The sequence below is a fragment of the Bradyrhizobium sp. 23AC genome (assembly GCF_054863025.1).
The window spans coordinates 170,643-223,385 of sequence record NZ_JAVAYN010000013.1; the positions used below are offsets into that span (position 1 = coordinate 170,643).

Annotated in this window: 52 protein-coding genes (1 of these 52 cut by a window edge); 30 read left to right on the top strand and 22 right to left on the bottom strand. The window is 65.3% G+C overall.

Going from position 1 to position 52,743, the window contains the following annotated elements:
* Nucleotides 1–97, top strand: partial view of a disulfide bond formation protein B gene (locus tag RAD10_RS26950; RefSeq protein WP_461619872.1) — the 3' end only. It extends 443 nt beyond the left edge of the window; 97 of the gene's 540 nt are visible here — the last part of the coding sequence; its start codon lies beyond the left edge, outside the window; it ends in the stop codon at nt 95–97.
* Between the two features lie 170 nt (nt 98–267).
* Here the strand turns inward: RAD10_RS26950 and RAD10_RS26955 are convergent, their stop codons facing one another.
* Together RAD10_RS26955 and RAD10_RS26960 are read right to left on the bottom strand one after the other, a co-directional pair.
* Nucleotides 268–1,353, bottom strand: coding sequence for an AbrB family transcriptional regulator (locus RAD10_RS26955; RefSeq protein WP_461619873.1), 1,086 nt, complete (start codon nt 1,351–1,353; stop codon nt 268–270).
* 101 nt (nt 1,354–1,454) lie between these two features.
* Nucleotides 1,455–1,727: a PsiF family protein gene (locus RAD10_RS26960; RefSeq protein ID WP_461619874.1), complete on the bottom strand. Its 273-nt coding sequence runs from the start codon at nt 1,725–1,727 to the stop codon at nt 1,455–1,457.
* A gap of 205 nt (nt 1,728–1,932) precedes the next feature.
* Between RAD10_RS26960 and RAD10_RS26965 the strand changes: the two genes are divergently transcribed.
* Entirely contained in the window at nt 1,933–2,433 is a 501-nt protein-coding gene (locus tag RAD10_RS26965; RefSeq protein WP_461619875.1) for a hypothetical protein, read from the top strand.
* A 128-nt stretch (nt 2,434–2,561) separates the two neighbouring features.
* Here the strand turns inward: RAD10_RS26965 and RAD10_RS26970 are convergent, their stop codons facing one another.
* Entirely contained in the window at nt 2,562–3,110 is a 549-nt protein-coding gene (locus RAD10_RS26970) for a TetR/AcrR family transcriptional regulator (RefSeq protein ID WP_461619876.1), read from the bottom strand.
* Between the two features lie 106 nt (nt 3,111–3,216).
* Between RAD10_RS26970 and RAD10_RS26975 the strand changes: the two genes are divergently transcribed.
* The 5 genes from RAD10_RS26975 (at nt 3,217) to RAD10_RS26995 (ending at nt 6,014) form a co-directional block, all read left to right on the top strand.
* Nucleotides 3,217–3,645, top strand: a complete 429-nt coding sequence (locus RAD10_RS26975) for an acyl-CoA thioesterase (RefSeq protein WP_461619910.1) — start codon at nt 3,217–3,219, stop codon at nt 3,643–3,645.
* A gap of 3 nt (nt 3,646–3,648) precedes the next feature.
* A complete protein-coding gene (locus tag RAD10_RS26980) occupies nt 3,649–4,134 on the top strand; it encodes a PaaI family thioesterase (protein ID WP_461619877.1) in 486 nt (161 codons plus the stop codon).
* A gap of 34 nt (nt 4,135–4,168) precedes the next feature.
* Nucleotides 4,169–4,552 carry a CidA/LrgA family protein gene (locus RAD10_RS26985; protein WP_028139896.1) on the top strand — a complete coding sequence of 128 codons (384 nt, stop codon included), beginning with the start codon at nt 4,169–4,171 and terminating at the stop codon, nt 4,550–4,552.
* Nucleotides 4,549–5,271 (top strand): LrgB family protein, encoded by a 723-nt coding sequence (locus RAD10_RS26990; RefSeq protein ID WP_104464249.1) that lies wholly within the window; start codon nt 4,549–4,551, stop codon nt 5,269–5,271. Before RAD10_RS26985 ends, RAD10_RS26990 begins: the two co-directional genes overlap by 4 nt.
* 86 nt (nt 5,272–5,357) lie before the next feature.
* A complete protein-coding gene (locus RAD10_RS26995; protein ID WP_461619878.1) occupies nt 5,358–6,014 on the top strand; it encodes a DsbA family protein in 657 nt (218 codons plus the stop codon).
* A gap of 75 nt (nt 6,015–6,089) precedes the next feature.
* Here the strand turns inward: RAD10_RS26995 and RAD10_RS27000 are convergent, their stop codons facing one another.
* The 3 genes from RAD10_RS27000 to RAD10_RS27010 form a co-directional block, all read right to left on the bottom strand.
* Nucleotides 6,090–6,296 carry a hypothetical protein gene (locus RAD10_RS27000; RefSeq protein ID WP_018316294.1) on the bottom strand — a complete coding sequence of 69 codons (207 nt, stop codon included), beginning with the start codon at nt 6,294–6,296 and terminating at the stop codon, nt 6,090–6,092.
* 83 nt (nt 6,297–6,379) lie between these two features.
* Nucleotides 6,380–7,450, bottom strand: a complete 1,071-nt coding sequence (locus tag RAD10_RS27005; RefSeq protein ID WP_461619879.1) for a dienelactone hydrolase family protein — start codon at nt 7,448–7,450, stop codon at nt 6,380–6,382.
* 22 nt (nt 7,451–7,472) lie between these two features.
* Entirely contained in the window at nt 7,473–8,444 is a 972-nt protein-coding gene (locus RAD10_RS27010) for a S1C family serine protease (protein ID WP_461619880.1), read from the bottom strand.
* A gap of 284 nt (nt 8,445–8,728) precedes the next feature.
* On the opposite strand from RAD10_RS27010, the gene RAD10_RS27015 reads away from it, so the two are divergent.
* The 6 genes from RAD10_RS27015 to RAD10_RS27040 all read left to right on the top strand — a co-directional run bounded on the left by RAD10_RS27015 (nt 8,729) and on the right by RAD10_RS27040 (nt 16,031).
* Nucleotides 8,729–10,147 carry a M20 family metallopeptidase gene (locus RAD10_RS27015; protein ID WP_461619881.1) on the top strand — a complete coding sequence of 473 codons (1,419 nt, stop codon included), beginning with the start codon at nt 8,729–8,731 and terminating at the stop codon, nt 10,145–10,147.
* A 261-nt stretch (nt 10,148–10,408) separates the two neighbouring features.
* Complete coding sequence (locus tag RAD10_RS27020) at nt 10,409–12,199, top strand: peptide ABC transporter substrate-binding protein (protein WP_461619882.1); 1,791 nt, start codon at nt 10,409–10,411, stop codon at nt 12,197–12,199.
* A gap of 29 nt (nt 12,200–12,228) precedes the next feature.
* Entirely contained in the window at nt 12,229–13,188 is a 960-nt protein-coding gene (locus RAD10_RS27025) for an ABC transporter permease (RefSeq protein WP_018316290.1), read from the top strand.
* Nucleotides 13,154–14,071 (top strand): ABC transporter permease, encoded by a 918-nt coding sequence (locus RAD10_RS27030; protein ID WP_018316289.1) that lies wholly within the window; start codon nt 13,154–13,156, stop codon nt 14,069–14,071. The genes RAD10_RS27025 and RAD10_RS27030 overlap by 35 nt, the downstream gene beginning before the upstream one ends.
* Entirely contained in the window at nt 14,071–15,066 is a 996-nt protein-coding gene (locus RAD10_RS27035; RefSeq protein WP_092255726.1) for an ABC transporter ATP-binding protein, read from the top strand. The genes RAD10_RS27030 and RAD10_RS27035 overlap by 1 nt, the downstream gene beginning before the upstream one ends.
* Nucleotides 15,063–16,031, top strand: a complete 969-nt coding sequence (locus RAD10_RS27040; protein ID WP_018316287.1) for an ABC transporter ATP-binding protein — start codon at nt 15,063–15,065, stop codon at nt 16,029–16,031. Before RAD10_RS27035 ends, RAD10_RS27040 begins: the two co-directional genes overlap by 4 nt.
* 113 nt (nt 16,032–16,144) lie before the next feature.
* Here RAD10_RS27040 and RAD10_RS27045 read toward each other — a convergent pair whose 3' ends face one another.
* Both RAD10_RS27045 and RAD10_RS27050 read right to left on the bottom strand, forming a co-directional pair.
* Nucleotides 16,145–16,792 (bottom strand): HAD family hydrolase, encoded by a 648-nt coding sequence (locus RAD10_RS27045; protein WP_461619883.1) that lies wholly within the window; start codon nt 16,790–16,792, stop codon nt 16,145–16,147.
* Between the two features lie 56 nt (nt 16,793–16,848).
* Nucleotides 16,849–17,892 (bottom strand): helix-turn-helix domain-containing protein, encoded by a 1,044-nt coding sequence (locus RAD10_RS27050; RefSeq protein WP_461619884.1) that lies wholly within the window; start codon nt 17,890–17,892, stop codon nt 16,849–16,851.
* A 378-nt stretch (nt 17,893–18,270) separates the two neighbouring features.
* On the opposite strand from RAD10_RS27050, the gene RAD10_RS27055 reads away from it, so the two are divergent.
* Nucleotides 18,271–21,447, top strand: a complete 3,177-nt coding sequence (locus RAD10_RS27055; RefSeq protein WP_461619885.1) for an autotransporter domain-containing protein — start codon at nt 18,271–18,273, stop codon at nt 21,445–21,447.
* A gap of 13 nt (nt 21,448–21,460) precedes the next feature.
* On the opposite strand, the gene RAD10_RS27060 is transcribed toward RAD10_RS27055, so the two are convergent.
* Both RAD10_RS27060 and RAD10_RS27065 read right to left on the bottom strand, forming a co-directional pair.
* Entirely contained in the window at nt 21,461–23,365 is a 1,905-nt protein-coding gene (locus tag RAD10_RS27060; protein WP_461619886.1) for a diguanylate cyclase domain-containing protein, read from the bottom strand.
* A gap of 175 nt (nt 23,366–23,540) precedes the next feature.
* Nucleotides 23,541–23,762, bottom strand: coding sequence for a dodecin (locus RAD10_RS27065; RefSeq protein ID WP_018316283.1), 222 nt, complete (start codon nt 23,760–23,762; stop codon nt 23,541–23,543).
* Between the two features lie 236 nt (nt 23,763–23,998).
* Here RAD10_RS27065 and RAD10_RS27070 point away from each other — a divergent pair, with 236 nt between their 5' ends.
* A complete protein-coding gene (locus RAD10_RS27070; protein WP_461619887.1) occupies nt 23,999–25,000 on the top strand; it encodes a glycoside hydrolase family 16 protein in 1,002 nt (333 codons plus the stop codon).
* Between the two features lie 2 nt (nt 25,001–25,002).
* Entirely contained in the window at nt 25,003–26,472 is a 1,470-nt protein-coding gene (locus tag RAD10_RS27075) for a GH1 family beta-glucosidase (protein ID WP_461619888.1), read from the top strand.
* A 6-nt stretch (nt 26,473–26,478) separates the two neighbouring features.
* Here the strand turns inward: RAD10_RS27075 and RAD10_RS27080 are convergent, their stop codons facing one another.
* The 7 genes from RAD10_RS27080 to RAD10_RS27110 all read right to left on the bottom strand — a co-directional run bounded on the left by RAD10_RS27080 (nt 26,479) and on the right by RAD10_RS27110 (nt 34,586).
* The gene (locus RAD10_RS27080; protein ID WP_461619889.1) at nt 26,479–27,075 is read right to left on the bottom strand and encodes a hypothetical protein; all 597 of its coding nucleotides are present in this window, start codon (nt 27,073–27,075) and stop codon (nt 26,479–26,481) included.
* 15 nt (nt 27,076–27,090) lie between these two features.
* On the bottom strand, nt 27,091–27,648 hold the full coding sequence (locus RAD10_RS27085; protein ID WP_018316280.1) for an HNH endonuclease: 558 nt from the start codon (nt 27,646–27,648) through the stop codon (nt 27,091–27,093).
* Between the two features lie 215 nt (nt 27,649–27,863).
* Nucleotides 27,864–28,841, bottom strand: coding sequence for a peptidyl-alpha-hydroxyglycine alpha-amidating lyase family protein (locus tag RAD10_RS27090; protein WP_461619890.1), 978 nt, complete (start codon nt 28,839–28,841; stop codon nt 27,864–27,866).
* Between the two features lie 61 nt (nt 28,842–28,902).
* Nucleotides 28,903–30,678, bottom strand: a complete 1,776-nt coding sequence (locus tag RAD10_RS27095; protein ID WP_461619891.1) for a flavin-containing monooxygenase — start codon at nt 30,676–30,678, stop codon at nt 28,903–28,905.
* 164 nt (nt 30,679–30,842) lie between these two features.
* Nucleotides 30,843–32,369: an acyl-CoA synthetase gene (locus RAD10_RS27100; RefSeq protein ID WP_461619892.1), complete on the bottom strand. Its 1,527-nt coding sequence runs from the start codon at nt 32,367–32,369 to the stop codon at nt 30,843–30,845.
* 22 nt (nt 32,370–32,391) lie between these two features.
* Complete coding sequence (locus RAD10_RS27105; protein ID WP_461619893.1) at nt 32,392–33,576, bottom strand: ABC transporter substrate-binding protein; 1,185 nt, start codon at nt 33,574–33,576, stop codon at nt 32,392–32,394.
* A gap of 35 nt (nt 33,577–33,611) precedes the next feature.
* On the bottom strand, nt 33,612–34,586 hold the full coding sequence (locus tag RAD10_RS27110; RefSeq protein ID WP_461619911.1) for an NAD(P)H-dependent flavin oxidoreductase: 975 nt from the start codon (nt 34,584–34,586) through the stop codon (nt 33,612–33,614).
* A 181-nt stretch (nt 34,587–34,767) separates the two neighbouring features.
* Here RAD10_RS27110 and RAD10_RS27115 point away from each other — a divergent pair, with 181 nt between their 5' ends.
* Nucleotides 34,768–35,655, top strand: coding sequence for a LysR family transcriptional regulator (locus tag RAD10_RS27115; protein ID WP_091960223.1), 888 nt, complete (start codon nt 34,768–34,770; stop codon nt 35,653–35,655).
* Between the two features lie 97 nt (nt 35,656–35,752).
* On the opposite strand, the gene RAD10_RS27120 is transcribed toward RAD10_RS27115, so the two are convergent.
* Nucleotides 35,753–36,406 (bottom strand): DNA-3-methyladenine glycosylase family protein, encoded by a 654-nt coding sequence (locus RAD10_RS27120; RefSeq protein WP_461619894.1) that lies wholly within the window; start codon nt 36,404–36,406, stop codon nt 35,753–35,755.
* Nucleotides 36,407–36,528: 122 nt separating this feature from the next.
* Here RAD10_RS27120 and gluQRS point away from each other — a divergent pair, with 122 nt between their 5' ends.
* Entirely contained in the window at nt 36,529–37,401 is an 873-nt protein-coding gene (gene gluQRS / locus RAD10_RS27125; protein WP_461619895.1) for a tRNA glutamyl-Q(34) synthetase GluQRS, read from the top strand.
* Nucleotides 37,402–37,505: 104 nt separating this feature from the next.
* Nucleotides 37,506–38,786 carry an ATP-binding protein gene (locus RAD10_RS27130; protein ID WP_461619896.1) on the top strand — a complete coding sequence of 427 codons (1,281 nt, stop codon included), beginning with the start codon at nt 37,506–37,508 and terminating at the stop codon, nt 38,784–38,786.
* Here RAD10_RS27130 and RAD10_RS27135 read toward each other — a convergent pair.
* Nucleotides 38,713–39,606 carry a YihY/virulence factor BrkB family protein gene (locus RAD10_RS27135; protein WP_091960235.1) on the bottom strand — a complete coding sequence of 298 codons (894 nt, stop codon included), beginning with the start codon at nt 39,604–39,606 and terminating at the stop codon, nt 38,713–38,715. The two genes, RAD10_RS27130 and RAD10_RS27135, sit on opposite strands and share 74 nt — an antisense overlap.
* A gap of 296 nt (nt 39,607–39,902) precedes the next feature.
* Between RAD10_RS27135 and RAD10_RS27140 the strand changes: the two genes are divergently transcribed.
* The 6 genes from RAD10_RS27140 (at nt 39,903) to RAD10_RS27165 (ending at nt 43,972) form a co-directional block, all read left to right on the top strand.
* Nucleotides 39,903–40,097, top strand: coding sequence for a twin transmembrane helix small protein (locus RAD10_RS27140; protein ID WP_091960239.1), 195 nt, complete (start codon nt 39,903–39,905; stop codon nt 40,095–40,097).
* Between the two features lie 2 nt (nt 40,098–40,099).
* Nucleotides 40,100–40,672, top strand: coding sequence for a cob(I)yrinic acid a,c-diamide adenosyltransferase (locus RAD10_RS27145; protein ID WP_461619897.1), 573 nt, complete (start codon nt 40,100–40,102; stop codon nt 40,670–40,672).
* A 126-nt stretch (nt 40,673–40,798) separates the two neighbouring features.
* On the top strand, nt 40,799–41,548 hold the full coding sequence (locus RAD10_RS27150; RefSeq protein WP_018316267.1) for an electron transfer flavoprotein subunit beta/FixA family protein: 750 nt from the start codon (nt 40,799–40,801) through the stop codon (nt 41,546–41,548).
* Nucleotides 41,548–42,492 (top strand): electron transfer flavoprotein subunit alpha/FixB family protein, encoded by a 945-nt coding sequence (locus RAD10_RS27155; RefSeq protein ID WP_461619898.1) that lies wholly within the window; start codon nt 41,548–41,550, stop codon nt 42,490–42,492. The genes RAD10_RS27150 and RAD10_RS27155 overlap by 1 nt, the downstream gene beginning before the upstream one ends.
* 208 nt (nt 42,493–42,700) lie before the next feature.
* A complete protein-coding gene (locus RAD10_RS27160; RefSeq protein WP_026201637.1) occupies nt 42,701–43,582 on the top strand; it encodes a 3-hydroxybutyryl-CoA dehydrogenase in 882 nt (293 codons plus the stop codon).
* Between the two features lie 195 nt (nt 43,583–43,777).
* Nucleotides 43,778–43,972, top strand: coding sequence for a hypothetical protein (locus RAD10_RS27165; protein WP_091960250.1), 195 nt, complete (start codon nt 43,778–43,780; stop codon nt 43,970–43,972).
* Nucleotides 43,973–43,978: 6 nt separating this feature from the next.
* On the opposite strand, the gene tlpA is transcribed toward RAD10_RS27165, so the two are convergent.
* A complete protein-coding gene (tlpA, locus tag RAD10_RS27170) occupies nt 43,979–44,644 on the bottom strand; it encodes a thiol:disulfide interchange protein TlpA (RefSeq protein ID WP_461619899.1) in 666 nt (221 codons plus the stop codon).
* Between the two features lie 101 nt (nt 44,645–44,745).
* Here tlpA and argH point away from each other — a divergent pair, with 101 nt between their 5' ends.
* The 3 genes from argH to lysA all read left to right on the top strand — a co-directional run bounded on the left by argH (nt 44,746) and on the right by lysA (nt 47,817).
* Complete coding sequence (argH, locus tag RAD10_RS27175) at nt 44,746–46,143, top strand: argininosuccinate lyase (protein ID WP_461619900.1); 1,398 nt, start codon at nt 44,746–44,748, stop codon at nt 46,141–46,143.
* A gap of 94 nt (nt 46,144–46,237) precedes the next feature.
* The gene (gene lptM, locus RAD10_RS27180; RefSeq protein ID WP_461619901.1) at nt 46,238–46,528 is read left to right on the top strand and encodes an LPS translocon maturation chaperone LptM; all 291 of its coding nucleotides are present in this window, start codon (nt 46,238–46,240) and stop codon (nt 46,526–46,528) included.
* 23 nt (nt 46,529–46,551) lie between these two features.
* Nucleotides 46,552–47,817 (top strand): diaminopimelate decarboxylase, encoded by a 1,266-nt coding sequence (lysA, locus tag RAD10_RS27185; RefSeq protein WP_461619902.1) that lies wholly within the window; start codon nt 46,552–46,554, stop codon nt 47,815–47,817.
* A 103-nt stretch (nt 47,818–47,920) separates the two neighbouring features.
* Here lysA and RAD10_RS27190 read toward each other — a convergent pair whose 3' ends face one another.
* A complete protein-coding gene (locus tag RAD10_RS27190) occupies nt 47,921–48,811 on the bottom strand; it encodes an NAD(P)-dependent oxidoreductase (protein WP_461619903.1) in 891 nt (296 codons plus the stop codon).
* Between the two features lie 137 nt (nt 48,812–48,948).
* Nucleotides 48,949–49,332: a carboxymuconolactone decarboxylase family protein gene (locus RAD10_RS27195; protein WP_018316258.1), complete on the bottom strand. Its 384-nt coding sequence runs from the start codon at nt 49,330–49,332 to the stop codon at nt 48,949–48,951.
* Between the two features lie 165 nt (nt 49,333–49,497).
* Between RAD10_RS27195 and RAD10_RS27200 the strand changes: the two genes are divergently transcribed.
* Nucleotides 49,498–51,435, top strand: coding sequence for a TIGR02302 family protein (locus RAD10_RS27200; protein ID WP_461619904.1), 1,938 nt, complete (start codon nt 49,498–49,500; stop codon nt 51,433–51,435).
* Complete coding sequence (locus RAD10_RS27205; RefSeq protein ID WP_461619905.1) at nt 51,423–52,568, top strand: DUF4175 family protein; 1,146 nt, start codon at nt 51,423–51,425, stop codon at nt 52,566–52,568. The genes RAD10_RS27200 and RAD10_RS27205 overlap by 13 nt, the downstream gene beginning before the upstream one ends.
* Nucleotides 52,569–52,743: the final 175 nt, after the last annotated feature.

Sequence of the window (52,743 nt, forward strand, 5' to 3'; positions counted from 1 at the left end):
CTTCCTCGGCCTCTCGCTCGCCGGCTACAACGTCCTGATCTCGCTCGTGATGGCCGCGATTGCCGCGCGGGGATTTGCGAAGACGGCGAGAGGCTAGGCAAGCTGCCGTAGGGTGGGCAAAGCGACTTGTCCGCCGTAGCTCGAAGAGCGAAGGCGGGAGCGTGCCCACCATCTCGTAGTGATAAGGTCGAAAGAGAACGTAGGCACGGCGCTATGCGCCTTTGCCCACCCTACGAGAGCGGAGCTCGCGAGGCGCACCGCGCTCCATCAATCATCCACATCGTCCTGCGTGCGCCCGAACAGATGCACGATGCCCGGCGTTGCGATCGTCACGAACACGAAACGCGACAGGTGGTGGGCGCCGACGAAGATCGGGTCGATGTGCAGCGTCAGCGCCAGCGCCAGCATGGCATCCATCGCGCCCGGCGCGAAGGCGACGACGGCGTCGGAGAATCTGACCTGGGTGGTCAGCGCCACGATGCCGACGAAAATGGCGGAGACGGCGATTGCGACCGTGAACGAGCCCAGCGCCGCGTTGAGGTGGCCGGCCAGCGTCTTGATCCGCATCCGCGCAAAGCGGCTGCCGATCAGTGCGCCGATCCCGACCAGCGCCACGCCGCGCACCCAGTCCGGCAGGCCGCCTTCGACCCAGCCGGCGCCATGCAGCACGCTGGAGGCGATCATGGCGCCGAACATCCAGCTCGCCGGAAACCTGATCAGGCGCAGGACCAGCGCCATGGCCAGCGAGGCCGCGACCAGCTCCACGAGATCGAGCGGCGAGGCGATCGTCGTCGCCAGCGACGGTGCGGTGGAGGGGGCGACGCCCGCAAACGCGAGCACCATCGGCAGGGCCGCGGTGAGGATGATGACGCGCATGGTCTGCACCACCGCGATGCCCGGCAGGTCGGCGCCGCGCTCGACCGCCAGGATCGTGATCTGCGACAGCGCGCCGGGGCTGCCGGCCAGGAAGGCCGAGGTGCGGTCCCAGCCATGGATGCGCTGGAGGTAATAGCTCGAGCCGAAGGTCGAGCAGAAGGTCGCGAGCGCTAGCAGCCCGATGGTGAGGGGGTATGCGCCGACCTGCTGAAGCAGATGGCGCGAGACCACCGAGCCCAGCGAAATGCCGAGCAGCACCAGCACGGTCTGGGTCAGGAGCGGTGGCAGCGCGAGCTGGCGCCCGGCGATCGCGGCGATCCCGACCGCGATCATCGAGCCGGAGATCAGCCCACCAGGAAGGCCGGCAAGGAGAAATGCAAGGCCTCCGGCGGTGCCGATGACGAGCGTCTCCGCCGTGCTCAAGATCTTGGCACGGCTCGGCCATTCAAACGACAGGGAGGCGGCGATTTGCTTCACGCCACCTTATCGCAAATCAGCGAGAGGCGCACAATTGCAGGCTCGTCATGCCGCAATGCGCGCGCCTCTCGCGAGAAGCTCGCCGAAGATCGTGTCGGAGGCTACTTCTTGTCCGCAGCCGGCGCGGCGGTGCCCGCCTTGGCGGTCTTGATGCATTCGGAGCGGAATTTCTTGCGCTCCTTGCCGTGCAGGCCCTTGGCGTCGGCCTGCTTGGAGCATTCGAGCGACTCGGCCGAACGCTCCTTCGGAGCTTTCTTGTCGGCGGTGGCGGCAGGTTCGGTCTTGGCAGCCGGCGCGGCGGTCTGCGCGAAGGCAGTGCCGCCGGCGAGCAGGGAGGCGAGGGCGACGGCGGCGAGGCGAGAGGCGAGGGTCATGGTGTTGCACTCATCTTGCGAGAATTGCGAAGGGCTGCGAACGTCGGCTCGCATTGCTGAACGCGACATGAATAATCTGAACGGCGTCGTTACTATATTTTGGCGGCCGGGAGCCATCGCTTCCTTGTCGCAAACGGCCGGCACGCTAGGATAGCAAGTCTTGTTTCACTTCCCCTCGGGGGAAGGCCAAGGAGGAGACCTAAGGATGACCATTCAATCAAAAATGCTTTGCGCGATTGCGTTGTCGGGATTTGCTGCGTTGGTGGTATCGGCGCCAGCGCAGGCGCTGACGTCGCAGGAGTGCAGCGCCAAATACCAGGCGGCCAAGAAGGACGGCTCGCTCGGCACCATGAAGTGGAATGACTTCCGCAAGGCCCAGTGCGGTGCGGATGCAACGCCGGCTGCTGCCGCACCGGCTGCTCCTGCACCGACCGCGGCTGCGCCCGCCGCTCCCGCCGAGCCGAAGCAGGCCAAGAAGGAGGCGGCCCCGGCTGCCGTGCCGACCCTGCCGGCGGGACCTGCGATCTATCCGAACGCGATCGATCCGAAATATGCCAAGGAGACCCCGGGCAAGGGGCGCCTGCACACCTGCGTCGACCAGTACAACGCCAACAAGACCACCAACGGCAACGGCGGCATGAAGTGGATCCAGAAGGGCGGCGGCTACTACAGCGAATGCAACAAGAAGCTGAAGGGCGCCGCCTGAGCTTCGAGCTGATGCGAAGGCCGGAGCAACGCTCCGGCCTTTTCACCTGAGTTTTAGTTGGAGCATGATCTTTCGGAAAACCGCTGCACACTTTGCGCTCACGCGGCCCTTCGGGTCCGGATCATGCTCTAGTTGAGCAGCTTCTCGGCCGACTTCGCCACCAGCTGCGATCGCTTGCGCGGGCCGCGCTCGACGAACAACAGGCTCTGGCCGAAGATGAAGCAGTAGAACAGGAAGGCCTGCGCCTCGGCCTCCTCGGGTGCAAGCCCGGTCGCGCGATAAAGCTCGGCCACGTGCTTGAGCCGCGCTGCGTCCACGCTCGCCACGGCGGCCGCGGCGTTCTCGTCGGAGCGGGCCCATTGCCGGATCGCGAGCTCGATCGCCATGGCTTCCGGATTGAGCCGCTCGGAATAGAGCTGGATCACCGCCTTTAGCCGTTCGCGGGGTTGTTGGCCATCGAGGCGCGTCTGCTGCGCGATCGACGCGGCCCGCCCCTCGCGCCAGCGCTGCAGCATGGCTTCGAGCAGCGCGGCGCGGTCGGCGAAGCGGCGGTAGAAGCCGCCCTTGGTGACGCCGAGATTCTTGGCGAGCACCTCGACCCTGACACCCTCGACCCCCGAGCGGGCGAGCTCGGCAAACCCCGCCTCGACCCAGACATCGTCCTTGCCGTCGCTCATGAAAGAAGCCTCTCGAACGCTTGATACGGTGCCGTATTGCTAACGCGTCTCGCGCCTGATACGCTACCGTATCAAGATCAATAAACAACGAGGGCGGAAAATGGCGATGGAGCAGGAGGCGAACTATCGCGGCACGGTCTATCCGTGGCAATGCGATCATGTCGGCCACATGAACATCATGTGGTATGTCGGCAAATTCGACGAAGCCAACTGGAACCTGTTCGCCCGCCTCGGCCTGACGCCGAGCTATTTGCGCTCCTCCGGCCGCGGCATGGCCGCCGTGCAGCAGAACATCGCCTACAGGCGCGAGCTGCTCGCCGGCGACATCGTCGAGATCCGCAGCCATCTGCTCGAGGTCCGCGACAAGTCGATCCGCTTCCGGCACGACATGACGAATGCCGAGACCGGCGAGATCGCCGCAACTTGCGAGATCACCGGCGTGCACATGGATCGGAGCCAGCGCAAATCGGCACCGTTCGCGGATGCCATCCGGGAGATCGCCTTGCGCCATCTCGTCGATCCGGCCGAGGCCTGAACCATGGCCGCGTTCGAGCCGAAGAACCCGGGCTATCGCGCGGCGGCGATCGCAATGTTCGACGGCCAGCCGGCGATGCACACGCTCGGCATCGTGATCGTCCGCCTTGCACCGGGCGAGGCCGAGCTGGCGATGCTGCATTCGCCTGATCTCACGCAGCAGAACGGTTTTGTCCATGCCGGCATCATCACGGCAGGCCTCGACAATGCCTGCGGCGTTGCCGCCTTTACCCTGATGCCACGCGAGGCCGACATCCTCACCGTCGAGTTCAAGACGACCCTGCTGGCACCCGCTCGCGGCGAACGGTTCGTGTTCAGGGCGGAAGTGGTCAAGCCCGGCCGCACGCTCACGTTCTGCGAGGCCAAGGCGTTTGCCGAGCACCAGGGCAACACCACGCTGATCGCCACGATGACGGGGACGTTGATGGCGATGCTGCCGCGCGAAGCTCCGCAGGTGTCGCGCATGTCCCCCGCATCGCGCGGCGATTGACAAGCCTGCCGGCGCATCCCTTGATGCGCTGGTCATGCTTGCGAGTCTCGGCCTCATCCTGCTGTGCCAATTGATCGGCGAAGCCGTCGTGCGCGGCCTCGGGCTACCCTTGCCGGGACCTGTGCTCGGTCTGCTGCTGCTCCTGATCCTGCTGCTCGCCCGCGATCGCTTCGCAGCGCTTGCATACGGGCCGCTGCGCAACGACGGCGTGGAAACGGCAAGCAAGGGCCTGCTGGCACATCTGTCGCTGTTGTTCGTGCCGGCCGGCGTCGGCGTCGTGCAGAAGCTCGACCTGCTCGCCTCCCATGGCATCGCCATCGTCCTCGTGCTTGCGCTCTCCGTGGTCGTCACGCTGCTCGCGACGGTGCTGACCTTTCGTCTCGTCAGCCGCCTGTTGAAGCAGCAGGACGCGCGATGAACGATAATCCGTTCTCGCTCTGGGTCTATCTCTCGCAGTCGCCGCTGCTCTGGCTGACCGTGACGCTGCTGGTCTATGCGGCGACGGATGCGGTGTCGCTGGCGACGCGGCGCCATCCGCTCGCCAATCCCGTGCTGCACGCGATGTGGATCATCGGCGCGTTCCTGCTCGCAACCGGGACGTCCTATACGAGCTATTTCGCCGGCGCGCAGTTCGTGCACTTCCTGCTTGGGCCCGCCACCGTGGCGCTTGCGGTGCCGCTCTATGAGAACCGCAGGCGCGTCGTGTCATCCATCGTGCCGATGCTGGTGGCGCTGCTCGCGGGATCGGTCACGGCGGTGGTGTCGGTGGTGCTGCTGGCCGAGCTTGCAGGCCTGCCGCGCGACGTGGTGCTGTCGCTGGCGCCGAAATCGGTCACCGCCGGGGTCGCCATGGGCATCGCCGAATCCCTGCACGCCGATCCCTCGCTGGCGGCGGTGGCGGTGATCCTCACCGGCATCATGGGCGCGATCATCGTGACGCCGCTGATGAACCGCACCGGCATCACCGATTACCGGGCGCGCGGCTTCGCCGCCGGCCTTGCCGCGCATGGCATCGGCACGGCGCGCGCGTTCCAGGTCGACGAGATTGCCGGCGTCTTCTCCGGCATCGCCATGAGTCTCAACGCCTTGGTGACCTCGTTCCTGGTCCCCCTGGCGGTCACGCTGCTGGTGCGATGACATCGCCGCCGCGACACTCTATATGACGAGTAACAATTCCCGGTCCCGACCGTATTCAGGGAGATGGGACCGAAACGGGACGAGATATGGCTGGATTTGGGACTAAGGGCCTTGCGCCGACGCGGCGCGCGGCGTTGACGCTGATCGGGGCGGGCGCCCTCGCACTGACGGGCGCCTCGGCGCGCGCGGCGACCGACGACAACGAGGTGCTGACCGAAGCCAAGGTGCTGCGCGATCCCGACACGCCCGTCGTCGGCAATCCCAACGGCAACGTCACCATCGTCGAATGGTCCGACTACAATTGCCCCTATTGCCGCAAGCTCGAGCCCGAGCTGCGCCAGGTCGTCCAGGACGACGGCAAGGTGCGGCTGGTGATGAAGGATTGGCCGATCCTCGGGCCGGTCTCCGTCACCGCGGCGCGGACCGCGCTCGCCGCAAAATTCCAGGACAAATACCATCAGGCCCATGACGCCATGATGGGCGTCAGCTCGCGCCTGACCGAGCCGCGTATCAACGAGCTGCTCGCCGCCGCCGGCGTCGACATGGACCGCCTGAAGCGCGATCTTGCCGGCCATGGCAGCGACATCGACGCCCTGCTCAAGCGCAACAACGAGCAGGCCGAAGCCTTCGGTTTCAGCGGCACCCCGTCTTTCATCGTCGGCAAGTATCGCGTCCCCGGCGTGCTCAGCATGACCGAGTTCGAGCAGGTCATCGCCGATGCCCGCAAGGCCAAGATGAACTGAGGCGCATCGGTCGTAGCCAACGCAAAGGCGCCGCCGCGGAGCTCGCGACGGCGCCTCGTTCATGATACGGCGTCGTTACTTCGACGAGATCCGGACCCAGTCCTTGTGCGCGCGATCCCGCAGCGCGTCCCAGTCGGCCTTCGCGACATCCCAGTTCACGATGGTGCGATTGGTGGTCGCGACCTCGCCATTGGCGACGGACGACGTCTGCATGGAGTCATAGACATACACGCCGCCGGCAAGCAGCAGCGCGCCAAGGATCATTCCGAAAAAAGTCTGCATTTGCGAACCTCCGGTGGGCCGGCAATAACGTCGGCCCGCAGTGATGGTTCCGCGGCAGTGCGGCGCGGATAAGGACGGGTTGTTCACCCCGCATTCAGCCACTGCACCAGCTCCGCGTTGATCTCGCGCGGATAGGTGTGGCTGAGGTCGTCGATCTCGCGATAGGTGACATCAGCGCCAGCCGCTGCGAGCGCTGCCTGGGTCTGGCGCGCGGTCTGCACCGGAAACATCCAGTCGAGCTTGCCGTGGGTGATGAAGATGGGCAGACCTTGCAAGCGCGCGGCGTCCGCCATCTCCGCCATCAGCGGATGGAACGTTGCGGAGACCGGCGCCAGATGGGTGAAGGGCGAGGCGCCGTCGAGGCCGCTGACGTAGCTGAAGGTGCCGCCGTCGCTCATGCCGGTCAGCAGCATGCGCGAGGTGTCGATGCTCCAGCGGCTGCGCACGGTTTCGAGGATACGCATGAGATTGGGCGTATCGGCATCATCGCCCATCAGCGCCCAGGTCGGACCGGTCGCGGTCGGTGCGACCAGAACCGTGCCAAGGCTGCGGGCGTCGCGCAGCCAGCTCCACAGGAAACCGCGTCCGTTGCCGCTGCCGCCGTGCAGCGCCATCACCAGCGGCATGGCGTGCTCGGGCGTATAGTACTCAGGCACATAGACCGAGAAGCCGCCGCGGCTGCCGGGTTCGTTGTGATCGTGGAAGATGCCGGTATTTTCGTTCGTGCCGACTTCGAGCCGCGACAACAGATCCGCATTTTCGCGATTGGCGGTGTTGAGGAAGAAGCTGCTTACGGGAGGAAACTGCATCGCCAGGGGATAAAGCGCCTCCTGCGCGCGCGGCACGTGGCGCAGCGCGCGGAAGACGGCGACGAGATCGCCATTGCCGCGCTCGACCTCGCGTATCCCGGCAAAGGCGGCGAGCGTCTCGCCGCAGGCGCGATCGAGCCGCTCGCGGAGGCCCGCGAACTGCTCCGGCCACTCTCCAATAGCCGCGTGTGCCGTTTGCAGCGCCTCATCCGGCGCGCCGATCGCGTTCATCACGGTAGCGAACGCCGGCGGATGCAGATGGCGTTGGAAGAAGCCGAGCGCTTCCAGCGCATTGAGCAGCGGCGGCAGCACGGCCACGATGTCGTCGATCACGGCCTCGCTCATCGCGGCTTCCTTCAGCGTGGGATCAATGCAGCTTCGGTGCCTTCAAGAGCTTGAAGCGATCGGTGGAGGTCACCGTGACGTCGAAGGTGACGCCTTGGTGGTACACGGTCAGCGGCACGTCGACGCCGGCGGTGCCGAGCGCCCACATCTTCTTGTAGAAGGCGGTCTGGCTCGTGACCTTGTCCCCGTTCACGGCGAGGATGATATCGTCGGTCTTGAGTTCGGCGCGCGCGGCAGGACCGTTGGGGGAGATCCCGATCACGACCACGCGGTTGTCGATCTCGGTCGAGTAGAGCCCGAGCCAGGGTCGCGCCGGCTTGTTGACGCGACCGAACTTGCGCAGATCGTCCAGGATCGGTTTCAAGAGGTCGATCGGCACGACCATGTTGACGTGCTCGGCCTTGCCGTCGCGCTCGCGCTCCAGCTGAAGCGAGCCGATGCCGATCAGCTCGCCGCGCTCGTTGAGCAGCGCCGTGCCGCCCCAGTTCGGATGCGCGGGATAGGTGAAGACGGCTTCGTCCAGCAGATATTCCCAATAGCCGGCGAATTCCTGCTTGGCCACGATCTGGCTCGCGACCGAGCGCGTGCGACCGCCGGCGCCGCCGACCACGACGCGGTCGCCGATCCCGGTTTCTGCCGAGCTGCCGAGCGGCAACGGTTCGACGTCGAGCTCACCGAGGGCTTGCACCAGGCCGAAGCCGGTTTCGGAATCGAAACCGAGCGCATGGCCTTCGACCACCCGCCCATCGCCAAGGTGCAGCCACACCGATTCCGCCTCGGTGATGAGATAGCCGATGGTGAGCACCAGTCCGTGATCGATCACGACGCCGTTGCCGGCGCGTTCGGTGCCCAGCGTCTCGGCGCTGAAGGCGTCCGGCGGGACGATCGCGTGCAGGCCGACGACGGATGCGAGCGCGCGGTCGAGATCGAAACCGTAGTCGCTCGTACGCGGCTGATTGGCCGGCGGCACTCTCCATTCGGTCAAAGCGGGCATGGAGTTCTCCTGGCTGAGTGCATCGCTCCGAGATTGCTGCAGAGCGACGCGCGAAGCACGCATAATTTAGGCCGGGGCAGGCCGTCTTGAAAGCCTCGTTCCCAACTATTCGTGAGAACGCCGCGTGAAATCTCTGAAAGGCGCAGAAACACGTGCACGAGCGGCGGGTGTCCCTTAATCCGGCCTACGCCGCATGGCTGGTGTCCGGCGAGGTGCTAGGCGCCTTACCATGAAGCTGCTAACCATTGCCGCTTCGTTTGACCAAGGGATCACGGACCGAAGCAATGGACAACCGCAGCGACATCTGGCGTGGCGTCGACACGATCAAGGGGCGTTTCATCGACCTCAGCGACAAGGTCTGGGGCATGCCCGAGGTATGCTACACCGAGGCGCGGTCCGCCGCCGAGCATCTTGCCGAGCTGCGTCATCAGGGTTTCCGCCTCGCAGAGAACGTCGCCGGCATTCCGACTGCGGTGATGGGCGAGTGGGGCGAGGGCGGTCCGGTCATCGCATTCATGGGCGAATATGACGCCCTTCCCGGTCTCAGCCAGGAAGCGGGTGTCGCCGAGCATCGTCCGATCGAAGCCGGTGGGCACGGCCATGGCTGTGGTCACAATCTGCTCGGTTCCGCCGCGCTGCTCGCCGCGACCGCGGTGAAGGACTGGCTTGCCGAAAACAAGGTGCCTGGTCGCGTGCGCTATTATGGCTGCCCGGCTGAAGAAGGCGGCGCCGCAAAGGCGTTCATGGTGCGCTCCGGCGCGTTCGAGGACGCCGACATCGCCATCACCTGGCATCCGCACAGCTTCTGGGAGGTCGCGGTGACGCCGTCGCTCGCCAACACGCGCGCGGACTTCATCTTCACCGGCCGCACCTCGCATGCGGCAGCCTCCCCGCATCTCGGCCGCTCCGCGCTCGATGCGGTGGAGTTGATGAATGTCGGCGTGAACTACATGCGCGAGCACATGCCGAGCGATGCGCGGGTGCATTACGCGCTGCTCGACACCGGCGGCATCGCGCCGAACGTGGTCCAGGCCCATGCGCGGGTGCGCTATTCGATCCGCGCCCGTGACCTTCCCGGCATGAACGAGCTGGTCGGACGTGTGAGCAAGATCGCCGACGGCGCGGCGCTGATGACCGAGACCAAGGTCGAGATGAAGATCATCTCCGCGGTCTCCAACATCCTGCCGAACACGCCGTTGGAGCAGGCGCTGCACCGGGTCATGGAAGAGCTCGGACCGCCGCATTTCGACGATGCCGACAAGGGCTTTGCCAGCCAGATCCGCGCGACCTTGAGCGACAAGGATATCGCGTCGGTCTATTACGCGATCGGCATGGAGCAGACCGATCGGCCGCTGGCCGACTTCCTGGTGCCGCTCGATGCCAAGCGCAACCCGCTGGTCGGCTCGACCGACGTCGGCGACGTCAGCTGGGTGGTGCCGACCGTGCAGGTTCACGCCCCCACGGTTGCAATCGGCACGCCGTTCCACACTTGGCAGGTGGTGGCGCAGGGCAAGAGCCCGCATGCCCACAAGGCCATGGTGCAAGCCGCCAAGGCGATGGCCGGTCTCGGCATCAAGGCGCTGACAGATCCGGAACTGATCAAGGCGGCCAAGGCCGACCTGAAGAAGCGGACGGCCAAGACGCCATATGTCTGCCCGCTGCCGGATCACGTCGAGCCACCGCTCGACATGTCCGTCGCATAGAATTTCGCCTCCACACTTCGTCTGATGCTGCGAACAAATTTTCCGCAGTGCAGCGTGCAATCCAGCATGTTTTGATGCTGGATTGCCGAACGGATGGGCTGCAGAACGCAGTTTTGCCCAACAGACAGCCAGAAGACCGTTTGCATACACACGGTCCCAGTTGACGCGCCCCCCATTCGGTGTGCCATCTACTGCCAGCTAATTGGGCGGCTGCCTCTGACGGCCGTCTTCATCACGATGGGAACCAGACGGGGGACAACCATGCTGGATAAAGAACTGCGTTCGATGATCGGCCAGGTGAAGGACGGACGGATGGATCGCCGCGCCTTCATCACGCGCATGGCCGCGGTCGGTCTCACCGCCCCGCTGGCCAACCAGATCCTCGCGCTCGGCGGCGTCGCCATGGCCGAGGGTGCCTCGACCTACAAGCCGACCAAGCGTGGCGGCGGTGGTGCGCTGAAGCTGCTGTGGTGGCAGGGCCCGACCTTGCTCAATCCGCATTTCGCCACCGGCACCAAGGACCAGGACGGTGCGCGCTTGTTCTATGAGCCGCTCGCCTGTTGGGATCCCGACGGCAACATGAAGCTGGTTCTCGCCGCCGAAATTCCCTCGATCCAGAACGGCGGCCTGGCCGCCGACGGCAAGTCGGTGACCTGGAAGCTCAAGCCCGGCGTGAAATGGCATGACGGCACGCCGTTCACGGCCGACGACGTCGTGTTCAATTGGGAATACGCCAAGGATCCGGCGACCTCCGCGCTGACGATCGCGACGCTCCGCGACATCACCGTCGAGAAGGTAGATAACCTCACGGTCCGCATCCTCTTCAACAAGCCGACGCCGTTCTGGGCCGACGCCTTCGTCGGGGCGCCCAACACCATCATCCCGAAACATCTGTTCAAGGACTACATGGGGTCCAAATCGCGGGAGGCGCCGACCAACCTCTCGCCGGTCGGCACCGGCCCCTACAAGTTCGTCGAGTTCAAGCCGGGCGATCTCGTCCGCGGCGTGCTCAACCCCGATTATCACATGCCGAACCGCCCCTATTTCGACAGCGTCGAGATGAAGGGCGGCGGCGATGCCGTCTCGGCCGCACGCGCGGTGATCCAGACCGGCGAGTACGATTTCGGCTGGAACATCCAGGTCGAGGACGACGTGCTGTTGCGCCTGGAAAAGGGTGGCAAGGGCAAGACCGTCTATGCGGTCGGTGGCGACACCGAGTTCATCGCACTGAACTTCACCGATCCCAACACCGAGGTCGATGGTGAACGCTCTTCGATCAAGACCAAGCACCCGCTGTTCTCGGATCCGGCGGTGCGTAAGGCGCTGTCGCTGCTGATCGATCGCGAGTCGGTCAAGAAGGCGATCTACGGTCGCGCCGGCCGCACCACGGCCAACTTCCTCAACGGTCCCGAAAAGTTCGTCTCCAAGAACACCTCGTGGGAGTTCAGCATCGAGAAGGCCTCGAAGATCCTCGACGAGGCCGGCTGGAAGCCGGGCGCCGACGGCATCCGCGAGAAGGACGGCAAGAAGCTGAAGCTGCTGTACCAGACCGCGATCAACGGTCCGCGCCAGAAGACCCAGGCGATCGTCAAGCAGGCCTGCCAGAAGGCGGGCATCGACGTCGAGCTGAAATCGGTCGTCGCCTCCGTGTTCTTCTCTTCCGACGTCGGCAATCCCGATACCTATTCCAAGTTCTACGCCGACATGGAGATGTTCCAGATCCCGCTGAGCCAGCCCGATCCGTCGCAGCACATGCGCCGCTATCTCTCGACCCTCGTCGCCACCAAGGAGAACAAGTGGCAGGGCACCAACTTCCCGCGCTGGGTCAACAAGGAGTACGACGCAACCATCCAGGCTGCGGACGGCGAGATGGATCCGGTCAAGCGCGCTGCGCTCTACATCAAGGCCAACGACCTGATGTACCAGGACACCGTGTTCATCCCGGTGCAGCATCGCCTCAAGGTCGAGGCGGCGGCCAACAATCTGCGCCCGGTCGTGTCCGGCTGGGCCAACGAAACCGACAATCTGTTCGACTGGTACCGCGAGGAATGATCCCCCAACTCTAGACGGGGCCTTCCCTCATGAGCCAATACGTCCTGCGTCGCCTGATGATTGCGATTCCGAGCCTGCTCGGAATCTCGGTCGTGCTGTTTGTCGTGCTCGCGCTCGCGCCCGGCGATCCGTTCTCCGAGCTGGCGACGAACCCGAACGTGCCGCCCGAGGTGCAGGCGGCGCTCCGGGCCAAGTTCGGCCTCGACGATCCGATCCACCTTCGTTACCTGCACTGGCTCAACGCCATGCTGCACGGCGACTGGGGCTTCTCCTTCGTCAGCAGGATGAACGTCGACACGCTCATCCTCCAGCGCCTGCCGGCCACGCTCTACGTGATCGGCTCGGCGCAGATCCTGGCGCTGCTGATCGCGATTCCGGTCGGCGTCTATGCGGCCACGAAGCCGTATTCGCTGTTCGACCAGATCGCCAACACGCTCGCCTTCGTCGGCTTCTCGCTGCCGACGTTCTTCACCGGCATCCTGTTCATCCTGATCTTCTCGGTCACGCTGGACTGGCTGCCTTTCGTCTACACCACCGACATCAAGGGCACCGGCATCCACTGGGTGCTGGAGATGATCCGTCAGGCGATCATGCCGGTGGCGGTGCTCGGCCTGTTCCAGGCGGCGTCGATGACGCGTTTCGTGCGCTCGGCGATGCTGGACGTGATCCGGCTCGACTACGTCACCACCGCCCGCGCCAAGGGGCTCGGACAGGCCAAGGTCATCGTCAAGCATGTCATGCGCAACGCCATGATTCCGGTCGTGACCTTGATCGCGCTGCAGATGCCCGCGGTGTTCGGTGGCGCCATCGTCACCGAGCAGATCTTCCGCATTCCCGGCATCGGCTCGCTGCTGATCTCCTCCATCCTTTCGAACGACACGCCGGTGGTGATGGCCGTCACCTTCGTCTTCGCGTGTCTCGTCGTGCTGTTCAATCTCATCGCGGACGTGCTTTATGGCTGGCTTGACCCTCGCATCTCCCTCCGCTGAGCGGCGCGTCTACTCGCCCTGGCGCGAGACGTGGCGGCGCTACAGCCGCCACAAGCTTGCCGTGGTCAGCGCGTTCCTGCTGCTCGTTCTGATCCTGGCAGTCGTGCTCGGCCCCTTCATCTGGCGGGTCAAGATCGACGACATCGACATCGTCGCAGGCATGCAGGGGCCCTCGCCGGCGCATCCTTTCGGCACCGACGATCTAGGACAGGACATCCTCGCCCGCATGATCTATGGCGGGCGCATCTCGCTCGCGGTCGGCCTCGCCGCGATGCTGGTCTCGGTCTTCGTCGGTGTGCTGATCGGCGCGCTCGCCGGCATGTCGCGCGGTGCGCTCGGCCACGGGCTGATGTGGCTTACCGATCTGTTCCTGTCGCTGCCGCAATTGCCGCTGCTGCTGCTGCTGATCTATCTCTTCCGCGACGGTCTGAAGGCCGCGTTCGGCCCGGAGGGCGGCATCTTCATCCTGATTGTGCTCGTGATCGGCGGCCTGCGCTGGATGCCGGTGGCGCGGCTCGTGCGCGCTCAGTTCCTGTCGATCCGCGAGAAGGAGTTCGTCGAGGCCGCGCGGGCGCTCGGGGCGAGCCCCGTGCGGCAGGTGGTACGTCACATCCTGCCCAATGCGCTCGGTCCGGTGATCATCGCCGGCACCATCGACGTCGCCGCCGCCATCATCGCGGAATCGACGCTGTCCTTCCTCGGCCTCGGCTTCCCGCCCGACACGCCGACCTGGGGCCGGCTGCTCTATGACGCCAAGGACTTTCTCGACATCGGCCCGCACTGGGCGCTGTTTCCGGGTGGCGCGATCTTCATCGCGGTGGTCGCCATCAACTTCATCGGCGACGGCCTGCGTGACGCACTCGATGCGCGACGGGTGATCTGATGGCGCCGCTGCTCGAGATCAAGGGACTGAAGACCCACTTCTCCACGGACGACGGCATCCTCCAGGCCGTCGACGGCGTCGACATCTCCATCAACCGGGGCGAGACGCTCTGCGTCGTCGGCGAATCCGGCTGCGGCAAGACCGTCACCGCAATGTCGATCCTGAAGCTGATCGCGATGCCGCCGGGCCGCATCGCGGCGGGTCAGATCATCTTCGAGGGTCGCGATCTCGTGCCGCTGACCAGCAACGAGCTCGACGAGATCAGGGCCAAGGAGATCGGCTTCATCTTCCAGGAGCCGATGACCTCGCTCAACCCGGTGCTCACCGTCGGCGAGCAGATCGCCGAAAGCCTGCGCCGCCACGAGGCCGTGACCAGGAAGCAGGCGCTCGATCGCACCATCGAGATGCTGAAGCTGGTGCAGATCCCCAACGCCGAAGGCCGCGTGCACAATTATCCGCACCAGTTCTCCGGCGGCATGCGCCAGCGCGTGATGATCGCGATGGCGCTCGCCTGCAAGCCGAAGCTGATCATCGCCGACGAGCCCACCACTGCGCTCGACGTGACCATCCAGGCCCAGATCCTGGACCTGCTCCAGGACATGAAGGAGCGCTTCGGCATGGCGGTGATGCTGATCACCCATGCCATGGGCGTCGTCGCCGAAACCGCGCAACGCGTCGTCGTGATGTATGCCGGCAAGGTGGTCGAAGAAGCGCCGGTCGATGATCTCTTCGGCAATCCCGGCCATCCCTATACGCAAGGGTTGATTCGCTCGATCCCGCGCATCGACCTCGACAGCGAGCACAAGACGCGGCTCGAGGCGATCGGCGGCTCGGTGCCGATCCTGATCAATCCGCCGGTCGGCTGCCGCTTTGCGCCGCGCTGCAAGTTCGCCATGAACGTCTGCACCGAGAAGGAGCCGCTGCTGCGCGAGATCGCACCTGGCCATCGCATGGCCTGTCATCTCGGCGATACAAATCTGGGAGGCGCGGCATGAGCGAACCCTTGCTGCAAGTCTCCAACCTGAAGAAGCACTTCCCCGTGCTCGGTGGCCTGCTGTCGCGCCAGGTCGGCACCGTCTATGCGGTCGACGGCGTGTCGTTCTCGGTCAATCGCGGCGAGACGCTCGGTCTCGTCGGCGAATCCGGCTGCGGCAAGTCGACGACGGGGCGCTGCGTGCTGCGCCTGATCGAGCCGACCGACGGCGAGGTCACTTTCGACGGCCAGGACGTGCGCAGCCTCGGCGGCAACGATCTGCGCGCGATGCGGCGCAACATGCAGCTGGTGTTCCAGGATCCGTTCGCCTCGCTCAATCCGCGCATGACGGTCGGCGCGATCCTCGGCGAGGCCTTCACCATCCATAACCTTGCGACCTCCGCCAAAGAGCGCGAGGAGCGCGTCGCGGGCCTGCTGGTCAAGGTCGGGCTCAAGGCCGAGCATATGCGGCGCTATCCGCATGAGTTCTCCGGTGGCCAGCGCCAGCGCATCGTGATCGCGCGCGCGCTCGCGGTCGAACCGAAGCTGATCGTCTGCGACGAGCCGGTCTCGGCGCTCGACGTGTCGATCCAGGCCCAGGTCATCAATCTGCTGGAAGACCTCCAGGCCGAGCTGAACCTCACCTATCTCTTCGTCGCGCACGACCTCTCGGTGGTCGAGCACATCTCCGACCGCGTCGCGGTGATGTATCTCGGCCGGATCGTCGAGCTGGCGAAAGCGAGCGATCTCTACCGCAACCCGCAGCATCCCTACACCAGGGCGTTGCTGTCGGCGGTGCCGGTGCCCGATCCAAAACTGAAGCGCGAGCGCATCCGCCTCAAGGGCGACGTGCCGAGCCCGATGAAGCCGCCGTCGGGCTGTCACTTCCACACCCGCTGCCCGATCGCCCAGCCGCGCTGCGCGGAAAGCGCGCCCGTGCTGAAGGAAGGGGCGGGCGGCCACTTCGTGGCGTGTCATCTGGCTTGAGGCTCCGAAAGCGAGTTCAGAACCTGTAGGGTGGGCAAAGCGAAGCGTGCCCACGATTCTGAAGACGTGGGCACGGCGCTGTCGCGCCTTTGCCCACCCTACGCACTTCCATCTTAGTCGAGAGGCACGCCGTGCTCCGACAGGGCCTGCCTGAAGGTCGCCACGGACGTGTGCTGATGCGCGAACAGACCCGCCTGTCGCGCGCCGGCGACGTTGGCTGCGAGATCGTCGACGAACAGGACGGTCTGCGGCCTTATGTCGAGCTCCGAGAGGCAGCGGCGATAGCAGTGTGGGTCCGGCTTGGCCGTCTTGAATTGCGCCGAGGCGTAGATCCGGGCGCCGAACAGCGGGCGCAATTCCGGCAGCAGCGTGTCGATGTGGTCGGCAACCAGCGTGGTATTATTGGTCAGGACGGCGATATCGACGGTGTTTCGCAGGGTGCCGGCAATGTCCAGCATCGCGCGATCGGCCTGCATTGAACGGCGCCGGGCCTCCACCCACTCGTCGAGCGAGAGGGGATAGCCGATGCGTTCGCCAAAACCTCGCAGATAGTCGGCGGCCTCGAGCGCGCCGGAATCGCCGAGCAGCTCGAATCCGCTGTCCCAGATCGCCTCATGGATGAACGCGCTGGTCGTCCCCGCGAGCTCCGCCAGATAGGCGACGCGCGTCGCCCTGTCGTAGTCGCAGAGGACATTGTCCATGTCGAAGAGGACGAGCTTGATGGCATCAGTCACGGCGACGCTCGCGCATTGGCCGAACATTCGGCCCTGGCGTGAGTCATATCCCGCCGGAACGCAGGCGACAAATCAGGTGCCGGCTAGGGCTGCGATGCGCGCCGCCGCGCCAGTTGATGCAGCACCGTGTCGACGGCCGGCACCGCTCCGGTCTCGCGCAGCCACGTGTCGGCCAATTCCCTCAATTCGCCCGGCGTCAGGCCGAACTTGCGGCGGAATGCGCGAATGAAGGTGGAATCGCTGCTGAAGCGCATGTCGACGGCGAGCTCGATCAGACGGCCGTCCTGCGCGGATGGCGATATCAAGCGCCGAAACGCGAGATTGAGCCGCTGCTCCCGCACATAATGCGCAAGCCCGCCCTCGGCTTCGAACAGCCGGTAGAGGGTCGCGCGCGAGATATGGAAGTGGCGGCAGAGCTCTTCGCTGGTGAGCGCATCGGTTTCGAGATTGTTCGCGATGCGGCGCTTGATCATCGTGAGGTAGAGGTGCCGCTCGGCGCGCTCGAGGCCCGCGACGATCTCGGCCGTCCCGCCGGCGGCGGCCGCCACGAGATCGGCGATCGCCTCGACGGTGGCTTCGGCATGGCCGGTCGCGGTGTCCGTCCCGGGCTCGGACGGCAGGGCAAGCGCGGCGTAGTGGCTGGCGAGCAGGCGTGCATGAGGGTGATCCGACGGCAGCAGGGTTGCCGTCGCCGCATCCGGATGGGCAAGCCGAGGCGCCAAAATCGCGCGTTGCAGCACGATCGACATCAGATGGGTGCGGCCGCCCGCGGCGCGCAGCGCGGTCCGGTTTGGCTGCGCCATGTCGATGAGAACGATGTCGCCGGGCCGCAGCGTGACCTCGCGCCGGCCCGAGCTAAACTGCATCTCGCCCTCGACGCAGAGGGTGATCTGAAAATGATCCATGACGCCGCGGGCGACGTGCGCGGGCGTGCGGTCATAGTCCTGGTCGGTGGCACGCGTGTCGATCAGCAGGGCGTTGCGGGTCATCCTCGTCACCGTAGTGACATGGAAGTCGTCCTCCGCGGTGCGCGGAATGACCTCACAAATGTCGACCGTCATGGCCCGCAACTGCGCGAGCGCCTCCGGACCGCGCCCGGGATTGTCCGCCGCCGTGCTTCCGTTCAACGCAGTCCCGTCCACATCCCCTCGCGATGCGGAAGACCGCATGCAACTGATTTCTCGAGATCGGCGGCAAGCCAATGTCGGGTCTGGATGTAGCCATTCGGAAATCGGTGCGCAAGCGAGGCCGACGTAGATTGTGCGATTTTGTATTTGCAACCATCGAGAGATACGCTTGGATTTTGTCGCGCTGAGACGCTGGGCACATCGTCCGGTCTGCCGTCCTGTTAGAGGTTCTCCCGTCTCTGGAATGCGAGCGCGCCATGCGGGGCTGCGCCGTCGGAATGGGGTTGTGGCGTGGGGTCAATGGGAATTTTGCGCGCTGGTCGTTGGCAACGACGTTCGCGCAGCTGCCGTCGTCGCCGGACAGTGAGAGGTTGCGGGATGATCGTCATCCTGGCTTTGCCATATCTCGGCTCGACCTCCGCCAGCCGGGCGCAGATCGACAATTACGGCATCTGGACCGCGATCAACAGCACGCCGGGGCAGGTGATCGAGTTCGGCACGCTGAGCAACGCTCCGATCGGGTCCCCGATCGGAACGAGCGCATATCCTCACAGCGCGGTGTTTTCGGCCGATGGCCGCTTCGCCTATGTCGTTGCCATGTCCGGCGCGGTGGAGGTCATCGACGTCGCCGGCCGGACGGTCGTCGCGACCATACCCGTCGCCGGATTGACGGCGGGATTGGCGCTCAGTCCGGATGGCTCGAGCCTCTACGTGACGTCCTCCTCGGCCGGTTCGGTCACGGTGATTTCCACCGCGACCAATCTCGTGGTCGGCTCACCCATCGCGGTGGGAGTAGCCCCTTTCGGCGTTGTCGTCTCGCCGGACGGGACCCGGGCCTATGTCGCCAACCAGGGCTCCGCGAACATTTCGATCATCGACGCCGCGTCGAAAACCGTCGTCGGCACGGTCGCGGCGGGAAGCTCCCCCTCCGGCATCACGATGTCTCCGGACGGAAGCCGGATCTATGTGGCCAATCAAAGCAGTGGCAGCGTCTCGGTGATCGATGCGGTATCGCAATCGGTGGTTACGACGGTTTCGGTCTCCGGACTGCCCCTGAGCGTCGCGGTCAGCCCGGACGGGTCGCGAATCTATGTGACGACGCAGTCCAACCAACTCGTGGTGATCAATGCCGTGACGAACACCGTCACGGCGAGCGTGACCTTGTCCGGATTCAGCATCGGAGTGACCGTGACGCCCGACGGCAGCCGGGCCTACATCACGACAGGCTACGGCTATTACGTGATGGATACGGCCACCAACACGATCCTGTCCTCCGTCACCATGCCGATCGCGGACAACGGCAATGCCGGGACCGCCTTCATCGGGCCGAACGTCATCGTTGCGGCGGGCGGGGCAGTCGCGGCGAGCAGCGATGCCGCGCTCACGGCGCTGGGCTTCGGGCAATACGTCAATTTCAACGGGGGCGCGCTGCGGTTCACGGGGGCTTTCAGCACCGCGCGGACAATCTCGCTGCTGGCGGGCGGCGGCACCATCGACACCAACGGCTTCAATGCGACGTTATCCGGACAGATCATCAACACGGGATCCCTGACCAAAATGGGGCTGGGCACGCTGACGCTGTCCGGTGCCAACACCTACAGCGGCGGCACCTTCGTCAACGGCGGCACGCTGGCTCTGAGCGGCGCCGGCACGCTGGGCGACGTCGGCGGGACGACCACGGTCAACAGCGGTGCCACGCTCGATCTGGGCGGCACGACGCAGACCCAGGGCGCGATCGGCCTTAACGGCGGCACGATCCGCAACGGCAATCTGAACGCGCCCGTCACCTCCATCGGAGGCGTCCTCAACGGCGTCGGCGGGACCGCGAGCCTGACGACGACGGCCGGCTTCACCATGTTGCTCGGCAACAACGGCTACACCGGAGCCACGGCCGTGAATGGCGGTGTGCTCGACGTCGAAGGAACGATCACCGGCACCTCTTCAGTCACCGTGAATGCCGGTGGCGTGCTGATGGGATCGGGCACGATCGATCCGCTGTTGGTGGCGATTGCCGGCGGCGGTACGTTCGCGCCCGGCAACGGCACGCCCGGCAGCGTCACGAGCATCGTCGGCGATCTCGCCCTGCAATCGGGCGCGATCTATCAGGTCCAGGTCAATCCGTCGACAGCGTCCCATGCGAACGTCACGGGCAGCGCGACGCTGGGCGGGGCTACCGTGAGCGCGGTGTTTGCGGCCGGCAGCTATATCGAGAAGAAATACACCATCCTCAGCGCGGGCGGCGGCCTCTCCGGCAGCTTTGCCTCGGCCGTTGCCAGCAGCAATCTCCCGGCGAACTTCAAGACCGATCTCAGCTACGACGCAAACAATGCCTATCTCAACCTGTCGCTCGCCTTCGTGCCGCCGCCGAATTCCGGCCTGAACGGCAATCAGCAGGCGGTGGCGAACGCATTGGTCAATTCCTTCGACGTCAACGGCGGCATTCCGCTGATCTATGGCCGCATGACGGCGGCCGGCTTGACGCAAGCCTCGGGCGAACAAGGCGCGGCAGCGCAGCAGACGACGATCAGCGCGATGAGCCAGTTCATGGGCCTGCTCACCGACCCCTTCGCGCAGCGCGAGGGCGGGCCGGATCCCGCGAACGGTGCGGCTGGACTTGCCGAAGATGTTCAGGCAAGCGCCTATGCCGCACGCAAGCGCACCGACGCGTTCGCCATGTTCGCCAAGGCTCCGGCGCAGGGATTTGCGCGGCGCTGGAGCGTGTGGGCTGCCGGCTTCGGCGGATCGCAATCGACCGAGGGCCGTGCGACGGATGGTTCGAACGACATGACGAGCCGCATCGCCGGCACGGCGGTCGGCGCGGACTATTGGCTCGCGCCGAACACGAAGCTCGGCTTCGCGCTTGCCGGCGGTGGCACCAGCTTCGGCGTGAACGGTCTCGGCTCCGGTCGCTCCGACCTGTTCCAGGCCGGCGCCTATCTTTACCACGCGAATGGCGCGGCCTACGTCTCCGCCGCGCTGGCCTATGGCTGGCAGAACATCACCACCGATCGCACCGTGACGGTCGCCGGCACAGACCGCCTGCGCGCCGCATTCGACGCCAATGCGTATTCCGGTCGTCTCGAAGGCGGCTACCGCCTGGTCGGGTCATGGATCGGCGGGATCGGCCTCACGCCTTATGGGGCGATGCAAGTCACGACGCTCGACCTGCCAGCCTATGCCGAACACGTCGTCTCCGGCTCATCGGCATTCGCCTTGAATAACGCCGCGAAGAGCGTGACCGACAGCCGCAGCGAGCTCGGCCTGCGTACCGACAAGTCGTTCGCCACGCCGGCCGGCGTGTTGGCACTGCGCGGCCGTGTCGCCTGGGCGCATGATTTCAATCCCGATCGTGCGGCCGCCGCAACCTTTCAGGCGTTGCCGGTCGCAAGCTTCGTCGTCAGCGGCGCAGCGCAGGCCCGCGACGCCGCGCTCACGACGGCTTCGGCCGAGATGAAATGGCTGAACGGCTGGTCGGCGGCGGCCACGTTCGAAGGCGAGTTCTCCAGCGTCACCCGCAGCTACGCCGGCAAGGGCAGCGTTCGCTACAACTGGTGAGCGGTGGGTCCCGTCACGCGGTCTTCGCGGGCCAGGGCACGACCTGTCCGGACATCACCAGCCGATCGCGGCCGCTGTCCTTCGCGGCATAGAGCGCGCGGTCGGCCGCGGCGACCAGCGTGCTGAAGTCCGTGGAGGTCAGAGACGGAAGTCCGGTTGCGGCGCCGACGCTTACCGTGACCAACCGGGAGGGCGGATTTTGCGCATGCAGCACGGCAAGATCGTGCAGCGCCTGGCGAACCGCTTCCGCGACCTCCACGCAGCCATCCGGACCTGTGTTCGGCAACAACACGGCGAATTCCTCGCCGCCGTAGCGCGCCGCGAGGTCGGCGGGACGCCTGGCCTGGGTGGACAGGATCCGGCCCAGCGCGCGCAGGCACCCGTCGCCCGCCAGATGTCCGTAATGGTCGTTGAATTTTTTGAAATGATCGACGTCGATCAGCAAGAGCGAAAGCTGCGTGCCGTCGCGCCGGGCGCGCGCCCATTCGTCGGCAAGGCGCTCATCGAATGCGCGCCGGTTGGCAAGGCCGGTGAGGCCGTCGGTCCTCGCAAGCGAAGCGAGCTTGTCCTGAAGATCCTTCTGCTCGGTTATGTCGCGCACGACCGCGACGACGCCGTCGATCGCGCCGCTGTCCGATGCCACCGTCACGTGCAGCGCCGCCTCCGCCCAGATCTCCCCTTTTTCGCGATGACGCTGGCGATAGACGAACCGCGCTTCCTCGGCCTCTCCGCTCTTCAGCGCGGTGATGGCCTGAGCGACCCGTTCCATGTCGTCGGCGTGAATGCCGGCCAGGGCCGAAGTGTTCAGCAGTTCCTCGGCGGTCCAGCCGGTGATGCGCACGCATGACGGAGAGACATAGAGCAGCCGGTTATCCAGCCCGATCCGGGTTACCATGTCGCTGGATTGCTCGGCCAGCAGTCGGAAATTTGCCTCCTTGGCGACCAGGGCCTGCGCCATGCGCTGTCGCTGCCAGAGCTGACGGACCAGGTAGGAGCCGATCACCGCGATCAGCAGGACGAGGCCGACGACGAAAGTTATGCGCGTGGCGGCGGCGCGTCGCCAGGGAGCCAGCACGTCGTCTTGGGACTTACTCGCCAGCACCATCAGGGGATAGCGGCTGCTGCGCTGGTAGTAGCTCAGGCGCTGCACGCCATCGAGCGGCGACTTGAAATAGTAGACCGCTTCGGCGGGGCGGCTTTTCCAGCCTTTGAACAAGGGCGCATTGGACAGGTCGCGTCCGATGAAGGCGCCGCTCTCGTCTCGGCTGCGTGCCAGCATGATGCCGCCATTGTTGAGCAGCGATGCCGAGCCGTTCGGCCCTAGGTCGAACCGCTCGTAGAATTTGACGAAATAGCTGACGTCGATCGTGAGCAGGGCAACGCCGGCGAAGCCGCCGTCGGGATCGTTGATCCGCCGGGACGCCGTGATGATCCACTGGCCCCCGGAGCGGCTCTTGATGGGAGGTCCGATCAGCGTGCCCGTCTCCGGGGAGTCGCGATGGCGCTGGAAATATTCCCGGTCGCTGTTGTTGAGCTTGGAAAAGTCGAGGCGCTCGGTCGTGGCAAGCCACCGGCCCGTCGCGTCATAGACGAAGATGCCGCGGATGCGGTCCGATGATTTGCGCGTCGGCAGATAGGCCTGGAGCTTCGTGATCGTGTCGGGGCCGGTCCCGTCGAGTTCGAGCCGGTGGACCAGTCCGACCAGGAGCGTATCGACCAGCTCGAACGTATCGTCCGCGTGCTGGATCAGTGAATGTGCGAGGTTGGTGACGTCGATCTCGGCGTTCCTGAGATCGACATTGCGAGCTTCCCATTCGCGCCAGGCGCTGAGGCCCAGGATCGTCACGCAGATCAGCCCAACGAAGCCCGCCGCCCAGAGCGGAAGGCGCGTCTTGCCGAATTCGCGGCTCGTGACCATCAGGCTTGCTCCAAATCGGGGCAAACCTCTCACTTTCGTCTTAACGGCCTCTTGCAAAATCTGCAATGATTGTGCGGGGTCCGTAGTCAACCGGAAGGATTGCCGACACCGTCAGGGCCGGTCGGCGGAGCCTCGCTACCGCAGTGCGACAATTCCGTTCTGCCGGCTGCCGCCTTCATCCCTCCAGGGTGAAGCCGACGCGCAGCGTCACCTGATAGTGGCGGACGGCGCCGTTCTCGATGTGGCCGCGCGTCTGCACCACCTCGAACCATTTCATCTCGCGGATGGTCTTGGACGCGCGGCTGATCGCGTTCTTGATCGCGTCCTCGATCGATGTTTCGGACGATCCGACGAGGTCCAGGATCTTATAGACATGATCACTCTCGGTTGCGGCCATGGGACTTTCCTTGTTTCATCTTGCAGCGGACACGCGCTCGATGGAACGTGCATGCGAGCGCATGGCATTGACTCTGAACGGGCGTGAGCGCTTCGGGTTCCCAGTGCCCGCTGGCCCCGGAGCGGAGGCGAGAAGAATGGTTTTCAAATCGCCCGCCGGCGTCGGATGCCGCGGTTGCCCGCGCGAAGACGGATGAGCTAACCTCTGCGCATGTCGTGGCATCTTCGAGTGCGGTGATGATCGGCCGTTGGACGAGGGGCACTCTGGTTGCGGTCGGCCTTGGCGTGCTGCCAGCGCCTTGTATCGCGCAGGATGAGCTCGATGGCGCGCCGGCGAGCATGTCGCTGCAGGTCACGACCGATCCTTCCACCATCGAGTGTCGCCGGCTCGACACGGTCAATCCGGCCTCGCTGGTGTTCCTGCCGCTGCGCCGGACTTTCAGCGAGGATTTTGACGAGCATCCGCTGTCGAACGGACGCTGGGTCCCGCATTATGCCGGCGGCGCGGCCTGGCCAGAGGCACGCTATTGGGGCGGCGACGGCTCCGACTTCAAGCGCAAGACCAGCGCCAATGGCGAGCAGCAGATCTACGTCGACCCGCGCTATGCCGGCCGCGCGGCCGCGCCGCTCGGGCTCGATCCGTTCAGGGTGAAGGACGGCGTGCTGTCGATCATCGCCAGCCGAACGCCGCCGGAATTGAAACAGCTGCTGTTCAACAACGAGTACATCTCGGGCATCCTGACGACCCAGGGCACGTTCGCCCAGAAGCACGGATATTTCGAAATTCGTGCCAAGGTGCCGGTCGGCCATGCGGTGTGGCCGGCGTTCTGGATGCTGGCGGACGACGGCGGCTGGCCGCCGGAGGTCGACGTGCTGGAAGGCCGCGGCGAGCGGCCGGGCGATCTCGTGATGACGACGCATTGGCGGATCCCCTCGACCCAGAAGATCCAGTCCTGCGGCTTCGATTTCGCGGTCGGCGACGCATCGAGCGTATTCCACAATTACGGTGTGCTGTGGCAGGAGGATCGGCTGGTCTATTTCATCGACCGCAGGCCGGTCTCCGACATCAAGGTGCCGATCGGCTTCGACGATCCCATGTACATGATCGTCAATCTCGCGATCGGGTCGAAATTCTTTCTCGGCGTCGGTCCCGTCGACGCGGAATCGCCGTCGAGCGTCGCATTCGAGATCGACCGGATTTCGGCCTATCAGATCGATCTGGAGCTGGCACGGAGATAGCGATGTCAGCCGATGTCTCGCGGCGCCGTTTTGCCAAGCTCACGGGCCTCGCCGCGCTGGGCGTAGCCGCAGGTGTCCGGGCCGCGGAGAATGAAAAGTCCGCTTCGACCGACCGCCACCTGCCGGCGCCGTTCCCGAAGGATTTTCTGTGGGGGACGGCGACCTCATCCTACCAGATCGAAGGCGCGGTCAACGAGGACGGTCGCGGCAAGTCGATCTGGGATATCTTCAGCCACATCCCCGGCAAGATCGAGGACGGCTCGACCGGCGACCGCGCCAACGAGCACTATCATCGCTACAAGGAAGACGTCGCGCTGATCAAGGCGCTCGGCGTCAAGGCCTACCGTTTCTCGATCGCATGGCCGCGCGTGTTTCCGGATGGGACGGGCCAGCCCAATCCTGAGGGCCTCGACTTCTACGACCGCCTCGTCGACGAACTGCTCGCGAACGGCATCGAGCCTTACGCGACGCTCTACCATTGGGACTTGCCGCAGGCACTCCAGGACCGCGTCGGGGGCTGGTCGTCGAGCGACACGTCGAAGGCTTTTGCTGACTACGCTGCGCATATAGCCGCGCGCCTGACCGATCGCGTGAAGAACGTCTTCACCGTGAACGAGGTCGGGCGTTTCGTGAATTTCGGCTATGGCTGGGGCATCGATGCGCCCGGTCTCAAGCTGCCGACCGCGCAACTCAACCAGGCGCGCCACCACGTCGCGCTGGCGCACGGGCTTGCCGTGCAGGCGATCCGCGCCGCCGGCCGCGCCGGCACCCGCGTCGGCGCGGCCGAAAACATCGCCGCCTGCGTGCCGGCGATCGCGACGCCGGAAAACATCCGCGCCGCCGAGATCGCGACGCGCGAACTCAATGCCGGCTTTCTCGGCGTGGTGCTGGAGGGCAGATATACCGACGGTTTCCTCGCCTATGCCGGCGCGGACTCGCCGAAATTCACTGCCGAGGAATTGAAGATCATCGGCGCGCCGAACGATTTCGTCGGCCTCAATATCTACGCGCCGCAATATTACGTCACGGCTTCCGACCGCGCGCCCGGCTTCCACGTGCTGCCGTTCCCCACCTCGTTCCCGCACATGAATTCGGAATGGCTGCGGGTCGGCCCCGAAGTGATCTACTGGGCGCCGCGCCTGGCGGCAAAGATCTGGAACATCGAGAATATCTACATCAGCGAGAACGGCACCTCGTCCGAGGACAAGATCTCTGCCGAGGGCCAGGTCTACGACCTCGACCGCCTCATGTTCCTGCGCAATTACCTGTCCCAGATGCAGCGCGCGACCGCCGAGGGCGTGCCGATCCGCGGCTACTTTCTCTGGAGCCTGATGGACAATTTCGAGTGGATCTTCGGCTACGGCAAGCGCTTCGGCCTCTACCGGGTCGATTTCGAGACCCAGGCAAGGGTGCCGAAGCTGAGCGCGGCGTTCTATCGCGACGTGGTGGCACGGAACGCGATCGGGGGGTGAGACTGCCTAGGGGCGCTTGTGGGGCGGGTAGTCGCGCTCGAGCCGCGCGATCTCCTCTGGAGGCGCCGCAAGCAGCATCAATTTGAGCGGCGAAAGTAGGCCGCCGCGGCAGGGGCCGAACTGGCCGTCGATCCGCCCTCGATACAGCATCTTGCCCCCACTGGTGACCTTGTCGGGGCTAGGGGAAACTCCGATCGTAAGCAGAGCGCCAGGAGCCCACTCGAATGGGCGGTGAGCGCAGCCGCCGTCACACCATCTGTCGAGTGCGACCACGGCGATCCCATCGATGTTGCTGCGAGGAAGCTCGCCCCTCAGCACCTTGACGTCCCTGAATCCGAGCAGCTCAATCCCCGAGTCTGGTTCGGAGAGGTGGCGGATGCTGACGAGACGGCCGCTGAAGACAATTGGGCTCAGAGTATCGAGAGCGACACGCGCCTCGAGATCAACGGCTCTCTTGGTTGGATCGACATTCGGATCGATCGCTTCGAAAGAAGCGGGCATCGGAAGACCGCAGTCCAGCCCATAGACCGTGGCGGGCCAGCCGATTGCAAAAGCAGCCGCGACGATGGCTGATCGCATGCCGCGAGGACGACCGAACCGCATCGCCGGCTCCGAACCCTACGGATCCAGCTCCGTATCCCAGTACAGATAGTCGAGCCAACTATCGTGCAGATAGTTCGGCGGGAACAGGCGGCCGTTGCGGTGAAGCTGGTGCACGGTCGGGGCGAAGGCGTGCTGGCGCGGAAACATTTTTGCCTGCACCGGCGTGAGATTGCCCTTGCGCAGGTTACACGGCGAGCATGCCGCGACCACGTTCTCCCAGGTGGTCTGGCCGCCTTTGCTGCGCGGGATGATGTGATCGAAGGTCAGGTCTTCGGGAGAGCCGCAATACTGGCAGGCGAAACGATCGCGCAGGAAGACGTTGAACCGGGTGAAGGCCGGATGGGTGGTCGGCTTGACGAAGGATTTGAGCGAGACGACGCTCGGCAGCTGCATTTGCAGCGTAGGGCTATGAACCGCCTGATCGTAATGTGCGACGATGTTGACGCGATCGAGGAACACCGCCTTGATCGCGTCCTGCCACGACCAAAGAGACAGCGGGTAGTAACTCAGCGGCCGGAAGTCCGCATTCAGCACCAACACCGGCCAACTGCCTTGCGAGACATGTGCGTTCAAGTAACGCTCCCGGCCTCCAATATACGCTGCGAAGCAGCATGTACTGACATACTACATGCAGCGTGACGGGATTGTGAAGCCCGCTGAGCGACTTATTCAGGTGCAAGCAATGCGGCGCCGGGGTGGCGAAAGCGCTCAAAAAGCCGCGATTTGGGGGAGGTGCGCGGCTGGCGCGGAACTGCCGTGACCAGCGCGTCGCGGCCCTGCCGCGGCAGCTACTCCCGTACCCGTTCCAGCTTCTGCAAGCACCGTGTCGCGCGCACTGCGGCCGGCATCTCCTCGTCGGGAAAGCTGGTGTCCCAGTTGGTGACGCCGACCTCGCCGACATAGATGTCGCCCCTGGAATCCAGCGCGATGCCGTGGGGCGCCAGGAACTTTCCGCTCGCAACACCCGGCCCTTCCTCGCCGCCGAGGCGTGCGATGCGCTTGCCCTTGGCGTCCACGATCGACAGCCTCGGGCCGAGATTGGGCACATTGCGGTTGATGGCAAGGCCCGGGCCAAGCTCGCCGATCACGAAAGTCGGGCTCTTGGTCCCACCGCAACAGCACAGCGCGCAGGGCCGATGCAGGTTGTTCCACTGCGTCTCGTATTTGCCCTCGCCATTGAACACCTGCACGCGGTGGTTCTCGCGGTCGGCGACATAGACCCAGCCATCTGCATCGGTGGCAATATTGTGCACGATGTTGAACTGGCCGGGATCGGTGCCGGGCTCGCCCCAGCTCTTGAGCAGCTTGCCGTCCGGCGTGAATTTGTGCACGCGCGCATTGCCATAGCCGTCGGAGACGTAGATCTCGCCCTTCGGCGACAGCGCGGTGTGGGTGCAGCGGTGGAAGGGATCGCCGCTCATGAACGGCGCCGGCTTCTCGGGGATGCCGATCGTCAGCAGCACCTTGCCGTCCGTGGTGCATTTGCGCACGGTGTGGTCGCCGTCATCGGTGCAGTAGAGATTGTCGTCGGCGTCGATGTGCAGGCCGTGCGCGCGCGAGAACAGCCCTTCGCCCCAACTGCGCAGGAAATTGCCGTCGCGGTCGAGCACCACCATCGGGTGAGCACCGCGGTTGAAGACGTAGACACGGTCCTTGCTGTCGACCGCGACGGAGGCGACGTCGGTGAGCTGCCAGCCGTCGGGCAGCTTCGCGAAATTGTCGACGACGCGGTAGCGGTGCTCGCCGCTGCCGAGAATGGCTGGCATGGGTGTCCCTTCCTTCAGTTGTTCCTGTCGTGCTCGTTGCATCCGCGCAATGACGAGGGGCTCAAGCCGTGCCTACCTCAAGCCCCAACATCCCTTCCTCGATCGCCTTGATCTGCAGCGCGAGATATTTCGAGTTGATCCGGCATTGCGCGAGGCTGCCGGCGATGAACCAGAGCCCGGGCTGCCTCGTGCGCGCATACATGTTGCGCAGCTCAAAACCGTCGCCAAAGCCCCAGATCGGGCCGACGCGGTCGGCGATGGCCTCGCCGAACAGCTTTCGCACCAGATATTCCTGCGGCTTGTAGCCGGTCGACAAGACGATGAGATCGGCGGGAAGGAGGGTGCCGTCCTTCATCCGTGCGCCCTCGGTGACGAAGCCCTCAATGTCGGCAAACTGCCTGAGCTTGATCGCGCCCTCGACGATCAGGTTGGAGCAGCCGACGTTGAAATAATAGCCGCCGCCGCGGGTGAGATATTTGAACTGCCAACCGGTGCCGGCCTCGCCGAAGTCGAGCTTGAAGCCGACGCGGGAGAGGCCGTCGAGCAGCTCCTTGTCGAGCTGCTTCGATTTCTCGGTCAGCATCACATGCGTCTTCTTCGCCAGCGGCGTCGGCATCGAGGCCGCGATCAAATCATTATCCTCGAGCGTGCCTTCGTTGTAGGTCGCATAAGCGAGCTGCGCCGACGGCTCGATATTGGTGACCACCGTGGCTGCGCGCTGCACCAGCGTCACCTCAGCGCCGCTGGAATGAAGATCCTGCGCGATGTCGTGACCGCTGTTGCCGGTGCCGATGACGATCGCGCGCTTGCCTGTCCAGCTCTCGCCATCCTCATAGCGGCTGGAATGAAGCAGCGTTCCCTTGAAACTGTCGAGCGTCGGAATATCAGGAATATTGGCGATGCCGCTGACGCCGGTCGCCATGATGACATGGCGCGGATGCATGGTCCGCTTGCTGCCGTCGACGCGCCGCAGGGTGACCGTCCAGCGCCCGTTCGCCTCGTCATAGGCGCCGCCTGCGAATTCGGTGCCGGTCCAGAAGTTCAGCTCCATGGCATCGACGTAAGCCTCGAACCAATTGGCGAGCTTGTCCTTGGGGATATAGACCGGCCAGTTCGGCGGAAACGGCATGTAGGGGAGGTGATTGACCTGCACCTGGTTGTGCAGGGTGAGCGCATGATAACGCTTGCGCCAATTGTCGCCGATCCGCATCTCGCGATCGACGATCAGCGCATCGACCTTCAACTGCTTCAGCCGGGCTGCGATCGCGAGCCCGGCCTGGCCGCCGCCGACCACGAGCACGGCCGGATCGCGATCGGCATAGTCGCGCGAGGCGTTGCGCAAATCGAGCCAGTTCGGCCCGCGGAAATCGCGGGAATAGGCCTGGCCGCGCGGTCGCGACGTGCCGAGCTGCTCCTCGAATCCCTTGAGCTCGTCGAGCGCGGTGAGCAGCGTCCACGCCTTCAGGCGGTCGCCGTCGGCGCCGTCGGGAACGAGCCTGACGATGCCGCTGCCGCGCCCGGTCGCGGTTTCGAAATCGAAGATCGCTTCGATGTTATTGGTGCCGGCGCGTGTCACCCAGCGCGGCGGCGCGCGGTTCGGCGCGATCTTGAAGCTGGTCGGTGCCGCCTTGGGCGCGAGCGCGGTCAGCGCTTGAGCAATCGTCTCGCGCCCGGCGATCGTTTGCAGGTTCCAGCTCAGCGCCAACACGTCGCGCCAAAAGCTGTCGGCGAGGAAGAGGCGGTCCAGCGTGGCGGGATCGGGCCTGCCCAGCGCGCGCTCGAATTCATCGAGCCAGGCCTGGGCGCACGCGGATAGATCCTTGGTCTTGTCGAGCATGCGCGACCTCTTGGCCGTCTTTCGCGGCGTTTCCTCTGAGATCGAACGCTATACGGTTTCCTCGCCCGCCAAAAGCTGCGGACCCGAGCGAGGCAGGCATGCAGCCCTGCTCGGGCGGTATATGGCCTGGCATTCCACTCGCGCGGACGCCGGCCGGAGAAGGTCTAAGCGCCGCCCGGACCGCGGCCGGTCCAATAGGGATCGCGCAGCTTGCGCTTGAAGATCTTTCCGGTCGCCTCCCGGGGCAGCGCATCCAGGAACCGGATCTCCTTCGGTACCTTGAAGTTCGCCAGCCGCTCGCGCAGAAAAGCCTGCACTGCGGCGGCCGAGAGCTGCTCGCCGGTGTCGGGCTCGATGCAGGCACATAGCCGCTCGCCATATTCCGGGTCGGGAATGCCGAACACGGCGCAATCGCGCACGCCGGGCATGCCGATCAGCACGTTCTCGATCTCGGCGGGATAGATGTTGACGCCGCCCGATATCACCATGTCGCGCTTGCGGTCGCACAGAAACAGATAGCCGTCCTCGTCGAGATAGCCGACGTCGCCGACGCTGACGAGGCCGTCGCGCCCCGCCTCGGCGCGCGCCTGTGCCTTGCCATGATAATCGAAATCGGGCACCGCCGTCTGGCGCATGTAGATTTCGCCGACCTCGTTGGCGTTGCACGGGCTGCCGTCGTCGCGGAAGATACTGACGATGCCGCCTTCGATGGCGCGGCCGACGGTGCCGGGCTTCTTCAGCGCCTCCTCGGCAGAGTGCCACACCGGGATCCCGGTCTCGGTCGAGCCGAAATACTCGTTGATGACCGGCCCCCACCAATCGATCATCGCCTTCTTCACCTCGGGCGGGCAGGGCGCAGCCCCGTGCACGACGAAGCGCAGCGACGACAGGTCGCAGCGACGCCGGACCGCCTCGGGCAGCCGCAGCAGCCGCACGAACATGGTCGGCACCATGTGGATGTGCGTCACGCGGTGACGCTCGATCAGCGCCAGCAGTTCCTCCGCGTCGAACCGCGGCTGGAGGATGACGGTGCAGCCGTTGCGGAACGCCATCATGCCGTAGGAATGCGGCGCCGAGTGATACATCGGCCCGTTGATCAGCACGATTTGGCTGTCCCGCGGCTTGATGCCATAGGCGATCGCGCCGACACGTTCGGAAGCGGCCGCCTGCTCGGGCTGCATCGGCATGCGCCGCACGCCCTTCGGCATGCCTGTCGTGCCCGACGTGTAGATCATTGCCGCGGCCCGGCGCGGCGGTTCCTGAGTCTCAGGATGGCCGTCGCGCCAGCGCTCCCAATCGGTCAGTCCGGCCGGGACCGCGGTCAGCTCCGGGGCGATGGCGAAGGTCGCCGCCAGCTCGGGCGGCGTCGCGACCACGAGGAGGCGGACATCCGGCGCCACGCCGTCGCGAATCTGCGGCAGCAGGTCGGCGTGGCAGACCAGGATCTTCGCGCCGCTGTCGGTCAGGATGTAGCGGACCTCCTCGGCCTTGAGATGCCAGTTGATCGGCACCACGGGGCTGCCGAGTGCGGCGGAGGCCGCAACCACCTCGAACAGGGCGAAATCGTTGCGCAGCATCATCGCAACCGGTGCGGCCTCGGCAAGGCCCAGGGCGCGGAATCCGCTCGCCGCCCGCCTGATGCGTGACTGGATCTCGTCATAGCTGATCCGGCGCTCGCCGCTGATGATCATGGCGTGTCCTTCCCGCGCGAGCCTAGCGATCGTCCAGCACGTCGCCGAAGCCGACCCAGCTCTTGCCGTTGAAGCGGCGGAGCTGAAGCTGCTGGAACGGCAGATAATCGTCGGCGCCCGTCGTGACCGACATTCCCGGCAGCAGCAGCGGCAGCTTCACCTCCTTCAGCGAGGCCGCCTGGCGCATGATGTTGTCGCGGCTGACATCATCCTTGCACGCCTTCAGCACCGTCATCAGCAGCGTCGCATAGTGGTAGCCGGCCGCGTAGTTGGAATTGGAAAGGTCGGCGTTCGGCATGTATTGCTTCATGAAGGCAAAATACTCCTTCACGCCGGGATCGTCGGCCCATTGCGGGTCCATCGTGTCCTTCTGGTTGCTCGACGAGATCAGGCCGACCGCGTTGTCGAGCCCGGCCGGCTCCAGGAACGAAATCGACGAAGCCGAGGTCGGCACGAAGAACAGCTCGGGCTTCCAGCCGATCTCGGCCACGCCCTTGACCATCTGCGAGGTGAACTTTCCGAGCACGACGCCGAACAGCACGTTGGCGCCCGAGGCCTTCAAAGTCGAAAGCTGCGAGCTGATCGTCGGCGCGCTGGTCTCGTAGGTCTGCTCGGCGATAATCATGCCGGCCGCCTTGGCTCCGAGCGCGCGCTTGAAGCCCGCGACATAGTCGCGGCCGAAATCGTCGTTCTGCGCCAGGATCGCGATCCTGGCGTCGGGCTTGGTCTGCAGAATGTATTTGGCATAGACCACGCCCTCGGATTCGTAGGCCGCCATCCCCGGCATCGTCCACGGATTCTTCTGCGGCTCGGCCCATTTGGTGGCGCCCGAGAGCACGAACAGCTGCGGCACCTTCTTGGCGTTGAGATAGCGCTGCACGGCGCTGTTGGTGGCGGTGCCGAGCGAGCCGAACATCATCAGCACCTCGTCCTGCTCGACCAGCTTGCGGGTCTGCTCGACCGTCTTCGGCGGCGAATAGGCGTCGTCCAGCGTGATGAACTTGACCTTGCGGCCGCTGATGCCGCCTTCGGCATTGATCTTGTCGAAGAACGCTTCCTGCGTCCGCCCGATCGCGCCGAAGCCGGAGGCCGGGCCGCTATAGGGCAGGGTCTGTCCGATGCGGATCTCGGCGCTGCCTTCGGCGTGGGCGCTGCCGCCCCCAAGCGTCAGCAACGACATGCCGATCAATGCGGCTGCGAGCTTCATAATGTCCTCCCGTTTTTTCTTGTCAGTCCGAGACGTCAGGCGCTGGCGCGCAACAGGAAATCCTGCCGGGCCTGATCGAACTCCGTCTTCATCCGGTCGACCAGGTCGGCGACGGCAGGCGCATCGGTGATCTGGCCGATGCCCTGGCCCGAACCCCAGATATCGCGCCAGGCCTTTGATTTCGTGTTGCCGCCTGAGCCGAAATTCATCTTCGTCTTGTCGGCCATCGGCAGATTGTCCGGATCGAGTCCCGCGGCGGCGATGGAGGGGCCGAGATAGTTGCCGTGCACGCCGGTAAAGAGGTTGGTGTAGACGATGTCGTGCGCGGCATGCTGCGTCAGCGCGGACTTGTAGGCTTCGTCGGCGTTGGCTTCCTTGGTCGCGATGAAACGCGTACCCATATAGGCGAGGTCGGCGCCCAGCGTCAGCGCGGAGGCGATGCCAAAGCCGTCGCTGATCGCACCCGACAGCAGGATCGTGCCCTTGAACCATTGCTTGACCTCGCGCACCAGCGCGAAGGGCGACAGCGTTCCGGCATGCCCGCCGGCGCCCGCGCAGACCAGGATAAGGCCGTCGACGCCGTGCTCGGCCGCTTTCCGCGCATGCTTGACGTTGATGACGTCGTGGAACACCAGCCCGCCATAGGAATGCGCGGCCTCGACGATCTCCGCTGGCGGCCGCAGCGAGGTGATGATGATGGGGACGCGATGTTTGACGCAGGTCTCCATGTCCTTCATCAGGCGGTCGTTGGAGGCGTGGCAGATCTGGTTGACCGCGTAGGGCGCGACCTTCCTGCCCGGATTGAGCGATTTGTATTGGCCGAGCTCGTCCTCGATGCGGCTCAGCCACTCGTCCAGCTTCTCGACTGGACGGGCATTGAGCGCCGGAAACGAGCCGACGACGCCGGCCTTGCACTGGGCGATCACCAGCTCCGGTCCGGAGACGATGAAGAGTGGTGAGCCCACCACCGGCAGCGCGAGCGAATCCTTCAAGAGAGCGGGCAGCGCCATCATGTCCTCCCTGAAAACGCGGCCCCGCCGGCGGGCGGAGGACGAGGCGTTTCCCTGTTGATTGTCGCGCGGGCGATTGCCGCCCGTGTCGCGGATTTGAACCCACTATAAGGTTGGACGGCGCGCTCCGGTCGTTCAATAATGAACGGATAGCCATTCAGATATGAACGGGGGGTGCCGATTGGACTGGGATCTTTGCAAGACCTTCGTCGCGGTCGCCGATACCGGAAGCTTCACCGCCGCCGCCCGCCGGCTGCACACCAGCCATCCGACCGTCAGTCGCAAGATCGCGGCGCTGGAAGCTCAGCTCGGCACCAGGTTGGTGGCGCGCGCCGCCGACGGCCTGGCGCTGACGGCGGATGGACGGACATTGCGCGAGCACGCCGAGGCCATGGCGGCGGCGGCGCTGCGGGCCGAGACCGCGGTCGCGGCCGGAGGACATAAGGCGCGCGGCATCGTCAAGCTTTCGATCGGCGCGACGCTGGCCTCGCATTGGCTGATGCCGCGCCTGCCCGCCTTCCTGCGTGCGCACGATCATGTCCAGCTCGAGATCATCACCCACCCGTTTCCGGCGAGCGTGCGCCGGCGTGAGGCGGACGTGGTGCTGCGGCCTTTCGACAGCGGCGAGGAAAACCTGGTCGGCCGCAAGATTGGCCGCCTTGGGACCGGATTCTATGCCTCGCGCGATTATGCCGCGGGGCGGTCCTTGCCTGAACGGCGCGGCGAGTGGAAGGAGCATAGCGTCGTCGGCTTCGCCGACCAGGCGTCCAATGCGCAGCTTGCGCGCTGGAGCGACGTCGTCACGCGGCAGGCCAGGGTGGTGATGCGCTGCTCTTCCCAGGGCGACATGCTGGCGGCGGTCCGCGCCGGGATTGGAATCTCGGCGCTCTCGTGCTTCGTCGCGGAAAGCTATCCCGACCTCGTGCGCGTCGCCCCGCAAAAGCTCGCCAGCGTGGCGGACCTGTGGCTGCTGGCCCATCCCGACCTCGTCGAGCTCCCGGCGGTGCGCGCCGTCGTGGATTTCGTCGCCGAATGCGCCCGGGCCGACCGCGCGAGGCTGCGGGGCTAAAGCATGATCCGGAAAAGTGCGCAGCGGTTTTCCGAAAAGATCATGCTTGAACAACAATCTAAAGCGCGATGACGTTTCATCCTGATCGCGTCGCGCTTTAGGCCGAGCCGGCGAGCACGCCCTCGCGCTTCTTCACCGCGCGATAATAGCTCCACCACAAATGCGCCGCCGCGCCGCGCAGGGGACGCCAGGGTTCGGCGAGCGGCGCCATCTGCTTTTCCGTCGGCCTTGCCTGAAGGCCGAGCCCGACGCGGATGGCCTCCTGCACGGCGAGGTCGCCGGCGGGCCAGGCATCGCCATGACCGAGGCAGAACAGGAGATAGACGTCCGCGGTCCAGGGGCCGATGCCGGGCAGCGCGATCAACGTGTGATGCGCGGCGTCGGCATCCTCCTCGGCGAGCACGTCGAGGTTCAGCCGCTGAGCGCCGATCTCGCGCGCGAGATGCTTCAGCGTCTTGATCTTGGCGGCCGACAGGCCCAGCCGCCCCAGCCGGTCAGCGCGGGCGCGGCGCACCGCGTCGTGGTCGAACGGATCGAAGGCCGCGGACAGCCGTCCCCAGATCGCCGCCGCGCTCGCCGTCGACAGCTGCTGCCCGCAGACGATGTGGGCAAGCCCCGCAAAGCCCGGCTCGCGCCGCCGCAAGGCTGGCATGCCCGCGATCTCGAATACGGGTTTGAGGCGGGGATCGCGCTTGATCAGCGCTTGGACGGCCTCTTCGAGATCGGATTGGGTTTCGAGATGGATGGTCATGCGATCGGCAAGCTCTCTTCGACGTCATGCGCGGGCTTGACCCGCGCATCCATCTCCTATCGTAACAGAGTCCTTGGAAGATGGATGGCCGGGTCGAGCCCGGCCATGACGAGATTCATGTGATGGCACCACCCGTTTTCCGATTTGCCCCGAGTCCCAACGGCCACCTGCATCTCGGCCACGCCTATTCGGCGCTCCTTAATTTCGACCGCGCTCGCGAGTCGGGCGGCCGGTTGTTGCTGCGGATCGAGGACATCGATGCGACGCGCTGCCGGCCGGAATTCGAGGCGGCGATCTACGAGGATCTGGCCTGGCTCGGGATCGACTGGGAGACGCCGGTGCGGCGGCAGGCGGAGCATCTCGCCGATTATCGCGCCGCGCTGGACAAGCTGTCGGCGCTCGGCCTCGTCTATCCCGCCTTCGAAAGCCGCGCCGAGATCGCAAAGCTCGTTTCCGAACGTGAGGCGGATGGCCCGTGGCCGCGTGATCCCGACGGCGCGCCGCTTTATCCCGGCGAGTCCAAATCGCTGCCCGCCGACGCGCGGGCGCGCCTGATCGACAGCGGCGCGCCTTACGCGTTACGGCTCGACATGGCGGCCGCCTGTCAGCGCGTCGCCGGGCTGACCTGGAATGAGCTGGGCGAGGGGCCTGTTGGCGAGCGCGGCACCGTCCGGGCGCGGCCCGAGGCCTGGGGTGACGTCGTCCTGGCGCGCAAGGAGACGCCGACCAGCTACCATTTGTCCGTCGTCGTCGATGACGCGCTCCAGGGCGTCAGCGAGATCGTGCGGGGCCAGGACCTGTTTCACGCCACCGCCGTCCACCGCCTGCTCCAGGTCCTGCTCGGCCTGCCCGAACCCGCCTACCGTCATCACCGGCTGATTTGCGACGGCGAGGGGCGGAAGCTGTCGAAATCGAGCCGCTCGACCGGTCTGCGCGCCTTGCGCGCGGCCGGCAGGATGCCTGCCGGCATCCGTCAGCTGGTGGGATTAGGTTAAGTTTCTCTGGGGGTTAGCGAAACGCCGCCGTGACTCCGGGGGTTCCGCCGTGCCATGCTTGGCCGACAGCCCGGGGTTCGAAGGGGACACTTCGAAGGGGATTTATGGCGGCGAAAAAGCGCCCAGCGCGCACCACGCGGACGTCCAGGCGACCGCCTCGGAAGCGGTCCGGGACGACCGGCGGGTTGCGCAAGCGCAGCACCAAGGTGGTCGCGCCGGACGTCGTCCAGGCGGCGCTCGCCGCCTTTGCCCATGAGGTCCGCACCCCCCTGACCGGCATTCTGGCGATCAGCGACCTGCTCGCGACCTCCGATCTTGGCGAGCGGGAACGGCGCTGGGCCGACACCATCAAGGCCGGTGCCGAGCATCTGGCGAGCCTTGCCACGCTGTTCGTGGATGCCGCCAGAACCGGCAAGGGGGCCAGCAAGGCCGGAAGTACGCTGCGGCAGGACCTGTTCGATCTCCGCACGCTCGCCCGCAGCGCTGGCGATTCACTGGCCGGGCGTGCCGCGGCCAAGGGTCTCCAGGCCCAGGTCGAGATCTCCGACAAGCTCCCCGGCCTCGTGGTCGGCGATCCCGTCCGCCTGCGCGCCGCGCTCGAGAACCTGATCGACAATGCCGTGAAGTTCACCGACCAGGGCGGCGTGGCGCTCGAGGTCGCGCCCTGGCGTCCAGCCAAAGGCAAAACGAAGGGCAAGCCAAAAGAGAAGGGCAGGGTCGGCGTCGCCTTCGCGGTGTCCGACAGCGGCATCGGTCTCACCATGGCCGAGATCAAGCGGCTGTTCCGCCCGTTCACTCAGGCCAATGTCACCATCGCCTCGCGCTTCGGCGGCGCCGGCTTAGGGCTGTCCTCGGTCAAGCAATTGGCGCGCGCGATGGGCGGCGACATCACCGTCGCACCGCGCCGCGGCGGTGGTGCTACCTTCACGCTGACAGTGTCGCTCGATGCGGCGGGACCGCGCAAATCCCGCAAGGCGAAGGGTGAAGCCGAGGCAGATGCGGTCGCCGCGCTGCGCGTCCTCAGCGTCGAGGACAATCCGTTCGGCCGCGTTGTGCTCAACACGATTCTGACCGAGCTCGGCCATCATGCCGAGTTCATCGGGCGAGGCGAGGACGCGGTCGGCCGGCTGGCGCAAGGCGCGTTCGATGCGGTGCTGATGGATATGGTGCTGCCGGGCATCGACGGTGTCGAGGCCATCCGGCGGATCCGCACCATGGAGGCGCCGCTGGCTCAGATCCCGATCATCGGGGTGTCCGGCCGCGGCGAGGACGAGGCGGCCTCGCGCGAGGCCGGCGCCGACGCCTTCCTGGTTAAGCCTGTGTCTCCGCGGGCGCTAGCGACTGCGCTGCTTGAAGCGACACGCCGTGAGGAAGCCGCGACTTGATGATCGCGGCATTGAGCTCGCCGCCGTAAACGAAGATCGCGGCGATGAAATACAGGAACACCAGCGCGATGATCACCGAGGCGAGCCCCGCATACATGGTCACGTAATTGTTGGCGAAGCGCGCCAGATATTGTCCGAACACGATGCCTGATATCAGCGAGGCCACGATGGTGAAGACGATGCCGGGCAGGATCTGGAGGAAGCCGCGCCGTCCCGCCGGCAGCCAGACGTGCAGGATGATCAGCGCCACCACCAGCGCACCGATCGTGATGCCGTAGCGCAGCCAGGTGAGGATGCTTTCGTTGGACTCGACGAACAGCGGGATATGGCGTCGCGCCGCCTCGATCAAGAGCGGACCGAGCACGATCAGGAACGCCATGGCGAGCGCGGTGAAGGCCGCAATCAGCGTGTAGACAATCGATTCCAGACGCAGCCAGTACCAGCGCCGCATCTCCACCACCGCATAGGCGCGATTGAGTGCGACCCGGAGGGCCTCGACTCCGTTGGAGGCGAAATAGACCGACAGCGCCGCGCCGATCGTCAGAATGCCGGTGCGGGTCGTGGTCAGCACGTCATGTACCTCGCCCGAGATCGAATCGGCGACCTGCTTGGGCCAGATCTGCAGCATCAGGCTGGCGGCCTGGTCGGCGAGTTCCTTGGAGCCGAAGAAGCCCGCGAGTGAGGTCAGCACGATCAGGAACGGGAACAACGCCATCAGCGTCGACAGCGCGATGTGGCTCGCGATCGCCCAGCCGTCGTCGGCCAGGAACGTGTAGAACGCATCCTCCAAGACGCAGTAAATGTAGCGGATGGCTTTCACCTGGCACCTACACCGCTGCTCCCTCTCCCCGCACGTAGGGAGAGGTCAGGAGAATAGGCAATGGGCGTAAACCGGAAATCATCGCGCTACCATCTGATATTCTTGCTCCAAAAGCCAGTTCGCGAAGCGCCTCGCTGTCATTCCGGGGCGCGCGCAGCGCGAGCCCGGAATCCATTTCGCCGCAGTAGGGGTGGCCCGATGGATTCCGGGCTCGACGCTTCGCATCGCCCCGGAATGACGCCGGAGGCTGCCGCGGCACCATGGCGGACCGGCGCGCTCGGTGTTATCACCCCCCAATGGCATCTCTCCTGACGACTTTCATCCTGCCGGCGGCAGCCGGCGCCGTGGCGTTGGTGCTGCTGCTCGGGCTCATCAACATGATGCGCGGCGGCTCGCCCAACATTTCGCAGAAGCTGATGCGCTGGCGCGTGCTGCTTCAGTTCGTGGCGATCGTCATCGCAATGCTCGCGGTCTGGGCGATGGGGCGGTAATCATGGTCGTACTGAATCGCATCTACACGAAGACCGGCGACGACGGCACAACGGCCCTCGGCTCGGGCGAGCGCCGCCCAAAATACGATCTGCGTATCGAGGCTTATGGCACGGTCGACGAAACCAATGCCGCGATAGGCGTGGTGCGGCTCCATACCCAGGATGCCCCCGAGCTCGACGCGATGCTGGGCCGCATCCAGAACGATCTGTTCGATCTCGGCGCCGACCTTGCGGTTCCGGAACGTGACGGCAAAGCCGAGCGCCTGCGGGTGGTGGCGAGCCAGGTCGAACGGCTCGAGCGCGACATCGATGCGCTCAACGACAAGCTCGCGCCGCTGACCTCCTTCGTGCTTCCCGGCGGCACGCCGACTGCTGCCTATCTCCATGTGGCGCGCACGATATGCCGCAGGGCGGAACGGGTGATCGTGGAACTGGCGGCCCGACCCGGGGAGCAGGTCAGCGCAGCTGGCATCCAATATATGAACCGCCTGTCGGACTTCCTGTTCGTGGCCAGCCGAGCCGCCAACGGGAATGGCGCCGGCGACGTGCTTTGGGTTCCGGGCCAGAACCGCTGACCCATCGAGCTCTCGCATTTCAGAGGGCTAAAATTAGGCTCGTTCGCGCGTTGACCGGGGCAGATCGGGCCTTTAGGTTCCGCGCCAGTTGATAACCCCCCTCCCAAATTGAGTGAAAGAGGATCGATGAAGGTCTTAGTGCCGGTAAAGCGGGTGGTCGATTACAACGTCAAGGTCCGCGTCAAGGGCGATGGATCGGGCGTTGAACTCGCCAACGTCAAGATGTCGATGAACCCGTTCGACGAAATCGCGGTTGAGGAAGCGCTGCGCCTGAAGGAAGCCGGCAAGGCGACCGAAGTCGTGGTGGTTTCCATTGGACCTGCGCAGGCGTCGGAGACGATCCGCACGGGTCTTGCCATGGGCGCCGATCGCGGCATCCTGGTGAAGGCCGAAGGCACGGTCGAGCCGCTCGCGGTCGCCAAGATCCTGAAGAAGGTTGCTGAAGAAGAGCAGCCCGGCCTGATCATTCTCGGCAAGCAGGCGATCGACGACGACAGCAATCAGACCGGCCAGATGCTGGCTGCGCTGCTCGGCTGGTCGCAGGCAACCTTCGCTTCGAAGCTCGAGGTCGAAGGTTCTGACTTCAAGGTCACTCGCGAAGTCGATGGCGGTCTCCAGACCGTGAAGCTGAAGGGACCGACGATCGTCACCACCGATCTGCGTCTCAACGAGCCGCGCTATGCCTCGCTGCCGAACATCATGAAGGCCAAGAAGAAGCCGATCGCGGACAAGACCGTCGCCGACTACGGCGTCGACGTCGCTCCGCGTCTCGAGGTCGTCAAGACGACGGAGCCGGCCGGCCGCAAGGCGGGCGTCAAGGTCAAGGACGTCGCCGAGCTGGTGTCGAAACTCAAGAACGAAGCCGGGGTGCTCTGATGACGACGCTGCTGATTGCCGAACACGACAATGCGTCGCTCAAGGATGCGACCAACAAGGCCCTGACCGCGGCCGCCGCGCTCGGCGCGGACGTCGAGGTCCTCGTTGCCGGCCAGAACGCCAAGGCCGCGGCGGATGCTGCTGCCAAGCTTGCCGGCGTCAAGAAGGTCTTGCTCGCCGACGGCGAGCTCTACGCCCACGATCTCGCCGAGCCGCTGGCCGCACTGATCGTTTCACTGGCTTCCGGCTACGATGCGATCGTCGCGCCCGCGACCTCGCGCTTCAAGAACGTGATGCCGCGCGTCGCCGCCCTGCTCGACGTCATGCAGGTCTCGGAGATCATCAAGGTGGTCGGCCCGGACACCTATGAGCGCCCGATCTATGCCGGCAACGCCATCCAGACGGTGAAGTCCAAGGACGCCAAGAAGGTCATCACGGTGCGGACCTCGACCTTCGCCGCAGCCGGCGAGGGTGGCAGCGCGCCGGTCGAGACCGTCGCGGCGGCGGCCGATCCGGCCCTGTCGTCCTTCATCGGCGAGGAGGTCGCCAAGAGCGATCGTCCCGAGCTGACCTCGGCCAAGATCATCGTCTCCGGTGGCCGCGCCATGCAAAGCCGCGAGAATTTTGCCAAGTACATCGAGCCGCTCGCCGACAAGCTCGGCGCCGGTGTCGGTGCCTCGCGTGCGGCGGTCGACGCCGGCTATGCGCCGAACGACTGGCAGGTCGGCCAGACCGGCAAGGTCGTGGCCCCCGAGCTCTATGTCGCCGTCGGCATTTCCGGCGCCATCCAGCATCTGGCCGGCATGAAGGACTCCAAGGTAATCGTCGCGATCAACAAGGATGAGGATGCGCCGATCTTCCAGGTTGCGGATTACGGCCTGGTCGCCGATCTCTACCAGGCGGTTCCGGAGCTGACGGCCGAACTCGGCAAGCTCGGCAAGTAAAAGACGCCAAAAACGCCGGCCGGAGGCATAAACTCCGGCCGGTGTTTCATTTCTGAAGCGTTTTCTTTGGCGTGGGGCACGCCGGGGAAGCGATCCAATCTAGGTTTCGAGCCCGGGTTCTGATTAAATCAAGCTTCTGATCAAATCAGACCTCCCGGCTCGGGGGATAGGCAGGCGCGCTCGTCGCGCCGTTCCGGTGGATGACAAGATGGCGGCAGTGATCAAGAAGGTCGGCGTGATCGGCGCGGGTCAGATGGGTAACGGCATCGCGCATGTTGCGGCGCTGGCCGGCTTCGACGTGGTGCTCAACGACGTTTCGGTTGATCGCCTCAAGTCGGGCATGGCCACCATCAACGGTAATCTGGCGCGCCAGGTCTCCAAGAAGGCGGTCTCCGAGGACGACAAGGCCAAGGCGATGGCGCGCATCACGTCCGCCGAGAAGCTGGACGACCTCGCCGATTGCGACCTCGTGATCGAGACCGCGGTCGAGAAGGAAGAGGTCAAGCGCAAGATCTTCCACGAGCTCTGCGCCGTGTTGAAGCCCGAGGCGATCGTCGCCTCCGATACGTCCTCGATCTCGATCACCCGGCTTGCCGCCGCCACCGACCGGCCCGAGCGCTTCATCGGCATTCACTTCATGAATCCGGTGCCGCTGATGGAGCTGGTGGAGCTGATCCGCGGCATCGCCACCGACGACCAGACCTTCGAGGCGTCCAAGGAATTCGTCGCCAAGCTCGGCAAGCAGGTCGCGGTCTCCGAGGATTTCCCGGCCTTCATCGTCAACCGCATCCTGCTGCCGATGATCAACGAGGCGATCTATACGCTGTATGAAGGCGTCGGCAATGTCGAGGCGATCGACGCGGCCATGAAGCTCGGCGCCCACCATCCGATGGGCCCGCTGGAGCTGGCCGATTTCATCGGCCTCGATACCTGCCTCTCCATCATGCAGGTGCTGCATGAGGGGCTGGCCGATTCCAAGTACCGCCCGTGCCCGCTGCTGGTGAAATACGTCGAGGCCGGCTGGCTCGGCCGCAAGACCCAGCGCGGCTTCTACGACTACCGCGGCGCCAAGCCGGTTCCGACGCGCTGATCCATTTCACGGTGGCGTAGGGTGGGCAAAGCGAAGCGTGCCCACGCATTTTTTGCGACCATGGTGAGGTGGTGGGCACGGCGCAAGTGCGCCTTTGCCCACCCTACGGCACTAACCCACCCTACGAGATCCGTGACAATTCATGTCCTATTAACCCCTCGCGCCTAGGCTGCAGCCGGTAAGAGGGTTCGCGTAATGGACATGATGGCAATGGTCAGCACCATGCTGGCCGCTCAGCAAGGCGCGCTGCAGTCGAATATCTCGGCGACGCTGACCAAGCAGAACATGGATATGGAGAAATCCACCGTCCTGACGCTGATGGGTGCCGGGCAGCCTTCGCTGGCCAATGTCGGTGCCGGCGTCGGCGGCAATCTCAACGTCACCGCCTGAAAATCCCTAGAGCGCCGCGGCGGCCTTGCCCGTCGCCGCCCGGATCAGCTTGAGCGCGTCCTCGCTCGCCCATTCCGCCGGCCCCGCGATCGTCGCAATCTCGCAGCCTTGCGGATCGACCAGCACCGAGGTCGGCATGCCCAGCGCCCGGCCTATGGCCTTAAGATCCTGAAAAACCTTGGCTTTCTGATCGCTGAAATAGCCGAGCCGGGTCAGATTGGCCTCTTTCAGAAAGGTTTTCGGCTTCTCCGGGTCGCGGGTGTCGATATTGATCGCCACCACCTCGAAATTCGGGCCCGACAGCTTGCCCTGGAGCTCGTCCAGCGCCGGCATTTCCTTCCGGCACGGCACGCACCAGGTGGCCCAGAGGTTCACCAGCAGCGTCTTGCCGCGGAAATCGGACAGTTTTTTCGGCTTGCCGTCGGCACCCTCGAAGGCGAGGTCGGGCAGCTTCAGCGGCGCACTCGCCATGGTCAGCGCCGCCACCTCGCCATGGGCCAGTGGAGCTATTTTTTGCGCCGTAGCCACTGCCGCCCGGCAGGCCGGATCGCCTGATGGGGCCCGGCTCAGGCCCAGTCCGTACAGCGCGGCGAAGCCGGCCAGCCCTCCGACCGCCACGGTGGCGATGACGAGGGGGACCCGGCGCGTGGCGGAGGGCGTCTTGTCGAGCATATCGTTTGTCATCCGGTCGCAGATATGGCTATCAGGGGCCTCTTAATACGGCTGGCGGCGGCCAGCAAACGTGCGGCAAATCAAGGCGTGAGCAGGGGATCATGAGCAACAAGATGTGGGGCGGCCGGTTCTCGGAACGTCCCGACGAGATCATGGAAGAGATCAACGTCTCCATCGACGTCGATCGTCACCTCTTCGCCCAGGACATTGCCGCGTCCAAGGCCCACGCTGCGATGCTTGCCGCGAAGGGCATCATCACGGGCTCTGATGCGAAAAATATCGGCAAGGGTCTAGACACGATTTTGTCAGAGATCGGCAAGGGCGGCTTCGAGTTCAAGCGCGCGCTCGAAGACATCCATATGAATGTCGAGAGCCGCCTGTCCGAGCTGATCGGCCCCGCCGCCGGCCGCCTGCACACCGCGCGCTCGCGCAACGACCAGGTCGCGACCGATTTCCGTCTCTATGTCCGTGATGTCCTCGACGAGACCGACGCCGCGCTCGCCGCGTTCCAGGCCGCGCTGGTCAATCGCGCGCTGGAGCATGCCGCAACCGTGATGCCCGGCTTCACCCATCTGCAGACCGCGCAACCCGTGACCTTCGGCCATCATCTGCTCGCCTATGTCGAGATGGCCGCGCGCGATCGTGGCCGCTTCCAGGATGCGCGCAAGCGGCTCAATGAATCCCCGCTTGGCGCCGCCGCGCTGGCCGGCACCTCTTTCCCGATCGATCGTCACGCCACCGCGAAGGCGCTTCTCTTCGACCGCCCCATGGCGAACTCGCTCGACGCCGTCTCCGATCGCGACTTCGTGCTGGAGACGCTGTCGGCCGCCTCAATCTGCGCCGTGCACATGTCGCGCTTTGCCGAGGAGATCGTGATCTGGACCTCGCCGCTGGTCGGCATGATCCGGCTCAGCGACAAGTTCACCACGGGCTCCTCGATCATGCCGCAGAAGCGCAACCCGGATGCCGCCGAACTGGTGCGCGCCAAGACCGGCCGCGTCATCGGCGCGCTCAACGGTCTGTTGATCGTGATGAAGGGCCTGCCGCTCGCCTATCAAAAGGACATGCAGGAGGACAAGCAGGGCGCCATGGAGGGCTTTGCCGCGCTGTCGCTCGCGATCCGCGCCATGACCGGCATGGTCCGCGACCTCGTGCCTGATGAAGCCAAGATGAAGCTTGCTGCAGGCGAGGGCTATGCCACCGCGACTGATCTCGCCGACTGGCTGGTGCGGACGCTGAAAATGCCGTTCCGCGACGCCCATCACGTCACCGGCCGCATCGTCGCCAAGGCCGCTGAGGGGGGCGTCGCGCTGCACGAGCTGCCGCTCAAGGAGATGCAGGCGATCGAGCCCAAGATCACCAAGGACGTGCTCGGCGTGCTCTCGGTCGAATCGTCGGTGAAGAGCCGCACCAGCTTTGGCGGCACCGCGCCGAAGAACGTGGCGGCGCAGGCCAAGGCCTGGGCGAAGCGGCTGGAAAAAGAGCGAAAATTGGGCTGAGGGGCAAAATTTCGCTTATGTTTCATGGTCATCCGGCTCTCGCCAGAGCGCGCCAATCTCTGTATGGTGCGCCCCGCGTAGTGGGGATTTCGTCGTGACGTCAAAGTTTCGCCCGGCCGGCTCGGGGTGGGCCATCATTGTCTTGAGCCTGGCGGCGCTTGCGCTTGCCGGCTGCGGCCGCAAGGGCCCGCTGGATTTGCCGCCGACCGCCAACGCGCCCACGGCCAACGGTGCTGCGCCAACCGACACCGAGACTGAGGCCCAGAGGACGCCGAGCGTGTTCAATCCCACCTACGGTGCGGATGCCGCGCCCGCGGCGGCCAAGGGCAGGAAGAAACCGTTCATTCTCGATCCGCTCCTGGACGAACCTCCCGGCAAGAAATAAGCCGGGACAACCGAGCCTGCGTCATGAACCATTTCGACTATCGCAACGGCGTGCTGCATGCCGAGGCGGTGAACTTGTCCGAGCTGGCCGCAACCGTCGGCACGCCGTTCTATTGCTATTCGACCGCGACGCTGGAGCGGCACTACCGCGTCTTCACCGAGGCTTTCGCCGGCGAGAAGGTGCTGGTCTGCTACGCCATGAAGGCGAACTCCAACCAGTCGGTGCTGCGCACGCTGGCTAAGCTCGGCGCCGGCGCCGACGTGGTCTCCGGCGGCGAGTTGAAGCGCGCGCTGGCCGCCGGCATTCCGCCAAGCAAGATCCTGTTCTCCGGCGTCGGCAAGACCGAACAAGAGCTGCGCGCCGCGCTGGCCGCCGACATCCTCTGTCTCAACGTCGAATCCGAGCCCGAGCTCGAGCTGCTGTCGCGCCTGGCGACCGAGACGGGCAAGACCGCGCGCATCTCGCTGCGCGTCAATCCCGATGTCGATGCCGGCACCCACGCCAAGATCTCGACCGGCAAGTCCGAGAACAAGTTCGGCATCCCGATCGCGCATGCGCGAGAGGTCTATGCCCGCGCTGCGAAACTCCCGGGCATCGAGGTAACCGGCACCGACGTCCATATCGGCAGCCAGATCACCGACCTCTCCGGCATGGAGACCGCCTTCCGCATCCTCTCCGAATTCGTGCAGACGCTGCGCGCCGACGGCCACAACATCAGCCACGTCGATTTCGGCGGCGGCCTCGGCATTCCCTATTACATGGACCGCGAGGCGCCGCCGGCGCCGGCGGCCTATGCCGCCATGGTCAAGCGCGTCAGCCACAATCTCGGCTGCACGCTGATGTTCGAGCCGGGCCGCATGATCGTCGGCAATGCCGGCATCCTGGTCGCCAAGGTGATCTATGTGAAGCACGGCGACGGCAAGAATTTCGTCATCATCGACGCCGCCATGAACGACCTGATCCGCCCGACGCTGTACGAGGCGCATCACGACATCCTGCCGGTGACGCAGCCCGCCAAGGGCGCCGCCACCATCATGGCCGATGTCGTCGGCCCGGTCTGCGAGACCGGCGACTATCTCGCGCTCGACCGCACGCTGCCGACGTCCGCGCCCGGCGATCTCATCGCCATCATGACCGCGGGTGCCTACGGCGCGGTGCAGGCCGGCACCTACAACACGCGCCCGCTGGTGCCGGAGGTGCTGGTGAAGGACGATCAGTACGCCGTGGTCCGCCCGCGCATCGAGGTCGAGCAGCTGATCGCGATGGATACGCCCGCGCCGTGGCTGTGAGGCAGTGATCGTAGCCCGGATGGAGCGCAGCGAAATCCGGGTTCTCGCCGAGCCGTAACAACCCCGGATTACGCTGCGCTCCATCCGGGCTACGGGTTTGGCGTTATTTTTTTTCGCCCACCACCACCCCCGCCTTCTTCTCGATCGGCTTGATCGCCGCGGTGAAATCGGACTCGGCGCCTTCCGCGCTGATCACGGTCTCCCACAACCGCCCGACCGCATCGGCGACCTCCATCGACAGGCCGAGCTGCTTCATCTCCTCCAGCGCCAGCCGCACGTCCTTCACCATCAGTCCCGTGGCGAAGCCGAAATCGAAGCTGCGCGGCAGCACGGCGCGCGGAAACTTGTCTCGGCTCGCGGTGTTCATGCCGGATCCGGCATTGATGACGTCGATCATGACGGCGGGATCAAGCCCGGCTTTCACGCCCATCACGACCGCTTCCGACGTCGCCACGATCGCGGTGGCCGACAGGAAATTGTTGGCGAGCTTCATGGTCTGCGCCGCGCCGGGCTTCTCGCCGATGAAGAACACCTTTCCGATCACGTCGAGCGCGGGCTTGAGCAGCTCGAATTCCGCTCTCGGTCCGGAGACCATCACCGCCAGCGTGCCCTTCTCGGCACCGCCGACGCCGCCGGAGACGGGGCAGTCGATCTGCACGATGTTGCGCTTGGCGAGCAGGTCGTGAATCTTCACGGCCATCGCCGAGCCGACGGTGGAGAGGTCGATGAAGCGCTTTGCGCGGCTGCCCTCGATCACGCCGTTCGCTCCCGTTGCGACTTCGAGCGAGGCTTGCAGCGAGGGCAGGCTTGCCATCACGGTCGAGACCTGATCGGCGACGTCCTTCGGCGATGTCGCTGGCTTAGCGCCGAGTGCTACGAGCTTGCCCGTCACCTCCTTGCGCGTGTCGAACACGACGAGCCTGTGTCCCGCCTCGATCAGCCGCCGCGCCATCGGGAAACCCATGTTTCCGAGCCCGATGAATCCGATGTCCATGGTGTTGTTTCCTCTTCCTCGTCATTGCGAGGAGCGAAGCGACGGGGCAATCCAGAATGTTTCCGCGGAGGGATTTCTGGATTGCTTCGCTTCGCTCGCAATGACGGAGTAATACAATTGAGAGCGGTTAGTTTAGCTCACGCCTTGCCGTCGATCTCCGCAAACACCTCGCGCGCGATGCGGAAGCTGTCGACTGCGGCGGGCATGCCGCCATAGATCGCGACCTGCATCAGGATCTCGCGGATCTCCTCGCGGCTGACGCCATTGGTGAGCGCGCCCTTCAGATGCGCGCGAAATTCGTGCTGGCGGTTGAGGATCGCGATCATGGCGATGTTGAGCATGCTGCGGGTCTTGCGCGGCAGCTCCTCGCGGCCCCACACCGTGCCCCAGCAATATTCGTTCAGCATCTCCTGGAACGGGCGGTTGAAATCGTCGACGTTCTTCAGGGCGTTGTTGACATAGGCCTCGCCCAGCACCGCTTTGCGGACTTCCAGGCCCTTGTCGTGCATCTTCTTGTCCATGGCGTTTCCTCTCGTCTCCCTCGGGGCGGCGCGGAAATTACGGGGTTGCAGCGGGCCAGTCACGTCCTCGTGTTATGCGGGAAAAGGGGTGTCTCCCGTACCGGAACGGATGCCTCAGTGCTGCCGTTGTGATAGGCTTCTCTACCGGGCAACCTGGAGAGTTGATTGAACGGCGTCACCCCCGACCCGTCAGACCCGATCCGCAACAGCGATGCTCTGTCGCGGCTGAAGCTGGCGCAGGCCCTCGATCGGGCCATTTATGCCATCGCGTGGGAGCGTGCCTGGCCGAATTTGGCGCGGCTTCTGACCGTCGTCGGCCTGTTCCTGGTGGTGTCCTGGGCCGGCCTCTGGCTGGCGCTGCCGTTCGTTGCCCGTGCCATCGGTCTCGTCGTTTTCGCCGGCATCGCGATTGCCGTCCTTTTTCCGTTGATTCGCTTCCGCTGGCCGAGCCGCGAGGAGGCGCTCAGCCGGCTCGATCGTGGCTCCGGCATCCGTCACCGCCCGGCCACGACGCTGACGGACACGCTGTCCTCGCAGGACCCGGTCGCACAGGCGCTGTGGCAGGCGCAGCGCGAGCGTACGCTGGCCTCGCTCAAGCGCATCCGCGCCGGCCTGCCGCATCCGCGGCTCGCGCTGCATGATCCCTGGGCGCTGCGCGCGCTGGTCATGGTGATGCTGGTCGCGACCTTCTTCGCCGCCGGCGACGAGCGCGCGATGCGGCTCGGGGCCGCCTTCGACTGGAACGGCGTGCTGGCGCCGGCGAATGTTCGCGTCGATGCCTGGGTCACTCCCCCGCTCTACACCGGCAAGCCGCCGGTCATCCTGTCGGCCGCCAACAAGGAGGCCGCAGCGCTGCCCGCCGCCGGCCCGCTTGCCGTTCCCGCCGGCTCGACCCTGATCGTGCGCTCCTCCGGCGGCAGCCTGGATGTCGTCGTCTCCGGCGGCCTCAAGGAGGTCGCTCCCGCGGAAGCCGCGCCCAAGGGCACCAACGAGAAGCATTTCACCATCACCGCAGATGGCACCGCGCATGTCCGCGCGCCCTCTGGCCAGCCGCAATGGGCGTTTGCGGCCACGCCGGACCGCGCGCCGACGATCGCGCTCGCCAAGGATCCCGAGCGCCAGGCGCGCGGCGGGCTCCAGCTCTCCTACAAGATCGAGGACGATTACGGCGTGACCGGCGCGGATGCGCACATTGCCCTGCGCCCCGCCGACGCCAAGGATGGTAGCAAGGATTCCGACGGCAAGGCCGCGGCGCGTCCGCTGTTCCAGCCGCCGCAATTCCCGCTCGTGCTGCCAAACGCGCGCACCCGCAACGGTGTCGGCCAGACCGTGAAGGACCTCAGCGAGGATCCCTATGCCGGCGCCGACGTCACGCTGACGCTCACCGCCAAGGACGAGGCCGGCAACGAGGCCAGGAGCGAACCCTTCAACATGCGCTTGCCCGAGCGTCTGTTCACCAACTCGCTCGCGCGCGCGTTGATCGAGCAGCGCCGCATCCTCGCGCTCGACGCCAACAGGAATTCCGACGTCTACACTGCCCTCGACGCGCTGATGATCGCACCCGAATTGTTTACGCCGGATGCCGGCTGTTATCTCGGCCTCCGGAGTCTGGCGAGCCAGCTCGAGGCCGCCCGCACCGACGATGCGCTGCGCAACGTGGTGGCGAGCATGTGGGCCTTCGCGACGACCATCGAGGACGACGGCGTCGCCGGGAGCGTCAACGCCGCGCTGCGCTCGGCGCAGGATGCGCTCAAGGCCGCGCTGGAACGCGGTGCCAGCGAGGACGAGCTCAGGGTGCTGACGCAGAAGCTGCGTGAGGCCATGGCCGGCAAGGTGCGCGATCTCGCCCGCCGCGCCGAGCAAAATCCGCTCGGCGCCCGGCAGCCGTTCCCGGCGGAGGTCCAGCTCATCCTCGACAAGGCAGTCGAGCTGCGACAAAAGACCCAGCACGCGACGCCCGAGCAGCTCGCCGAGCTGGCGCAGCAGCAGGACGTCTTGCGCGAGCAGCTTCAGGCCTATCGCAAGTCGGCGAACAACCGTGCCAACAAGGCGGGGGACGACAGGACCAACCAGTTTACGCGGGACCGGAAATGCGGAAGCTAGCACCCGTGCCAGTCTTGAAGGCGATGTCGATCGCCTGCCTCGCCATGCTGTTGACCGGTGTCTCGCCGGCCGCGGCTCAGCTGGATCAGGATCCCGATGCGCTGCTCGACAGCGCGGAAAAGGCGATGCAGGAATCCGGCGACAGCCTCAGGCAGAAGGAATCCGGGAAGAGCCTGAACAACCAGTCCGACGCCATTCAGAAGCTCGAGGAGTACAAGCGCGCCACGGAAAGAAGCCAGTCCTCCAATCGCGATCGTTCCGTCATCACGCAGCGCGATCTGGACGATCTGCTTCGGCAGATCGAGAAGGCGGCGCGCGAGGGCAATAAAGAAGCAGCCCAGCGCATGCTCGAGCAGCTCGCGCAGATCATGGAAAATCTCCAGATGGCGCAGCCCGGGCAATCCGGTGAGAGCGAGATGGAGCAGGCGCTGAACGAGCTCAGCGACATGATCCGCAAGCAGCAGCAATTGCGCGACAAGACTTTCAAGCAGGGCCAGGATTCCCGGCGGGACCGTTCGCGCGGCAAGCAGCAGGGCGAGCAGTCGATGTCAGACCTGCAGCAGGATCAGCAGTCGCTGCGCGACCGCCTGAAGAAGCTGCAGGACGAGCTCGCCAAGCGCGGCCTCGCGCAGAAGGGACAGAAAGGCCAGAAGGGTCAGCAGGGTCAGAAAGGCCAGCAGGGCGATCCGGGCCAAAGCGGCGATCAGGACGGCGACCAGGGCGATGATGACGGCAGCCTCGACGCCGCCGACGGTGCCATGGGCGATGCCGGCTCGAAGCTCGGTGAGGGCAATGCCGATGGCGCCGTGGATTCGCAGGGCAAGGCTCTCGACGCGATGCGCAAGGGCGCGCAGAAGATGGCCGAAGCGATGCAGCAGGGCGATGGCGACGGGCAGGGCGATGGTCCCGGCAATCGGGCCGGCCGTCAGCAGAGCGGCGGCAATCAGACCGATCCGCTCGGGCGCCCGCTTCACGGCCGCGATCTCAGCGACGACTACACCGTCAAGATCCCGGGCGAGATCGACGCCCAGCGCGTTCGCCGCATCCTCGAAGAGCTCCGCCGCCGCCTCGGCGACAGCTCGCGTCCGCAGATCGAGCTCGATTACATCGAGCGGCTGCTGAAGGATTTTTGACACCACTCAGTGTCATCGCCCGCGAAGGCGGGCGATCCAGTATTCCAGAGGCCTGCGTTGGAAGTCACGCTCTCACCGCATCCGCCGCGGCGTACTGGATGCCCCGCGGAGTGTTTAGTCCGGAGACATGGCTGACACCTGTTCGGACACATCACTGACAGGTTGGCCATTGGTC

Coding starts and splice junctions, on each gene's coding strand:
- RAD10_RS26980 (WP_461619877.1), top strand. CDS start 3,649: ATGGCCGCGTTCGAGCCGAAGAACCCGGGCTATCGCGCGGCGGCGATC.
- RAD10_RS26990 (WP_104464249.1), top strand. CDS start 4,549: ATGAACGATAATCCGTTCTCGCTCTGGGTCTATCTCTCGCAGTCGCCG.
- RAD10_RS27030 (WP_018316289.1), top strand. CDS start 13,154: ATGGCTGGCTTGACCCTCGCATCTCCCTCCGCTGAGCGGCGCGTCTAC.
- RAD10_RS27165 (WP_091960250.1), top strand. CDS start 43,778: ATGGACATGATGGCAATGGTCAGCACCATGCTGGCCGCTCAGCAAGGC.
- RAD10_RS27070 (WP_461619887.1), top strand. CDS start 23,999: ATGATCGGCCGTTGGACGAGGGGCACTCTGGTTGCGGTCGGCCTTGGC.
- RAD10_RS27040 (WP_018316287.1), top strand. CDS start 15,063: ATGAGCGAACCCTTGCTGCAAGTCTCCAACCTGAAGAAGCACTTCCCC.
- tlpA (WP_461619899.1), bottom strand. CDS start 44,644: ATGCTCGACAAGACGCCCTCCGCCACGCGCCGGGTCCCCCTCGTCATC.
- RAD10_RS27155 (WP_461619898.1), top strand. CDS start 41,548: ATGACGACGCTGCTGATTGCCGAACACGACAATGCGTCGCTCAAGGAT.
- RAD10_RS27100 (WP_461619892.1), bottom strand. CDS start 32,369: ATGATCATCAGCGGCGAGCGCCGGATCAGCTATGACGAGATCCAGTCA.
- RAD10_RS27020 (WP_461619882.1), top strand. CDS start 10,409: ATGCTGGATAAAGAACTGCGTTCGATGATCGGCCAGGTGAAGGACGGA.
- RAD10_RS27140 (WP_091960239.1), top strand. CDS start 39,903: ATGGCATCTCTCCTGACGACTTTCATCCTGCCGGCGGCAGCCGGCGCC.
- RAD10_RS27025 (WP_018316290.1), top strand. CDS start 12,229: ATGAGCCAATACGTCCTGCGTCGCCTGATGATTGCGATTCCGAGCCTG.
- RAD10_RS27110 (WP_461619911.1), bottom strand. CDS start 34,586: ATGGCGCTGCCCGCTCTCTTGAAGGATTCGCTCGCGCTGCCGGTGGTG.
- argH (WP_461619900.1), top strand. CDS start 44,746: ATGAGCAACAAGATGTGGGGCGGCCGGTTCTCGGAACGTCCCGACGAG.
- RAD10_RS27205 (WP_461619905.1), top strand. CDS start 51,423: ATGCGGAAGCTAGCACCCGTGCCAGTCTTGAAGGCGATGTCGATCGCC.
- RAD10_RS26995 (WP_461619878.1), top strand. CDS start 5,358: ATGGCTGGATTTGGGACTAAGGGCCTTGCGCCGACGCGGCGCGCGGCG.
- RAD10_RS27080 (WP_461619889.1), bottom strand. CDS start 27,075: ATGCGGTTCGGTCGTCCTCGCGGCATGCGATCAGCCATCGTCGCGGCT.
- RAD10_RS27060 (WP_461619886.1), bottom strand. CDS start 23,365: ATGGTCACGAGCCGCGAATTCGGCAAGACGCGCCTTCCGCTCTGGGCG.
- RAD10_RS27005 (WP_461619879.1), bottom strand. CDS start 7,450: ATGAGCGAGGCCGTGATCGACGACATCGTGGCCGTGCTGCCGCCGCTG.
- RAD10_RS27120 (WP_461619894.1), bottom strand. CDS start 36,406: ATGACCATCCATCTCGAAACCCAATCCGATCTCGAAGAGGCCGTCCAA.
- RAD10_RS27090 (WP_461619890.1), bottom strand. CDS start 28,841: ATGCCAGCCATTCTCGGCAGCGGCGAGCACCGCTACCGCGTCGTCGAC.
- RAD10_RS27130 (WP_461619896.1), top strand. CDS start 37,506: ATGGCGGCGAAAAAGCGCCCAGCGCGCACCACGCGGACGTCCAGGCGA.
- RAD10_RS27015 (WP_461619881.1), top strand. CDS start 8,729: ATGGACAACCGCAGCGACATCTGGCGTGGCGTCGACACGATCAAGGGG.
- RAD10_RS27145 (WP_461619897.1), top strand. CDS start 40,100: ATGGTCGTACTGAATCGCATCTACACGAAGACCGGCGACGACGGCACA.
- RAD10_RS27035 (WP_092255726.1), top strand. CDS start 14,071: ATGGCGCCGCTGCTCGAGATCAAGGGACTGAAGACCCACTTCTCCACG.
- RAD10_RS27150 (WP_018316267.1), top strand. CDS start 40,799: ATGAAGGTCTTAGTGCCGGTAAAGCGGGTGGTCGATTACAACGTCAAG.
- RAD10_RS27055 (WP_461619885.1), top strand. CDS start 18,271: ATGATCGTCATCCTGGCTTTGCCATATCTCGGCTCGACCTCCGCCAGC.
- RAD10_RS27195 (WP_018316258.1), bottom strand. CDS start 49,332: ATGGACAAGAAGATGCACGACAAGGGCCTGGAAGTCCGCAAAGCGGTG.
- RAD10_RS27010 (WP_461619880.1), bottom strand. CDS start 8,444: ATGCCCGCTTTGACCGAATGGAGAGTGCCGCCGGCCAATCAGCCGCGT.
- lysA (WP_461619902.1), top strand. CDS start 46,552: ATGAACCATTTCGACTATCGCAACGGCGTGCTGCATGCCGAGGCGGTG.
- RAD10_RS27095 (WP_461619891.1), bottom strand. CDS start 30,678: ATGCTCGACAAGACCAAGGATCTATCCGCGTGCGCCCAGGCCTGGCTC.
- RAD10_RS27000 (WP_018316294.1), bottom strand. CDS start 6,296: ATGCAGACTTTTTTCGGAATGATCCTTGGCGCGCTGCTGCTTGCCGGC.
- RAD10_RS27160 (WP_026201637.1), top strand. CDS start 42,701: ATGGCGGCAGTGATCAAGAAGGTCGGCGTGATCGGCGCGGGTCAGATG.
- RAD10_RS27045 (WP_461619883.1), bottom strand. CDS start 16,792: ATGTTCGGCCAATGCGCGAGCGTCGCCGTGACTGATGCCATCAAGCTC.
- RAD10_RS26960 (WP_461619874.1), bottom strand. CDS start 1,727: ATGACCCTCGCCTCTCGCCTCGCCGCCGTCGCCCTCGCCTCCCTGCTC.
- RAD10_RS26965 (WP_461619875.1), top strand. CDS start 1,933: ATGACCATTCAATCAAAAATGCTTTGCGCGATTGCGTTGTCGGGATTT.
- RAD10_RS27075 (WP_461619888.1), top strand. CDS start 25,003: ATGTCAGCCGATGTCTCGCGGCGCCGTTTTGCCAAGCTCACGGGCCTC.
- RAD10_RS26985 (WP_028139896.1), top strand. CDS start 4,169: ATGCTTGCGAGTCTCGGCCTCATCCTGCTGTGCCAATTGATCGGCGAA.
- gluQRS (WP_461619895.1), top strand. CDS start 36,529: ATGGCACCACCCGTTTTCCGATTTGCCCCGAGTCCCAACGGCCACCTG.
- RAD10_RS27105 (WP_461619893.1), bottom strand. CDS start 33,576: ATGAAGCTCGCAGCCGCATTGATCGGCATGTCGTTGCTGACGCTTGGG.
- RAD10_RS26975 (WP_461619910.1), top strand. CDS start 3,217: ATGGAGCAGGAGGCGAACTATCGCGGCACGGTCTATCCGTGGCAATGC.
- RAD10_RS27065 (WP_018316283.1), bottom strand. CDS start 23,762: ATGGCCGCAACCGAGAGTGATCATGTCTATAAGATCCTGGACCTCGTC.
- RAD10_RS27190 (WP_461619903.1), bottom strand. CDS start 48,811: ATGGACATCGGATTCATCGGGCTCGGAAACATGGGTTTCCCGATGGCG.
- RAD10_RS26970 (WP_461619876.1), bottom strand. CDS start 3,110: ATGAGCGACGGCAAGGACGATGTCTGGGTCGAGGCGGGGTTTGCCGAG.